This is a genomic window from Gordonia terrae, from assembly GCF_001698225.1.
GTDB classification, from domain to species: domain Bacteria; phylum Actinomycetota; class Actinomycetes; order Mycobacteriales; family Mycobacteriaceae; genus Gordonia; species Gordonia terrae.
On sequence record NZ_CP016594.1, the window covers coordinates 2,177,625 to 2,235,295 of the forward strand.

General features: G+C 67.4%; 47 protein-coding genes, 1 tRNA gene and 3 rRNA genes (2 of these 51 cut by a window edge). 39 read left to right on the forward strand and 12 right to left on the reverse strand.

What is annotated here, in order from left to right; all coding sequences use genetic code 11:
* A protein-coding gene (locus tag BCM27_RS09875) for a glutathione S-transferase family protein (protein WP_004021140.1) crosses the window boundary here: on the reverse strand, positions 1-442 show its start. The gene continues 629 nt to the left of window position 1, outside the view; the window shows 442 of its 1,071 coding nt (coding positions 1-442); its start codon is at positions 440-442; its stop codon lies beyond the left edge, outside the window.
* 134 nt (positions 443-576) lie between these two features.
* Here BCM27_RS09875 and BCM27_RS09880 point away from each other — a divergent pair, with 134 nt between their 5' ends.
* The 4 genes from BCM27_RS09880 (at position 577) to BCM27_RS09895 (ending at position 6,486) form a co-directional block, all read left to right on the forward strand.
* Positions 577-2,103: an MFS transporter gene (locus tag BCM27_RS09880; protein ID WP_004021139.1), complete on the forward strand. Its 1,527-nt coding sequence runs from the start codon at positions 577-579 to the stop codon at positions 2,101-2,103.
* 79 nt (positions 2,104-2,182) lie between these two features.
* Positions 2,183-3,373, forward strand: a complete 1,191-nt coding sequence (locus BCM27_RS09885) for an exonuclease SbcCD subunit D (protein WP_004021138.1) — start codon at positions 2,183-2,185, stop codon at positions 3,371-3,373.
* Positions 3,370-6,354, forward strand: a complete 2,985-nt coding sequence (locus BCM27_RS09890; RefSeq protein WP_033205435.1) for an AAA family ATPase — start codon at positions 3,370-3,372, stop codon at positions 6,352-6,354. Before BCM27_RS09885 ends, BCM27_RS09890 begins: the two co-directional genes overlap by 4 nt.
* A 56-nt stretch (positions 6,355-6,410) precedes the next feature.
* Positions 6,411-6,486 (forward strand) — tRNA-Arg (locus BCM27_RS09895).
* Positions 6,487-6,691: 205 nt separating this feature from the next.
* Here the strand turns inward: BCM27_RS09895 and BCM27_RS25760 are convergent.
* Together BCM27_RS25760 and BCM27_RS26255 are read right to left on the reverse strand one after the other, a co-directional pair.
* Positions 6,692-7,237 (reverse strand): hypothetical protein, encoded by a 546-nt coding sequence (locus BCM27_RS25760; RefSeq protein WP_141638826.1) that lies wholly within the window; start codon positions 7,235-7,237, stop codon positions 6,692-6,694.
* 163 nt (positions 7,238-7,400) lie between these two features.
* Complete coding sequence (locus BCM27_RS26255; RefSeq protein WP_338085663.1) at positions 7,401-7,826, reverse strand: VOC family protein; 426 nt, start codon at positions 7,824-7,826, stop codon at positions 7,401-7,403.
* A 68-nt stretch (positions 7,827-7,894) separates the two neighbouring features.
* On the opposite strand from BCM27_RS26255, the gene BCM27_RS09900 reads away from it, so the two are divergent.
* On the forward strand, positions 7,895-8,785 hold the full coding sequence (locus tag BCM27_RS09900; RefSeq protein ID WP_239450681.1) for an alpha/beta hydrolase: 891 nt from the start codon (positions 7,895-7,897) through the stop codon (positions 8,783-8,785).
* Between the two features lie 15 nt (positions 8,786-8,800).
* Here BCM27_RS09900 and BCM27_RS09905 read toward each other — a convergent pair whose 3' ends face one another.
* The 3 genes from BCM27_RS09905 to BCM27_RS09915 form a co-directional block, all read right to left on the reverse strand.
* Positions 8,801-9,229 carry an SAM-dependent methyltransferase gene (locus BCM27_RS09905; protein ID WP_004022689.1) on the reverse strand — a complete coding sequence of 143 codons (429 nt, stop codon included), beginning with the start codon at positions 9,227-9,229 and terminating at the stop codon, positions 8,801-8,803.
* An 81-nt stretch (positions 9,230-9,310) separates the two neighbouring features.
* On the reverse strand, positions 9,311-10,189 hold the full coding sequence (locus BCM27_RS09910) for a DUF305 domain-containing protein (protein WP_004022690.1): 879 nt from the start codon (positions 10,187-10,189) through the stop codon (positions 9,311-9,313).
* 76 nt (positions 10,190-10,265) lie between these two features.
* Positions 10,266-11,090: a DUF3105 domain-containing protein gene (locus BCM27_RS09915; protein WP_033205431.1), complete on the reverse strand. Its 825-nt coding sequence runs from the start codon at positions 11,088-11,090 to the stop codon at positions 10,266-10,268.
* A gap of 149 nt (positions 11,091-11,239) precedes the next feature.
* On the opposite strand from BCM27_RS09915, the gene argS reads away from it, so the two are divergent.
* The 6 genes from argS to rho all read left to right on the forward strand — a co-directional run bounded on the left by argS (position 11,240) and on the right by rho (position 20,140).
* Entirely contained in the window at positions 11,240-12,892 is a 1,653-nt protein-coding gene (gene argS, locus BCM27_RS09920) for an arginine--tRNA ligase (protein ID WP_004021236.1), read from the forward strand.
* Entirely contained in the window at positions 12,889-14,310 is a 1,422-nt protein-coding gene (lysA, locus tag BCM27_RS09925; protein ID WP_004021237.1) for a diaminopimelate decarboxylase, read from the forward strand. The genes argS and lysA overlap by 4 nt, the downstream gene beginning before the upstream one ends.
* Positions 14,307-15,647, forward strand: coding sequence for a homoserine dehydrogenase (locus BCM27_RS09930; RefSeq protein WP_004021238.1), 1,341 nt, complete (start codon positions 14,307-14,309; stop codon positions 15,645-15,647). The genes lysA and BCM27_RS09930 overlap by 4 nt, the downstream gene beginning before the upstream one ends.
* Positions 15,640-16,725 (forward strand): threonine synthase, encoded by a 1,086-nt coding sequence (gene thrC, locus BCM27_RS09935; RefSeq protein WP_004021239.1) that lies wholly within the window; start codon positions 15,640-15,642, stop codon positions 16,723-16,725. The genes BCM27_RS09930 and thrC overlap by 8 nt, the downstream gene beginning before the upstream one ends.
* On the forward strand, positions 16,706-17,716 hold the full coding sequence (thrB, locus tag BCM27_RS09940) for a homoserine kinase (protein ID WP_004021240.1): 1,011 nt from the start codon (positions 16,706-16,708) through the stop codon (positions 17,714-17,716). The genes thrC and thrB overlap by 20 nt, the downstream gene beginning before the upstream one ends.
* Before the next feature lie 339 nt (positions 17,717-18,055).
* Positions 18,056-20,140, forward strand: a complete 2,085-nt coding sequence (gene rho, locus BCM27_RS09945; RefSeq protein WP_004021241.1) for a transcription termination factor Rho — start codon at positions 18,056-18,058, stop codon at positions 20,138-20,140.
* Positions 20,141-20,245: 105 nt separating this feature from the next.
* On the opposite strand, the gene BCM27_RS09950 is transcribed toward rho, so the two are convergent.
* Positions 20,246-21,193, reverse strand: coding sequence for a heme transporter (locus BCM27_RS09950; protein WP_033205427.1), 948 nt, complete (start codon positions 21,191-21,193; stop codon positions 20,246-20,248).
* Between the two features lies 1 nt (position 21,194).
* On the reverse strand, positions 21,195-22,397 hold the full coding sequence (locus tag BCM27_RS09955) for a sulfite reductase subunit alpha (protein WP_004021243.1): 1,203 nt from the start codon (positions 22,395-22,397) through the stop codon (positions 21,195-21,197).
* 312 nt (positions 22,398-22,709) lie between these two features.
* Between BCM27_RS09955 and rpmE the strand changes: the two genes are divergently transcribed.
* The 16 genes from rpmE (at position 22,710) to BCM27_RS10035 (ending at position 37,266) form a co-directional block, all read left to right on the forward strand.
* On the forward strand, positions 22,710-22,922 hold the full coding sequence (gene rpmE / locus BCM27_RS09960; protein WP_010842972.1) for a 50S ribosomal protein L31: 213 nt from the start codon (positions 22,710-22,712) through the stop codon (positions 22,920-22,922).
* 135 nt (positions 22,923-23,057) lie between these two features.
* Positions 23,058-24,134, forward strand: a complete 1,077-nt coding sequence (gene prfA / locus BCM27_RS09965) for a peptide chain release factor 1 (protein WP_004021245.1) — start codon at positions 23,058-23,060, stop codon at positions 24,132-24,134.
* 5 nt (positions 24,135-24,139) lie between these two features.
* Positions 24,140-25,015, forward strand: coding sequence for a peptide chain release factor N(5)-glutamine methyltransferase (gene prmC / locus BCM27_RS09970; protein WP_004021246.1), 876 nt, complete (start codon positions 24,140-24,142; stop codon positions 25,013-25,015).
* A gap of 37 nt (positions 25,016-25,052) precedes the next feature.
* Complete coding sequence (locus tag BCM27_RS09975; RefSeq protein WP_004021247.1) at positions 25,053-25,712, forward strand: L-threonylcarbamoyladenylate synthase; 660 nt, start codon at positions 25,053-25,055, stop codon at positions 25,710-25,712.
* Positions 25,709-26,968, forward strand: coding sequence for a serine hydroxymethyltransferase (locus BCM27_RS09980; RefSeq protein ID WP_004021248.1), 1,260 nt, complete (start codon positions 25,709-25,711; stop codon positions 26,966-26,968). Before BCM27_RS09975 ends, BCM27_RS09980 begins: the two co-directional genes overlap by 4 nt.
* 51 nt (positions 26,969-27,019) lie before the next feature.
* Positions 27,020-28,216, forward strand: a complete 1,197-nt coding sequence (locus BCM27_RS09985) for a glycosyltransferase family 4 protein (protein ID WP_004021249.1) — start codon at positions 27,020-27,022, stop codon at positions 28,214-28,216.
* 284 nt (positions 28,217-28,500) lie between these two features.
* The gene (locus tag BCM27_RS09990) at positions 28,501-28,914 is read left to right on the forward strand and encodes a hypothetical protein (RefSeq protein WP_004021250.1); all 414 of its coding nucleotides are present in this window, start codon (positions 28,501-28,503) and stop codon (positions 28,912-28,914) included.
* The gene (atpB, locus tag BCM27_RS09995; RefSeq protein WP_004021251.1) at positions 28,911-29,660 is read left to right on the forward strand and encodes a F0F1 ATP synthase subunit A; all 750 of its coding nucleotides are present in this window, start codon (positions 28,911-28,913) and stop codon (positions 29,658-29,660) included. The genes BCM27_RS09990 and atpB overlap by 4 nt, the downstream gene beginning before the upstream one ends.
* Positions 29,661-29,795: 135 nt before the next feature.
* A complete protein-coding gene (locus tag BCM27_RS10000; RefSeq protein ID WP_004021252.1) occupies positions 29,796-30,047 on the forward strand; it encodes a F0F1 ATP synthase subunit C in 252 nt (83 codons plus the stop codon).
* 47 nt (positions 30,048-30,094) lie between these two features.
* Positions 30,095-30,583 (forward strand): F0F1 ATP synthase subunit B, encoded by a 489-nt coding sequence (locus BCM27_RS10005; RefSeq protein ID WP_004021253.1) that lies wholly within the window; start codon positions 30,095-30,097, stop codon positions 30,581-30,583.
* Positions 30,584-30,585: 2 nt separating this feature from the next.
* The gene (locus BCM27_RS10010; protein WP_004021254.1) at positions 30,586-32,010 is read left to right on the forward strand and encodes a F0F1 ATP synthase subunit B/delta; all 1,425 of its coding nucleotides are present in this window, start codon (positions 30,586-30,588) and stop codon (positions 32,008-32,010) included.
* 90 nt (positions 32,011-32,100) lie between these two features.
* Positions 32,101-33,729 carry a F0F1 ATP synthase subunit alpha gene (atpA, locus tag BCM27_RS10015; protein WP_004021255.1) on the forward strand — a complete coding sequence of 543 codons (1,629 nt, stop codon included), beginning with the start codon at positions 32,101-32,103 and terminating at the stop codon, positions 33,727-33,729.
* 45 nt (positions 33,730-33,774) lie between these two features.
* Positions 33,775-34,698: a F0F1 ATP synthase subunit gamma gene (locus BCM27_RS10020; protein ID WP_004021256.1), complete on the forward strand. Its 924-nt coding sequence runs from the start codon at positions 33,775-33,777 to the stop codon at positions 34,696-34,698.
* Between the two features lie 70 nt (positions 34,699-34,768).
* A complete protein-coding gene (gene atpD, locus BCM27_RS10025) occupies positions 34,769-36,217 on the forward strand; it encodes a F0F1 ATP synthase subunit beta (protein ID WP_004021257.1) in 1,449 nt (482 codons plus the stop codon).
* Positions 36,218-36,226: 9 nt separating this feature from the next.
* Positions 36,227-36,607 (forward strand): F0F1 ATP synthase subunit epsilon, encoded by a 381-nt coding sequence (locus BCM27_RS10030; RefSeq protein ID WP_004021258.1) that lies wholly within the window; start codon positions 36,227-36,229, stop codon positions 36,605-36,607.
* A 218-nt stretch (positions 36,608-36,825) separates the two neighbouring features.
* Positions 36,826-37,266 carry a DUF2550 domain-containing protein gene (locus tag BCM27_RS10035; RefSeq protein ID WP_004021259.1) on the forward strand — a complete coding sequence of 147 codons (441 nt, stop codon included), beginning with the start codon at positions 36,826-36,828 and terminating at the stop codon, positions 37,264-37,266.
* Here the strand turns inward: BCM27_RS10035 and BCM27_RS10040 are convergent.
* Positions 37,263-37,907 carry a cob(I)yrinic acid a,c-diamide adenosyltransferase gene (locus tag BCM27_RS10040; RefSeq protein ID WP_004021260.1) on the reverse strand — a complete coding sequence of 215 codons (645 nt, stop codon included), beginning with the start codon at positions 37,905-37,907 and terminating at the stop codon, positions 37,263-37,265. The genes BCM27_RS10035 and BCM27_RS10040 overlap by 4 nt on opposite strands.
* A gap of 110 nt (positions 37,908-38,017) precedes the next feature.
* Here BCM27_RS10040 and murA point away from each other — a divergent pair, with 110 nt between their 5' ends.
* The 7 genes from murA (at position 38,018) to BCM27_RS10075 (ending at position 46,700) form a co-directional block, all read left to right on the forward strand.
* Positions 38,018-39,274, forward strand: coding sequence for a UDP-N-acetylglucosamine 1-carboxyvinyltransferase (gene murA, locus BCM27_RS10045; RefSeq protein WP_033205422.1), 1,257 nt, complete (start codon positions 38,018-38,020; stop codon positions 39,272-39,274).
* Positions 39,275-39,413: 139 nt separating this feature from the next.
* Positions 39,414-40,685, forward strand: a complete 1,272-nt coding sequence (gene mdo, locus BCM27_RS10050; protein WP_004021262.1) for an NDMA-dependent methanol dehydrogenase — start codon at positions 39,414-39,416, stop codon at positions 40,683-40,685.
* A gap of 74 nt (positions 40,686-40,759) precedes the next feature.
* Positions 40,760-41,872 (forward strand): MadB family AAA-type ATPase, encoded by a 1,113-nt coding sequence (locus tag BCM27_RS10055; RefSeq protein ID WP_004021263.1) that lies wholly within the window; start codon positions 40,760-40,762, stop codon positions 41,870-41,872.
* Positions 41,869-43,410 (forward strand): MadC family VWA domain-containing protein, encoded by a 1,542-nt coding sequence (madC, locus tag BCM27_RS10060; RefSeq protein ID WP_004021264.1) that lies wholly within the window; start codon positions 41,869-41,871, stop codon positions 43,408-43,410. Before BCM27_RS10055 ends, madC begins: the two co-directional genes overlap by 4 nt.
* An 82-nt stretch (positions 43,411-43,492) precedes the next feature.
* Entirely contained in the window at positions 43,493-44,668 is a 1,176-nt protein-coding gene (locus BCM27_RS10065) for an iron-containing alcohol dehydrogenase (protein ID WP_004021265.1), read from the forward strand.
* Positions 44,668-46,047 carry a MadS family sensor histidine kinase gene (locus BCM27_RS10070; RefSeq protein ID WP_004021266.1) on the forward strand — a complete coding sequence of 460 codons (1,380 nt, stop codon included), beginning with the start codon at positions 44,668-44,670 and terminating at the stop codon, positions 46,045-46,047. Before BCM27_RS10065 ends, BCM27_RS10070 begins: the two co-directional genes overlap by 1 nt.
* The gene (locus tag BCM27_RS10075) at positions 46,044-46,700 is read left to right on the forward strand and encodes a MadR family response regulator transcription factor (protein WP_004021267.1); all 657 of its coding nucleotides are present in this window, start codon (positions 46,044-46,046) and stop codon (positions 46,698-46,700) included. The genes BCM27_RS10070 and BCM27_RS10075 overlap by 4 nt, the downstream gene beginning before the upstream one ends.
* Positions 46,701-46,719: 19 nt before the next feature.
* On the opposite strand, the gene mftM is transcribed toward BCM27_RS10075, so the two are convergent.
* Positions 46,720-47,583 (reverse strand): mycofactocin oligosaccharide methyltransferase MftM, encoded by an 864-nt coding sequence (gene mftM / locus BCM27_RS10080; protein WP_004021268.1) that lies wholly within the window; start codon positions 47,581-47,583, stop codon positions 46,720-46,722.
* Between the two features lie 737 nt (positions 47,584-48,320).
* Here mftM and BCM27_RS10085 point away from each other — a divergent pair.
* The 3 genes from BCM27_RS10085 to rrf all read left to right on the forward strand — a co-directional run bounded on the left by BCM27_RS10085 (position 48,321) and on the right by rrf (position 53,641).
* Positions 48,321-49,843 (forward strand): 16S ribosomal RNA (locus tag BCM27_RS10085).
* 433 nt (positions 49,844-50,276) lie between these two features.
* Positions 50,277-53,411 (forward strand): 23S ribosomal RNA (locus tag BCM27_RS10090).
* A 113-nt stretch (positions 53,412-53,524) separates the two neighbouring features.
* A 5S ribosomal RNA gene (gene rrf, locus BCM27_RS10095) occupies positions 53,525-53,641 on the forward strand.
* The 16S, 23S and 5S rRNA genes sit together here, the layout of an rRNA operon.
* 69 nt (positions 53,642-53,710) lie before the next feature.
* Here rrf and BCM27_RS10100 read toward each other — a convergent pair.
* On the reverse strand, positions 53,711-54,589 hold the full coding sequence (locus tag BCM27_RS10100; RefSeq protein ID WP_004019505.1) for a universal stress protein: 879 nt from the start codon (positions 54,587-54,589) through the stop codon (positions 53,711-53,713).
* A 135-nt stretch (positions 54,590-54,724) separates the two neighbouring features.
* Between BCM27_RS10100 and glsA the strand changes: the two genes are divergently transcribed.
* Both glsA and nucS read left to right on the forward strand, forming a co-directional pair.
* Positions 54,725-56,158, forward strand: coding sequence for a glutaminase A (glsA, locus tag BCM27_RS10105; RefSeq protein WP_033203575.1), 1,434 nt, complete (start codon positions 54,725-54,727; stop codon positions 56,156-56,158).
* A gap of 67 nt (positions 56,159-56,225) precedes the next feature.
* Positions 56,226-56,909: an endonuclease NucS gene (nucS, locus tag BCM27_RS10110; RefSeq protein ID WP_004019507.1), complete on the forward strand. Its 684-nt coding sequence runs from the start codon at positions 56,226-56,228 to the stop codon at positions 56,907-56,909.
* Between the two features lie 59 nt (positions 56,910-56,968).
* On the opposite strand, the gene BCM27_RS10115 is transcribed toward nucS, so the two are convergent.
* Positions 56,969-57,671: the 3' portion of a coiled-coil domain-containing protein gene (locus tag BCM27_RS10115; RefSeq protein WP_004019510.1), read on the reverse strand. The gene runs 266 nt beyond the window's last position; the window shows 703 of its 969 coding nt (coding positions 267-969); its start codon lies off the right edge, out of view; its stop codon occupies positions 56,969-56,971.

The window sequence follows — 57,671 nt, forward strand, 5'->3', positions numbered from 1 at the left end:
TGGTGATCTGCGGGAAGTCGTTGGTGACGACCTCGCCGGTCGGCACGTCGACGATCGCGGGCACGGTGATCCCCTTGGGATAGCCGGGGATCCGCTTCTCGTAGGCGTCCTTGAGCCGCGGGATCTGCAGGACCGGGTCGACTCCGCCGGGGTCGAGATCGAAGGTCCACGAGTTCTTGTCGTGCGTGGGGCCGCACAGTCCGAGGGAGATGGCGTCCTCGAGCCCGAGGAGCCGCCGGACGATCAGCGTCCGGTTGGCCCACGGGCACGCGCGGGCGGCGACGAGCCGATAGCGGCCCGCCTCGACCGGGTAGCCGTCCCGGCCGTCGGCGGTGATGCGGGTCTCGATGTACTTCGTGTCCCGGACGAATTCCTCGCCGGTCATCACGTACGAACCCTGTTCGTCCTCGGATGCGGTGCTCTGGTCGGACTCGGTGGTCATGGGTTCCACAGTAATGATGTCCGGCGACAATGACGTCCGACGACGATGATGTCCGGCGACAGACGACCCGGTCGCGGTCGAACCCCGCGATCGTGCGGGTCGTCGGCGAATCGGACAGGTCTAGCATCGGGAAAATGCGATCGAGCGACGCCACCCGCGGCGAGAACGCGGGTACCGACGAGATGGTCACCACCCGGCCGTGGGCCGCGATGCTGGCGCTCTGTGTGGGCTTCTTCATGATCCTCGTCGACATGACGATCGTGGCCGTGGCCCAGCCGCGAATCCAGGCCGATCTCGACACGAACGTCAACGGCGTCGTCTGGGTCACCAGTGCGTACCTGCTCACCTACGCGGTGCCGCTGCTGATCACCGGCAGGCTGGGTGACAAGTTCGGTCCCAAGACGATGTACCAGATCGGTCTCGCGGTCTTCACCGTGGCGAGTCTCTGGTGCGGGTTGTCGTCGTCGATCGGGGAGCTGATCGGCGCGCGCGCACTCCAGGGTGTCGGCGCGGCGCTCATCACCCCGCAGACGATGGCACTGATCACGCGCATCTTCCCGGCCGAGAAGCGCGGCGCCGCAATGGGTGTGTGGGGCACCGTCGCCGGCGTCGCGACCCTCGTCGGACCGCTGCTCGGCGGTGTCCTGACCGACGCATTCGGCTGGGAGTGGATCTTCTTCATCAACCTGCCGGTCGGCGTCGTCGGTCTCGTCCTCGCCGCGATCCTCGTCCCACGGGTCGGGACCAACGACCACCAGTTCGACTGGATCGGCGTCGCGCTGTCCGCCGTCGGTCTGTCCGCGCTGGTCTTCGGCATCCAGGAGGGGGAGACCTTCGCCTGGGATGCCTGGATCTGGCTGCTCATCGTCGGTGGTCTGGTGGTCCTCGGGGTCTTCGTCTACTGGCAGTCCCGGATCCGCACGGAGCCGCTGGTCCCGCTGTCGCTGTTCCGCGACCGCAACTTCTCGCTGTCGACCATCGGCATCGCCTCGATGGGTTTCGCGGTGTCCGCGATGATGATCCCGCTGACCTTCTTCCTCCAGCTCGTCGGCGGGATGTCGCCGACCGAGTCGGCGGTGGTCCTGGTGCCGATGGCCGTGCTGACCGGTGTCCTGGCCCCGTTCGTCGGCCGGATGGTCGACCGCGTGCACCCGCGCACGATCGTGTCCTCGGCATTGCTGCTGAACGCGATCGCGATCGCGTGGCTGGGCTTCGTGGCGCGTCCGGAGACCCCGGTCTGGCTGATCGTCGTCCCGCTGTGCCTCATGGGTGTGGCCTCGGCCGGCATCTGGGCGCCGCTGGCGGCGACGGCCACCCGCAACCTGCCGTGGCATCAGGCCGGTGCCGGTGCGGGCGTGTACAACACGCTGCGGGTCATCGGCTCGGTGCTGGGTTCGGCGATGATCGGCGCGCTCCTGCAGACCCGGCTCGCGGCCGAGCTGCCCGGGGTCGACGCCGAGAACGCGCAGGACGGCGCGGCGGGCCAGCTGCCGGAATTCCTCCGCGAGGGTTTCGCCGCCGCGATGGGACAGTCGCTGTACCTACCCGCGGCCGCGCTGCTGATCGGCGTCGTCGCGACGTTCTTCTTCGTCCGGCCCGCGCACCAGACCGTTCCACCCCAGGTAGTCGACCCGCACGCGGTGGCCACCGACGCCCGGTAACCGACCGCCGTCCCGGGGTCCGGGCGCCGGCGAGCGCGCGTCCCACGATCTGTCGGGACCCGACCGTAAGGTTGCGCCCATGCGCATCGTGCACACCTCCGACTGGCACCTGGGCCGGACGTTCCACGGGGTCGAGCTCCTCGCCGACCAGCGCCGCGCGCTGATCCACCTGGCCGAGCTCGTCGCGGCGGAGTCGGCCGACGCCGTCATCGTCGCCGGGGACGTCTACGACCGGTCGGTCCCGTCCGCGGACGCGGTGCGGGTGTACGACGAGGGCCTGGCCGAGATCGCCGCTGCGGGAGCGCAGATCGTCGTCACCTCCGGCAATCACGATTCACCCACCCGGCTCGGCGCCGGATCGGGGTTCGCGGCGGCCGGCGGCCTGCACCTGCGGACCTCGATCGCCGACATCGACCGGCCGGTCCTGCTCGCCGACGCCCACGGCGACGTCGCGATCTACGGCATCCCGTATCTCGAACCCGACACCGCGCGCCGCCACCTCGGGGTCGAGTCGGCCGGCGGCCACACCGCGGTGCTCGACGCCGCCATGACGCGGGTCCGCACCGACCTCGCCGCGCGCCGCGCCCGGTCCGTGGTGGTGGCGCATGCCTTCGTCAGCGGGGCCGCCGCCTCCGGGTCGGAGCGCTCGATCAGCGTCGGCGGTGTCGAAACCGTTCCCGCCGAGACGTTCTCCGGGGCAGACTACGTGGCACTCGGTCATCTGCACTCGCCGCAGCGCGTCACCGACACCGTCCGGTACAGCGGGTCGTTGCTGCCGTACTCCTTCGGCGAGCGAACCCATCGCAAGGCCGCCCTGGTGATCGACCTCGACGCCGACGGTGTCGCGGAGGTCCGTCCGCACGAGCTGCCCGTCGTTCGCGAATTGAGCTCCCTCACCGGCGTTCTCGGCGATCTGCTGACTGATCAGCAGTACGACGCGGCGCAGGACCACTACGTCGAGGTGACGCTGACCGACCCGGTCCGCCCCACCGATGCGATGCGACGCCTGCGTGAGCGTTTCCCGTTCGCCGTCCACGTGCAGTGGGAGCGTCCGCATTCCGGCTCCGGGGTCGACTACCGGTCCCGTGTGCGTGGGCGGAGCGACGCCGAGATCGTCGCCTCGTTCATCTCCGACGTGCGCGATGAGCCGACGAAGGGGGAGCGGGTGCTCCTCGAGCGGGCGCTGCGCGCCGTGGTCGGCGAGCCCGAATCCGACGCCGCCGAACTGACTCTCTTCGACATCGAGGCGATCGTCGCGGAATCCGCATGAGGTTGCATCGCTTGCGCATCCGCGCGTTCGGTCCGTTCGCCGACGAGATCACCGTCGACTTCGACGACCTCGGCGGCGACGGACTGTTCCTGTTGCATGGCCAGACCGGTGCGGGTAAGACGACGGTGCTCGACGCCGTGGCCTTCGCGTTGTTCGGGCGGGTCCCCGGCGTGCGTGACGTCAATCGGCGACTGCATTCGGATCACGCGGCGGCCGACGAGATCCCGGAGGTCGAACTGGAGGCGACCATCGCGTCCCGTCGTCTGCGGATCACGCGGTCGCCCGAGCACGAGCGACTCAAGAAGCGCGGGGACGGCACCCGTAAGGTGAACGCCCGGGCGACGCTGATGTGGGTGGACGGGTCAGGTCCCGACCTGACCCGTATCCCCGAGATCGGTGACGCGGTGGTCCGGCTGCTCGGGATGAGTGCCGACCAGTTCTTCCAGGTGGTGCTACTGCCCCAGGGCGACTTCGCACGGTTCCTGCGCGCGCACTCCGATGAGCGGGAAGCGTTGCTGGAGAGGCTGTTCGACACCGAACGCTTCGGTGATCTCGAGGAGTGGCTGCGCGAGCGGGCCCGCGAGAGCGCGGCCAGGCTGACCGAGCAGACCGCGGTGCTCGACCGGATCGCCGGGCAGATCGTGGCGGTCGGTGGTGCCGACCCGGCCGCCGAGCCCGACTTCGACTGGGCGCAGGAATGTCTCGAGCGTGCCCGGGTGGTCGCGGAGCGCATGCTCGCGGAATCGACTGCGGCACAGGCTGCGGCGGACCAGGCGCAGGCCGCCCACGAGAGCGGGAGCCGGCTCGTGGAGCTGCGACGCCGGGGGCGTGCGGCCACCGAGCGTCTGGCCCGGCTCGCCGACGGGGAGCAGTCGCTGGCGGCCGCCGCGCACGCTCGCCGGCTCGCGCTGCGGGCGGCGCCGATCGTGCCGCTCGCCGACGACTCCGACCGGGTGGCGCGCGAACTCTCGGCCGCCGAACAGTCCGTGGTCGCTGCGCGTGCCGATCTGTGCCGGATGCCCGAGGGCGAGATCCTGTGTGCCGTCGAGCCGGACGCGGACCTCGACGAGCGCCTGGACGCCGCGATCGACCGCTGGACCGAGGAATCGGGTCGATGGGAACCCCTCGCCCAGCGGGTTGCGCAGCTGCCGGCACTGGTCGCCGAGATAGATGCACTCGACACGGCCCTCGCCGACGCCGAGCGCCGGGTCGCCCGGACACGGGAGTCACTCGAGGCCGCACCGGGTCGGCGTGCCGAGGCCGCCGACGCGCTCCAGGCAGCCGGAGACCTGCGCATGCAGGCCCCGAAGCTGCGGGCCGAGCGTGACGCACTGCGACGGGTCCGCGACGCCCTGACCGACCGGGACGAGGTCCTCGTGCGGCTCGCCGCCGCCGACAAGGAGCTGCTCGACGCACGCGACGCGCATACCGACGCCCGGGAGTGGGTGCTCGACGCCCGGGAACGCCGCCTCGCCGGGATGGCCGTGGAACTGGCAGGCGAGCTCGTCGACGGAGAGCCGTGCGTCGTCTGTGGTTCGGTTGCGCACCCGCAGCCGGCGACGGACGTCGCCGGCTCGCTCGAGACGGCCACCGACGAGGAGGAGGCGACCGCAGCCGAGGAGCGGGCGAGTGCGATCAAGGCCATCGCGCAATCCGCGGTGGCCGCGCTCGGCGAACGCCGCGCCCATCTCGACGCCGTCATCGGCGGTGCCGACGCCGCGACCGTCGATGCCGACCTCACCCGTGTAAGTGCCGAACTCGCCGCGGCGGAGCGTGCCGCGTCTCGTTTACCCGCACTGCAGAAGGCCGTCGACCGGATCGACGCCGCGATCGATGCGTGGCGCACCGTCATCGCCGACACCGAGTCGGGCCAGTCGGCGCGTCGCGAGCGCGTGAACTCGTTGCGCGAGAACCTCACCGAGCTCGACGCGGCAGTCCGCGAAGCGACCGGTGGGCGCGGCGGGGTCGCCGAGCGGCGTCGTGAACTCGCCGACCTGGTCCGCCGCGCACGTCGGTTGCGCGACGCCCGACAGGAGGCCGCGCGAACACGGGATCGGGTGGCCGAGGCGACCGACCGGTTGTCCGCTGCCTGCGCCGGCGCGGGATTCGACGACGTCACGGCGGTTCGGGCGGCGTTTGCCCCGGATACCCGCATCGCCGCGTGGGACGCGATGCTGCAGGAGGCGGCGAGTCTGCGCGCCGCCGCGGAGGAGACCCTCGCCGACGGCGATGTGCGGGCTGCGATGACGGCTCCCGAGCCGGACCTCGACCGCCTCACCGCCGATCGCGATGCCGCGCGCAGCCGCCTCGACACCGCGTCGAAGGAACACGCCGTGGCCGGTCGGCAGGCGGCGGGGCTCGAGGAGTTCGTCACCCAGTTCTGGGCGGCCCTCGACGCCCTGGCGCCGATGCGGGACCGTCACGCCGAACTCCAGGGACTGGCCGAGCTGGTCAGTGGGCGAGGCCAGAATGCGCGCCGGATGTCCCTGCGGTCGTACGTGCTGGCCGCGCGCCTCGATGAAGTGCTCGTCGCCGCGTCCGGCCGGTTACGCGAGATGTCCTCGGGCCGTTACGAGTTCGTCCACACCGACGCCGCGGGTGTCCGGGGCCGGCGCGGCGGCCTGGGCATCGAGGTGCGCGACGAGTACACCGGTGCACTCCGGGCGACGACGACCCTGTCCGGCGGGGAGACGTTCTTCGCATCGCTCGCTCTCGCACTCGGTCTCGCCGACGTCGTATCCGCAGAGTCGGGCGGACGCGTGCTCGACACCATCTTCATCGACGAGGGATTCGGCACCCTCGACCCCGAGGCGCTCGACCTCGTGATGGGTGTTCTCGACGACCTCCGGACCGGTGGGCGTGTCGTCGGCGTGGTGAGTCATGTCGACGAACTCCGGGCACGAATCCCGGCCCAACTGCATGTCCTGCGCGGTGAGCACGGGTCGTCGGTGCGGGTGCAGAGCCCCCTCGGCGTGTCGTGAGCTGCCCGATTGGGACGCCGGTGGAACAGTGCGCTACGCTGAGTCCCGCCCGATGAGCCCCCGTAGCTCAGGGGATAGAGCGTCTGCCTCCGGAGCAGAAGGCCGCAGGTTCGAATCCTGCCGGGGGCACCATTGCCGCAGAAGCGCCACCTGGGATCAGAAGCGCCGATTACAACCGGCGCAGGTGTCCTCTAGTGACGCTTGTTGTTGGTAGTGCAAGAATCGGGCCTGTCGACCTGTCGGTGAGACCTGCTGGGGTTGGTCCGATGCACTGGCGCAGCGGAGTTGGAAGCCCGCGGAGTCTGCACATCACGATCGGCACGTGAGTTCACATGAACTAGCGATAGTCGTCGACTCGCGGGTGAAACCGTGGGCGTGCAAGTTGAAATAGCACGCAGAACGGGACATAGAGTGGACAAAATCCGACTACAACTATCTCGCGGTCGCTTTGAGCCAGACCGGCTAACAGTCCGACGGTGGCCATGAGCCCAGCTGACGCGACGAATCCCCATGGCCCGAGAATCTCAGTAACCCCTCCAGCCGCAAATGTTGCGACGTATGTTCCCCAGCTCAATGAGGGCGCTAGGACCCCGTCGTGCCAATGAACTGCGGTGGCAACTCCAAATGTCGTGCCCACCAATATTGCAAGTGAAAAGCCGAGGAGGTACCAGCCCCAGGCATTTCCGGTGAGTTCCGCGTGAGTGGCGGACGTCCAGCTCTCAGCAATCCCAATTCGCCTGACTCCGGTCCCGATCATTTCCAAAATCGACGGAGACATATCACGGTCGATGCTGATGAACATCAGCACGACTACTACGGCGGCGGCGCCGTTGACGCCGACCTTTAGCGGGATGTAGCCGAGCAACTTCGACACCGATTCCATGCGTTTGAAGGTACCGGGGAGGTCTGACAGCGGCGGCGCACTCGTTTGGCGGCATACCTGCTGCTTGACGGCAGCGGCTGTCGGCACGCAGGTACCCTGCGGCCGGACCGGGGAGCAGTGTGCAGCGTAGCCTCACGAACTCGTTCTGCCCGGTTTGCGAGGGTCAAAGCGGGCCCACGGAAGCCGAGGTGCTGTTCAGCAATAGGTATCGAATAGCGATACCTATTGCTGACAGAGTGGACGAGTAACTCACACGTACGGTTCCCGGTGAGCATCTCCAGCAACTGGCCCGATGGGTCCTTGAAGTACACGCGCCGGCCGTCGCCGGCCGAGATCTCGCCATACCGGATCGGCGACCGGTGCCGACGCGAACTGCAACAGCGTGTCGTCGTCGAGAAGGATGTTCACGACGGACCCAGCTGTGGGCCGGCCGCGCGCCGAGTACGTCGAGGTAGAAGTCGGCGGATCCCTGTGGATCGTGCGCGCCGATGATGATGTGGTTGAAACTGACTGACATGCCGAAACTTTCGTCCCAGCGCCTCCGTGCCTGACGCGGTCCGCCACCGGCACGCGACGCTGGACAGAGCATGACACAGTATCCCGGCGAATCGTCACGAACTCCGCGCACAGGTCACTGTGGGCGAATAGTCTCCGTCTGTGCTGACTCGCTGGAGAATTCGCAATGATTTCGCTCCCGACCTCCGCCGGGTCGCCCTGATCGCGCCCGCACAGCTCGTGTCACGACGCACGCTCCCTGTCGTCCGTCGGCTGTACCGGGTCCGCAACGGACGGGCGCGCGTCACCACCGCGACGACGCCGAGCGGGGTCGCGGTGCGCGTGTTCCGTCCGGCACACTCTTCGGGACGGCTACCCGCACTCCTGTGGATTCACGGCGGCGGTTACGTCACCGGCAGTGCCGCGCAGGACGACCGCTGGGCGCGGGCGATGGCCGAACGTGCCGGCATCGAGGTGGTCACGGTGGATTACCGTCTGGCTCCGGAACATCCGTACCCCGCGGCGATCGAGGACTGTCTCGACGCACTGCGGTGGATGACGGACCAGCCGGACACCGACACCACCCGGATCGCGATCGGCGGCAACAGTGCCGGCGGGGGACTGGCGGCGGCACTGGCCTTCCGGGCGCGCGATGACGGGGTGGCGGTGCGGTTGCAGCTGTTGACCTACCCGATGCTCGACGACCGCACACGCGAACCCGATCCGCACCATCGCCTCTGGAACGCCTCGGCCAACGCCTTCGGATGGTCCAGCTATCTGGGCGACGCCGACACCCGCGAGGCGGTCCCGGCGCGGCGTACCGACCTCGCAGGGTTGCCGCCCGCGTGGATCGGTGTCGGCACCCTCGACCTGTTCGCCACCGAGGACCGCGACTACGCCGAGCGGCTCCGCGCGGCAGGGGTCGAGTGCCAGGTCGACGTGGTGCCCGGCGCATTTCACGGGTTCGACATCGTCGCGCCGCGGACGGCGACCGCGGAGGACTTCTTCGCCCGTCAGTGCGAGGCCGTCAGACGCGCTCTCGCGCACGACTGACCGGACCGGGCCGCCTCAGTCCGTCGGCAAGTCGATGCGCCGCAACGGATCACCGCCATCGACGAACAGCATTCCGCCCGGACGCAGGGCCCGGGCCACGGCCCGCACGGCCGCGTCGTAGAGATCGGGGTGTCGCCCGTCGAGAGCGCCGACCCGCAGCGCGAACGCCAGGTCGAACGGGGTGCGATCGCCGAGGACGAAGTCCTCGACCGCGCTGCACTCGACGTCGAACCGGTCCGGACCGAGCCCATCGGCGATCGCCGACCGTTGAGCGGCGCGCACGGTCCTCGTCGACCGGTCGACACCCAGCACGAAACCGGACGGACCGACACGCCGCGCCACCTCGCGTGCGGCCGCCCCGGGCCCACAACCGATCTCGAGCACGCGCAGACCGGGCGTCAGCGGCAACGCGTCGACGGCGTCGGCGAGGCGTGGGGAGAGCATGGTCCCCAGTATCGCTCGTCGGGCGCGCGGACGCCCCGACCGAAGTTGCTCAGTGCACGGCGCGGACGGTTAGGTCGCCGCTCAGTTCATCGGAAGCGGTTGCGCGCCACGCAGTGCCAGCATCTGGGTGATGATGGCGATCTCCTTGTCCTGGGTTCGCTTCATGCTCGACGCCAGGTCACGGACATAGGCCTGATCGACGTTGGCCGGGTCGGCGGCGTACTCCATCATGTGCAGGCCGCCCTCGTGGTGGCGCAGCATCAGCTGCAGGAACCTGATGTCGACCTCGGGACCCCGCATCGCACGGAACTGTTCCATCTCCGTCGACGTCGCCATGCCCGGCATCGCGGGCTGTTCTGTCGCGTCGGAGTCCGCGCCACCTGCTGCGGGCGCCCCGGACGCCGGCATCGACATGTCGCCGTGGTCCATGCTGCCGTGGTCGCCGTCCCCGTGGTCCATGCTGCCGTGATCATGACCGCCCTCGGTGTGATCCGCGGGATCGGAATGGTCGTGTCCGGAGTCCGAGTCCCCGTGGCCCATCCACGCCATGGTCGCGCCGGGATTGGTGACGGGCTGCCCCCAGCGCGACAGCCACGACTGCATCTGGCCGATCTCGTTGCTCTGGGCGGTGAGGATGTCGAACGCCATGCTCCGCACCTCGGGGTCGGTGCCGTGCTCGAGTTCGATCGCCGCGAGTTCCACACCCTGCTCGTGATGGCGGGTCATGTCCTGGGCGAAACCGACGGCGGCCGAATTCGCCGCGGGCGAGTCCTCACCGGTGGAGTCGTCGGCGAGGCTGGCCTGGATGAGAAGGCCGAGACCGACGCCGAAGAGCAGGAGGGCGGCCCCACCCAGAGCGAGCAGGATTCGTGGGCGCGACGATGTCTCCGCGGTGTGCTCGGGAGCCTCGGGTGTCGGTGTCTCGTCCGGGGCGTGCGGACGATCGCTGCTGTCGGTCATCGTTGGGTCCTCGTCGTCTTTTCGGGTCGTCGGGCCCCGGGGAGGTGCCTGGACTGCCGTTCGGGTGTGACCCGCGTCAGCCCGCGGGCATCGGGTTGGCGCTGCCGCCGTTCATCGGAACCGCGTCGGGGCCGGGCTCACCCTGGTCTGCCGGCGGGGGATTCGACGGGTCGAAGCCGGGAATGGCCGTACAGGTCGCCTGGGTCTCCGGATACGCGGCGGTCTGCGGATTCTCCGGGTAGACGCCGGGCATCATGTTGCGACGCAGCGCGGTGATGAACTGGTTCACGCGGGGGTCGCGGGCGGAGTCCAGCTTGAGCTGGTGCCCCCAGCTCTGCAGCGAGAGCGGCTTGTCGAGCCCGGGATAGGGCGACAGGAACAGGTACTGCTCGCCGCGGACGAGTTGCTTGAGGTAGTCGAGGTCTTCCGGCGAGATGGTGTCCGGGTTGTAGGTGACCCACACCGCGCCGTGCTCGAGAGCGTGGACGGCATTCTCCGAACGCAGCGGGTTCGGGTACACGACGCCGGTGCAGGTCGCCCAGATCTCGTCGTGGGGACCACCGAACGGCGGCGACTGGTCGTAGGCGACGCGCTGCGTGGCGGTGACGTGGCGGGCGGCCTCGTAGTACCGCTTCGTCACACCCGGGATGGCGGCCGCCGGGTCAGGGTTCTGCGGTGTGGGCACGAACTCGGACACCGATTCGACGGCGACGTCGTCCTTCTGCTCGGCGCGCTGCTCGTTGAATTTGGGGACGAGATAGATCGCCAGACCCGCGATGAGACCGATGACCACCACGACGGCGCCGATCAGCATCCAGTCGACCTGCCGTCCCGTCGCCGAGGGAACGGATCCTGCTCGTTTGCGGGACTTGGGGACGTTCGCCCCGGGTTTGCGCGCCATTGACTTCTTTCCTCATCCGACTGCGGGTGCCGGCGGGCGGGCGGAAGGCCCGGCGCGCGCTCGGCGCCCACGAGTGTACTGGTGGGCCCGGTGGGTCGAGCGGGGTGCGATTGTCGGTGATCAGGCGATGGCCAATAGGATGATGTCCTGTGACTCCCGCCGACCTGGCCGCGCTGCTGCGCGCCGCGACCCTGACCGTGGTCCGCGACCGCGGACTGGACGAGAACCTGGTGCCCGACTCCATCGTCGTCGAGCGCCCCCGTCACGCTGACCACGGCGATTACTCCACCAATGTCGCCCTGCAGATGGGCAAGCGACTCGGCGTGAACCCGCGGGAACTCGCGGGTTGGCTGGCGGAGGCCTTCGCCGCCGCGGAGGGCATCGCGAAGACCGACGTCGCGGGTCCGGGATTCGTCAACGTCTGGCTCGGCGCCGCCGCGCAGAACACCGTCGTCGCCGCCGTGCTCGCGCGGGGAGCGGACTACGGGCGCGGGAACGAACTCGCCGGGTCGGTCATCAACCTCGAATTCGTCTCGGCGAACCCGACCGGCCCCATCCATCTCGGCGGTACGCGCTGGGCGGCCGTCGGCGACGCGCTCGGACGCGTCCTGGCCGCCCGCGGTGGAGCGGTCACGCGCGAGTACTACTTCAACGATCACGGCGCCCAGATCGACCGGTTCGCCCGGTCGCTGGAGGCCGCGGCACTGGGCGACCCGACCCCGCAGGACGGCTACGCGGGCGATTACATCGCCGACATCGCCGCGCAGGTCGTCCAGGCGGCCCCCGACGTGCTGTCGCAGCCCGAGGCCGACCGTCTGGAGACGTTCCGTTCGGTCGGCGTGGACCTGATGTTCGCCCACATCAAGCAGAGCCTGCACGACTTCGGTACCGACTTCGACGTCTTCACCCACGAGGACAAGATGTTCGCCACCGGCCTGGTCGACGAGTGCATCGGCGAGCTGAAGGCCAACGGCAACCTCTACGAGAAGGACGGCGCGTGGTGGCTGCGGTCCACCGAGTTCGGTGACGACAAGGACCGCGTCGTCCTCAAGAGCGACGGCAACGCGGCCTACATCGCCGGCGACATCGCCTACTACCGGGACAAGCGCAACCGCGGATTCAACCTGTGCATCTACATGCTCGGGGCCGACCACCACGGCTACATCAGCCGGCTCAAGGCGGCCGCCGCGGCGCTGGGAGACGACCCGGCCACCGTCGAGGTGCTGATCGGCCAGATGGTCAATCTCGTCCGCGAGGGCAAGCCCGTGCGCATGAGCAAGCGTGCGGGCACCGTCATCACCCTCGACGATCTCGTCGATGCGGTGGGGGTCGACGGTGCGCGCTATTCCCTCATCCGCTCGTCCGTCGACGTCAACATCGACATCGACCTCGACCTGCTGACCAAGCAGTCCAACGACAACCCGGTGTACTACGTGCAGTACGCCCACGCGCGGATGTCGGCGCTGGCCCGCAACGCGGCCGACCTGGGCGTCGTGTCCTCGCTGGAACATCTGGACCTTCTCGACGATCCCGCCGAGGGCGAACTGATCCGGACCATCGGCGATTTCGACGACGTCGTCGCGACGGCGGCCACCCTGCGCGAGCCACACCGGGTGTGTCGCTACCTCGAGGTACTCGCCGGCACCTATCACCGCTTCTACGCGAAGTGCCGCGTCCTGCCGCAGGGTGACGAGAAGCCGGCCGACATCCACCGCGCCCGACTCGCCCTGTGTGAGGCCACCCGTCAGGTCCTGGCCAACGGCCTCGGCCTGGTCGGCGTCACCGCACCGGAGCAGATGTGAACGCGCACCCCGCCGGCCCCCGGCACGCCGAACTGCTGGGCGCACCGCATCTCGCCGAGCGCCCGAACGACCCGGCCGTGCTGGCGGAGATCCCCGCGCAGGTGTGGCCGCGCAACGCATCCCGCGACAACTCGGGCGAGCTGCGGCTCGCCGGCGTGCCGGTGAGTGAGCTCGCCGAGGAGTTCGGCACCCCCGCGTTCTTCGTCGACGAGGCCGACTTCCGGTCGCGGTGCCGGGACATGATGGCCGCGTTCGGTCCGTACGGACGAGTGCATTATGCGTCGAAGGCGTTCCTGTGCACCGAGATCGCACGGTGGGTCGACGACGAGGGGCTGTCCCTCGACGTCTGCAGCGGCGGCGAGCTCGCGATCGCGCTGCGCGCCGGATTCCCGCCGGAGCGGATTGCGTTGCACGGCAACAACAAGAGTGTCGACGAGTTGCGCGCGGCGGTCGACGCCGGCATCGGGCACGTCGTCCTCGACTCGATGATCGAGATCGAGCGACTCGACGCGGTCGCCCGCGAGCGCGGTGTCGTCGCCGACGTGCTGGTGCGCGTGACCGTCGGTGTCGAGGCGCACACCCACGAGTTCATCTCCACCGCACACGAAGACCAGAAGTTCGGGTTCTCCCTCGCCGGTGGCGTGGCGATGGCGGCCATCCGACGCGTGTTCGCCACCGACAACCTGAGGCTCGTCGGCCTGCACAGCCACATCGGCTCGCAGATCTTCGACATGGACGGCTTCGAACTGGCCGCCCACCGCGTGCTCGGACTGCTCCGCGACGTCGTGGGCGAGTTCGGAGTCGAGAAGACCTCCCAGATGTCGATCGTCGACCTCGGTGGGGGACTGGGCATCTCGTACCTCCCCGAGGAGCGCCCGCTGCCGGTCCAGCAGGTGGCGGAGACCCTGGCCGCGATCGTCGAACGGGAATCGGCGGCCGTCGGCCTGCCGATGCCGATCATCGCGGTCGAACCCGGCCGCGCGATCGCGGGTCCGGGTACGGTCACCCTGTATCGCGTCGGCACCGTCAAGGACGTGGAACTCGGCGGTGGGGCCGTCCGACGCTACGTCTCGGTCGACGGCGGTATGAGCGACAACATCCGCACCGTCCTCTACGACGCCGAATACGACGTCCGGCTCGTGTCCCGGGTGTCGCAGGCGCGCGCCGTGGTCTGCCGGGTCGTCGGAAAGCACTGCGAGAGCGGCGACATCGTGATCAAGGATTGCTGGCTGCCCGAGGATCTCGGACCCGGTGACCTGATCGCGGTGGCGGCCACCGGCGCGTACTGCTACTCGATGTCGAGTCGCTACAACATGACCATGAGACCGCCCGTGGTGGCGGTGGCCGACGGGAACGCCCGGCTGCTGCTGCGCCGGGAGACCATCGACGACTTCCTCAGCCTGGAGGTGGGCCTGTGACCGGATCAATGGAGAACACCAGCGGCGCAACCGAGGTCGACCCGCGCACCATCGGTGTCGCGGTGCTCGGCATGGGCAACGTCGGCGCCGAGGTGGTGCGCATCATCACCGACAACGCCGACGATCTGCGTGCGCGCGTCGGGGCACCGGTGGAGATCCGTGGCGTCGCGGTGCGCGATCTGGGACGTCCGCGCAAGATCGCGCAGGACCTGTTGACCGACGATCCGGTATCGCTCGTCGCCCGCGACGACGTCGACATCGTCGTCGAGCTGATGGGTGGCATCGACCCGGCGCGTGGCCTGATCCGGTCCGCGCTCGAGAGCGGCAAGTCCGTGGTCACCGCCAACAAGGCGCTGCTCGCCGAGTACACCGGCGAACTCGCGACCGCCGCGGCCGATGCCAAGGTGGACCTCTACTTCGAGGCCGCCGTCGCCGGTGCCATCCCGGTGATCCGGCCGCTGATGCAGTCGCTGGCCGGCGACACCGTCGAGCGGGTCAACGGAATCGTCAACGGCACCACCAACTTCATCCTGTCGGCGATGGACGAGACCGGCGCCGACTACGCCGACACCCTCGCCGAGGCCGGTCGACTCGGGTACGCCGAAGCCGACCCCACGGCCGATGTCGAGGGTTACGACGCCGCGGCCAAGGCGGCCATCCTCGCCTCGATCGCCTTCCACACCCGGGTGACGGCGGCCGACGTCCACCGCGAGGGCATCTCGTCGGTCACTGCCGCCGACCTGGTCGCGGCCAAGAAGTTCGACTGTACGATCAAGCTGCTCTCGATCTGCGAGCGGGTCCGCGATGCCAGTGGCGCGCAGCGGATCTCAGCGCGCGTGTATCCCGCGCTGATCCCGCTGACCCATCCGCTTGCAACGGTGAACGGCGCGTTCAACGCCGTCGTCGTGGAGGCCGAGAACGCCGGCCGGCTGATGTTCTACGGCCAGGGTGCCGGTGGGTCGCCGACGGCGTCGGCCGTTCTCGGCGACATGGTCATGGCCGCCCGCAACCGCGTCCACGGTGGCCGGGGACCGCTCGAGTCGACCTACGCCTCGCTGCCCGTCGCCCCGATCGACGACGTCTTCACCCGCTACTACATCTCGATGAGGGTGGCGGACCGACCGGGTGTGCTCGCCCAGGTCGCCGGTGAATTCACGAAGCGGTCGGTGAGCATCGCCGCGGTGCGTCAGGAGGGTGCGGGTGACGATGCCCGGCTGATCGTGGTGACCCACCGTGCGCCCGACCGTGCGCAATCGGATTGTGTTGCGGCGCTTGAAGACATGGACGCCGTCATCAAGGTGTCGAGTGTGTTGCGATTGGAAGGTACCGATGACTGAAGCGACTTCTACGCCCGTGCACCGCGCGTGGCCGGGCCTGATCGAGGCATACCGGTCGCGGCTGCCCGTCGGTGACGACTGGAAGGTCGTCACGCTGCTCGAGGGCGGCACCCCGCTGATCAGCGCACCCCACCTGTCGTCGCTGACCGGGTGTGAGGTGTACCTGAAGGTCGAGGGCCTCAACCCGACCGGCTCGTTCAAGGATCGTGGGATGACGATGGCCGTCAGCAACGCGGTCAACAACGGCAAGACCGCCGTCCTGTGCGCCTCGACGGGCAACACCTCGGCGTCGGCCGCCGCGTACGCCACCCGGGCCGGCATCACCTGCGCGGTGCTGATCCCGCAGGGCAAGATCGCGATGGGCAAGCTCGCGCAGGCGGTCATGCACGGCGCCAAGATCATCCAGGTCGAGGGCAACTTCGACGACTGTCTCGAGCTCGCGCGCAAGGCGACCGCGGAGTTCACCGAGATCGAGCTCGTGAACTCGGTGAACCCGGCGCGGATCGAGGGGCAGAAGACCGCCGCGTTCGAGATCGTCGACGTCCTGGGTCGCGCACCCGACGTCCACGCGCTGCCGGTCGGGAACGCGGGCAACATCACCGCGTACTGGAAGGGCTACACCGAGTATCACGCCGATGGTGTCTCGTCGTCGGTGCCGCGCATGCTCGGCGTGCAGGCGGCGGGCGCCGCGCCCCTGGTGAACGGTGCGCCGGTGAAGGAGCCGGAGACCATCGCCACCGCGATCCGCATCGGGTCGCCGGCGAGCTGGAACCAGGCCGTCGCGGCGAAGGACGAGTCGAACGGCCAGTTCCGGGCGGCGACCGACGAGAAGCTGCTCGAGGCCTACCGTCTCGTCGCAGGCAAGGAGGGCGTCTTCGTCGAGCCGGCCTCGGCGGCGAGCGTCGCGGGTCTGCTCGCGGCCAGTGCCGACGGTTGGATCGAGCCCGGATCGACCGTGGTGTGCACGGTGACCGGTAACGGGTTGAAGGACCCCGACACCGCGCTGGCGGGCATCCCGGCGGTCGAGGCCATTCCGGTGGACCCGGTGGCGGTCGCGAATGCTCTCGGTGTCGGCTGACGGGGCCGGGCGTCCGGTTGTCGGATCGGACGCCGACGGTGACGTGACCGGTGCGGAGCCGACCGTGCGCACGGTGCCGGTCGGGCTGTCGGCGCGGGTCCGGGTGCCGGCGTCGAGTGCCAACCTCGGTCCCGGATTCGACTGTCTCGGAATGGCTCTGGGGATCTACGACGAGGTGATCGTCGAGACCGTCCCGGCAGGGGTGACCCTCGAGGTCGAGGGTGAGGGTGCCGGGGACGTGCCGCGCGACGATTCGCATCTCGTCGTCCGCGCCCTGCGCCGTGGTCTGGCACACGCCGGTCTCCGGGCGCCCGGCCTGACGCTGCGCTGTGTCAACCGGATTCCGCACTCGCGAGGTCTCGGGTCGTCCGCCGCCGCGGCGGTGTCGGGGCTGGCCGCTGCGTCCGGCCTCATCTCGGCCGCCGGTCTCGGGCCCGGTCTGTCGCACGACGAACTCGTACAGCTGTCCAGCGAATTCGAGGGACACCCCGACAATGCCGCCGCGAGCGTGCTCGGCTCGGCCGTCGTCACGTGGACCGAATCGGCCGACGGGGTCGCGTCGTACCACGCGCACCGGCTCACGGTGCATCCCGACATCTGCGCGACGGTCTTCATCCCCGACACCGAGTCGTCGACCTCCTTCACCCGTGGACTGTTGCCGGAGGCGGTTCCGCGCGACGACGCCGTGTTCAACCTGAGCCGCTCGGCCCTCGCCGTGGTCGCCCTGACGGCCGACCCGCGCAATCTCATGGCCGCGTCGCAGGATCGACTCCATCAGCCCTACCGCGCCTCGGCGATGGCGCCGACGAGTGACCTCGTGACCGCGCTGCGGGCGAGGGGACACGCCGCGACGGTGTCCGGGGCCGGACCGACGGTCCTCGTACTCGGAACGTCGCCGGTGCCGGCGGACATCCGTCAGCTCGCTCAGGGCCTCGGATTCGACGCCCGGTCGGTGGCAGTCGCCGGCGGAGTCGAGATCTCCGTCGGCTGACGCCTTCTCCACCGGTGGATCCCCGCCGGCCGTCGCGCGCTCGTTTGGCGCTTCCGGCGTGTTGCCCCTATCATGCGAACGGGGTTACCATATTCTGGTCTAGCCGCGCAGGCTTGTCCTGCCGCTTCTCATCCTTCACCGATCGGAGATGGCCGGCTGTGTATCCGGGCCGGGGTCATGGATCTCTGTCGACGGTGCCGAAGCGCAGGTGTTTCCGAGCACGCTCGCAGCGGACCGCACATTCTCACCGTCCACCGCGGACGGACTCCCTAGCGCACCGAAGCAGGGAAACGTAGACCTCACGCAGTTCTCGTCTGTGGGAGGAACGAAAGGACTTCCGTGACCGATACGGACCTGATCACCGCACCTGCCGAGCAGGAATCCGCGGGTTCGGCCGGCCCCGACTCGGGACGACCGGCCACCAAGACACGTGCACGTACCGGCCTGTCCGGCATGGTGCTGAGCGAACTCCGGACGGTCGCCGGTGAACTCGGCATCAAGGGCACTTCCGGGATGCGCAAGGGCGACCTGATCGCGGCCATCAAGGAGCGCCAGGCGGGCGGCGACGCCCCCGCCGCGAAGAGCGCCCCGGCCCGGTCGAAGGCCGGCGCGTCGAAGCCGGCCGCCGCGGCCGAGGAGCAACTGACCATCGGCGAGTCCCCGGCCTCGTCCGGTGGGGACACGACCGAGAAGACCGACGCCCCCCGGGGCGGCACGCGCGCCGCACGCGGCGCCGGCCGCAAGGCCGCCGGTGCCGACGCACCGGCAGAGGCGCCTGCGGCCGACAGCGCGAAAACCGACGGCCCCCGGAACGGCGCCGCCGCGACCGACTCGGCCAAGGCCGACGAGTCTCAGGCCGCAGAAGCCCGCACCGGCGGCAACGCCGCTGAGACCGACTCGTCGGACACCGGCGGAGATCGTAGCCGACGCCGCGGGCGGGACGGCTCGACCGACGCCGCGGGCGATGCCGACGGCGGTGAGCAGCGTAATCGCCGCAACCGCAACCAGAATCGCGACAACCAGAATCGCGACAACCAGAATCGTGATGGCGGCCAGAACCGCGACAACCAGAACCGCGATGGTGGCCAGAACCGCGACAAGCAGAACCGCGACGGTGGTCAGGGTCAGAACCGTGACGGGGGCCAGAACCGTGACGGGGGCCAGGATCGCGATGACGACGGTGAGGGCGGCGGCCGCCGGCGCGGCCGGCGGTTCCGCGAGCGTCGCCGTGGGCAGAACCGCGACACCCCGAACGAGCCGCAGGTCTCCGACGACGACGTGTTGCAGCCCGTCGCCGGCATCCTTGACGTTCTCGACAACTATGCATTCGTGCGCACCTCGGGCTATCTCGCCGGACCGAACGACGTCTACGTCTCGATGAACCTGGTTCGCAAGAACGGGCTCCGACGCGGCGACGCGGTCACCGGTGCGGTGAAGGTGCCACGGGAGGGCGATCAGCAGAACCAGCGACAGAAATTCAACCCGCTGGTGCGTCTGGACACCATCAACGGCGGCGACGTCGAGACGGCCAAGCGCCGCCCCGAGTTCAACAAGCTCACGCCGCTGTACCCGAATCAGCGCCTGCGGCTGGAGACCACCCCTGAACGGCTCGACACCCGCGTGATCGACCTCATCATGCCGATCGGCAAGGGGCAGCGTGCCCTGATCGTGTCGCCGCCCAAGGCCGGCAAGACCACGATCCTGCAGGACATCGCCAACGCCATCGCGACCAACAACCCCGAATGCCACCTCATGGTCGTCCTCGTCGACGAGCGTCCCGAGGAGGTCACCGACATGCAGCGTTCGGTGCGTGGCGAGGTCATCGCGTCGACCTTCGACCGGCCGCCGTCGGACCACACCTCGGTGTCCGAGCTGGCGATCGAGCGCGCGAAGCGACTCGTCGAGAGCGGGAAAGACGTTGTGGTGCTGCTGGACTCGATCACCCGTCTGGGTCGTGCGTACAACAACGCGTCGCCCGCGTCGGGTCGCATCCTCTCCGGTGGTGTCGATTCGACCGCGCTCTACCCGCCGAAGCGGTTCCTCGGCGCGGCGCGCAACATCGAGAACGGTGGATCGCTGACGATCATCGCGTCGGCGCTCGTCGAGACCGGCTCCACCGGCGACACGGTGATCTTCGAGGAGTTCAAGGGCACCGGCAACGCCGAGCTCAAGCTCGACCGCAAGATCTCCGAGCGTCGGGTGTTCCCGGCGGTGGACGTGAACCTGTCGAGCACCCGTAAGGACGAGCTGCTGCTGTCGCCGGAGGAGTTCTCCATCGTGCACAAGCTGCGTCGCGTGCTCTCGGGTCTCGATTCGCAGCAGGCCATCGATCTGTTGATCAGCCAGCTCAAGAAGACCAAGACGAACATCGAGTTCCTGATGACGGTGCAGAAGACCGCACCGGGCGGGAACAACGACGACTGAGTTCGTCCGCACCCCACGCCCCCTGAGGTTGCGCGAAGCGAACGCTTCGCCCGCACCTCAGGGAGCGTGGGGTGGCTTCGTCGGATGGGGCGGAGACAGCGTCGCTCAGCCGGCGAGGTCGGTGGTCAGGTGCTCCCACGCCTGCGCGACCGCCGGAGCCTGCGCCCCGGTCTGGGTGACGACCAGCGCACACTCGCCCCGGCGGTTGTAGATCTCCAGTGATCCGGTGCGACCCCACACTCCGTGGGGCCACGTGACCCAGCATTCGCCCACCAGGTCGAAATTGACCATGACGCGGGTGGAGCCCGCGGCCAGCACCATCTGCCCGCGATGCTCACGAGCGCCGTCGAGGCGATCCTGGCGCATCTGCATGCATCCCGGGGCCGCCGTCGCGAACGTCACGGTCAGCCCCAGTCGGGCCGCGTGTTCGAGTGCCGCGATCACCGCGCGGGTCTCGAGGCGGACGGTGCGCCGGCAGTCGAGGTGGGGCAGGCTCGCCAGGCGTGCACCGCCGCCGTCGGTGAGTATCGCGTCCAGCTGGGCCACCTGGTCGTCACCGCGCGATGCGGTCGTGCTCACCCGTTGCGGCCCAGCGGAATTCTGGGCAGACGAATCCGACCCCGACCCGTCGAGGCCCGCGCCGCCGCCGTCGAGAGCCAGGGCCTCGAACGCCAGCCGGTCGGAGTTCTCGGTCAGATAGGTGGCGTGCGCGGTGTTGCCGCGATGGTCGAACAACCGCAGGGTCGGCGGAACATTGGCGGCGGGATCGCTGAGCAACGTCGACGACAGGCGAGAGGGATTGAGCCGCAGAGCTATCCGATGGGAGTCGGCCCGGATCGGGCCGCCGACCGATACCGGGTCGTCGTGGACCCCGACCGCGTTCATGATCACCGGACCGGCGACCGTGACGCCGACGACCTGGGCCAGTCCCGGTAGCCGGGCCGCGACCGCCGGGACGTCGTGATTCACCGAGGAGTCTCCGAATCCGGCTGTCCGCAGCAAGATCTCGAGATCGCTGCGGGCAGGCGGATCGTCCCCGGCGGAATCGGCCATGTCAGTAGACGTCGCGCAGGTAGCGATTCTCCGAGCGAAGGCCGTCGACGTAGCCGGCGGCCTGGTCGGCGTCGAGACCGCCGTGTTCGGCGACGATCTCGTGCAGCGCCGCGTCGACGTCATCGGCCATCGTCGCGGCGTCGCCGCAGACGTAGAGGTGCGCGCCGGCCTCCAGCCAGGCGAACAGCTCGGCGCCGTGCTCGCGCATCCGGTCCTGGACGTACACCTTGTGTTCCTGATCGCGAGAGAACGCGAGATCGAGCCGATCCAACACACCACCGGCGACGAGCCGGTCGAGTTCCTCGGCATAGAGGTGGTCGTGCGCACGATGCTGATCACCGAAGAACAGCCAGTTGCTCCCGGTGGCGCCGGTCGCCGCCCGCTCGTGCAGGAAGGCCCGGAACGGCGCGATTCCCGTGCCCGGACCGATCATGACCGCCGCCACGTCGTCGGCGGGCAGACGGAATTTCTTGTTGGGGGAGACGAAGACGGGGACGGTGTCACCGGGGGCGCACCGGTCGGCGAGGTGTGTCGAGCAGACACCTCCGCGATCCCGGTCGGCGACGGTGTAGCGCACGGTGGCCATCGTGATGTGCACCGTGTCGCCGTGGACCCGGGGGCTCGACGAGATCGAGTACTCCCGATGGGCGAGCGGACTCAGCTCCTCGAGCAGTTCCTCGGGGGTCGGGGCGAAGGTCGGGTCGAGATCCAGGAGATCGAGGACGTCGAGGCCGTGCAGCCATGCGTCGAGCGCCTGCGGATCGCCGGCATCGAGCAATCGCGACAACTCGGGGTGCCCGGTGCGATCGGCAACCGCTCGGACCAGGTACTTCGACGGTGCGGAGATCTCGTACCTGCTGGTCAGCGCCTCGCGCAGGGTGTAGGTGGCCTTGCGGTCGGCGATGATCTCGTCGCCGGCCGCGCCGAGTCGGTTGAGGAGGAGGTCGACGAGTTCCGGATCGTTGGCGGGCGCGATGCCGATTCCGTCGCCGGGCTCGTAGCTGATGCCGCTGTCCCCGAGGTCGAGTTCGAGATGCCGGACCTCCTTGGCCGAGCCGGGGCCGGAGAGCAGCTCATTGGTCACGACGGTCGCCGGGTACGGATTGCGCCGGTTCCACGGCGAGCGGACTGCCTTGCCGGTGCGGCGCGCGGGGGATGCCGGTGCGGTGTCGACTGCGAGGCTGCTGCCGGTGGCGTCGTACATCGATGATCCTTCGGAGACGGTGTGCGGGTGCGTGCGCCGCGGGACAAACCGGCGGGCGACGCCACGGTACTACACTTAGGCAACCCTTACGAGGATCGCGATGTGTATCACGTGTACGGGATGCCGCTCGGTGCGGCGGACAGTGCCGGGAATGGATTCGACGTGCCCGCCGTTGAGGCATCTGCGACCGCGGTGATCGGGATTTTTCCCGGTGATGCCCTCCGTGGCATACTGATCGGTCGAGTCCGGTTCCGGTTCACACCGTCGACAAGCGACGGTGACCCGGCGACCACAGAAAGGGACGTACCAGACATGAAGCAGGGAATTCACCCCGAGTACGCGACGACCACCGTCGTCTGCGGCTGCGGCAACACCTTCGAGACCCGCAGCACCGCTGCCAACGGTCGGATCAACGTCGAGGTCTGCTCGCAGTGCCACCCGTTCTACACGGGCAAGCAGAAGATCCTCGACACCGGCGGCCGCGTTGCCCGGTTCGAGAAGCGCTACGGCAAGCGCGCCAAGTAGACCACGCTGCGACGCCCGCCCGACGATTGTCGGGACGGGCGTCGCTGTGTTTCCGGTCCGTGTTCTTCCCGGTGCCGTTCTCTCCGGCGCCACTGCCCGCCGGTGTGCCGCCGGACGACAAGTGAGGTCGCCTACATGAGTACGCAGAGTCCCTCGGCCATCGACGACATCCTCGCCGAGCACTCGGGCCTCGAACGTCAGCTGGCCGACCCCGCCCTGCACGACGACCCGGCCGCGGCCCGCAGAGTGGGCAAGCGATTCGCCGAGCTCGCGCCGGTCATGGCGACCTACACCAGGCTGCAGACGGCGCGCGACGATCTCGAGGCCGCCCGGGAACTGGCCGCGGACGACGCATCGTTCGCCGCCGAGATCCCCGCGCTCGAGGAGGTGGTCGACGAGCTCGACGCCACCCTGACCGACCTGCTGGCCCCGCGCGATCCCCACGACGCCGACGACGTGGTCCTGGAGATCAAATCCGGTGCCGGCGGCGAGGAGTCGGCGCTGTTCGCCTCGGACCTGGCCCGCATGTACCTCAAATACTGTGAGCGGCACGGCTGGAAGGCGCAGGTGCTCGGAGTCACCGAGTCCGATCTGGGCGGGTACAAGGAGGCCACGTTCTCCATCAAGTCGAAAGAGGCCGTCCGCGACGGGGTGTGGTCGCGTCTGAAGTTCGAGGGCGGCGTGCACCGCGTGCAGCGTGTGCCGGTCACCGAGTCGCAGGGACGCATCCACACGTCGGCGGCCGGGGTGTTGATCTACCCCGAGCCCGAAGAGGTCGCCGAGGTGACCATCGACGAGTCCGAACTCCGCATCGACGTCTATCGCTCGTCCGGCAAGGGCGGGCAGGGTGTGAACACCACCGACTCGGCGGTCCGGATCACCCACCTGCCCACCGGGATCGTCGTCACCTGCCAGAACGAACGCTCCCAGTTGCAGAACAAGGCCCGGGCGATGCAGGTCCTCGCCGCCCGGCTCCAGTCCGCGGCCGAGGAGGAGGCCGAGGCCGCCGCCGCGCAGGGGCGTGCCGCGCAGATCCGCACCGTCGACCGGTCCGAGCGGATCCGTACCTACAACTTCCCCGAGAACCGCATCACCGACCACCGCATCGGATACAAGGCCAACAACCTCGACGCGGTGCTCGCCGGCGACATGGACAACCTCCTCGACGCCCTCGTCGCCGCGGACCGGCAGGCCCGCATGGAAGCGGAATAGACCCCGTGACCGGAACGCCGACCCCGGTGTCGGACGAACTGCGCGCGGGGACCGCCTGTCTCGCCGCGGCCGGGATCGACTCCGCACGCCATGACGCCGACTGGCTGATGGCGCACGTGCTCGGGGTCGATGCGGGCCGCCTTGTCCTGATGGACGCGATCGATGATGCGCAGGCCCGCGCCTTCCGGTCCGCCGTCGAGCGGCGTGCCCGACGGATCCCGTTGCAGCACATCGTCGGGACCGCCGCGTTCGGCCCGGTGGAGCTCGCCGTCGGGCCGGGTGTGTTCATCCCCCGACCGGAGACCGAGTATCTCCTCGAATGGGCAGTCGACCGGCTCCGCGAGCGGCCCGGGTCGGCACTCGCAGCCGACTTCTGCAGCGGCAGTGGCGCATTGGCGATCGGTGTCGCGGCGATGAGTCCCGGGACCCGGGTGGTCGCGGTCGAGGCCGACGAGGACGCCCTGGTGTGGTTGCGCCGCAACGTCACCGACGCGGCGACGGTGGTCGGATCGCGGGTCGAGGTGGTCGCCGCGGACGTCACCGATCCCGAGCAGATCGCCGATTCCGTCCCGATGGGCAGTGTGTCGGTCCTCGTCACCAACCCGCCCTACGTCCCGCTGGATGCGGCGGTCGGACCCGAGGTCGCGCACGATCCGGCCCGCGCGGTCTTCGGCGGGGCCGACGGGATGTCGGTGATCGAGCCGATGGTGCCGGTCATCGCCCGCACACTGGCTCCCGGTGGGGTCGTCGGGATCGAACACGACGACACGACCGCGGACGCGGTGGTGGCGTGCCTGCACGCGCACGGCGACTTCGAGGACGTGACCCGGCACGCGGATCTGACGGGTCGGCCACGGTTCGTGACGGCGCGCCGACGGTAGGCCGGGGGCACCGGGCACGGCATGGCAGGATGATCGCGTGAGCACTGTTTTCGACTGCAACGATCCACAGAACCGCTCGTCGGGGATTCGGGCGGCGGTCGGGGCGGCGAAGGCCGGACGGCTGATCGTGATGCCCACCGACACGCTCTACGGAGTCGGTTGCGACGCCTTCGATTCCGACGCCGTCGGCGCCCTCCTGGCTGCCAAGCACCGTGGACGCGACATGCCGGTCCCGGTACTGGTGGGTTCCTGGCATTCGATCGACGGACTGGTCCTGTCCGTCCCGCAGCCCGCGCGTGATCTGATCGAGGCGTTCTGGCCCGGCGGTCTGAGTCTGGTTGTCCGGCAGGCGCCCTCGCTGGCGTGGGACCTCGGGGACACCGACGGGACCGTCATGCTGCGGATGCCCCTGCACCCGGTCGCGATCGACGTGCTGCGCGAGGTGGGCCCGATGGCGGTCTCGAGCGCCAACGTCTCGGGACGCCCGCCGGCGACGACCGCCGACGAAGCGCGCGAACAACTCGGCGACGAGGTCTCGGTCTATCTCGACGGTGGCCCGGCGCCGGCCGCGCAGGCGTCGACGATCGTCGATGTCTCCGGGCCGAGTCCGCGCATCCTGCGTGAGGGCGCCGTCTCGACCGACGCGGTCGCCGACGTACTCGACACCGACCCGGCCTCGCTGCTCGCGGAGCCATGAGTCCGGACGCGCCGGAGTTCGGACCACACGGCTTCGAGGCGGGCGACGCCCCGACCGGTGACGCCGCGGTCGATGCCCTGCTGGGCCGCGAGGTGGATCGTCGCCGCGACACGCTCCAGCTGCTCGCCGGCGAGACCGAGCCGACGCCGGGGGTGCGAGCCGCGATGGCGTCGGTCTTCGACGCGAAGTACGCGGAGGGGTACCCCGGGACGCGGTACCACGGCGGATGCGACGTGGTCGACGAACTCGAAGAGCTCGCGATCACCCGCGCCCGGGCGCTGTTCGACGCCGAGTACGTCAACGTCCAGCCACTGTCGGGGAGCGCGGCCAATCTCGCCGTGTACGCCGGCTTCGCCCAGCCCGGGGATCCGGTGCTCGCGCTGCGCCTCGAACACGGCGGCCACCAGACACATGGTTCGCGGGCGAACTTCTCCGGCCGATGGTTCTCGCCCCTGCACTACGAGGTGCGCCCGGACGATGAACTCGTCGACTACGACCAGGTCCGTGATCTCGCCCTGGTGCACCGGCCACGGATCCTGGTCGCCGGGGCGGCTTCGTATTCGCGCACGTTCGATTTCGCGGCACTGCGCGAGATCGCCGATGAGGCCGAGTGCATCCTGTGGGTCGACGCCGCGCACCTCGCCGGGCACATCGCCGCCGGCCTGCTCCCGTCACCGGTGCCGTACGCCGACATCGTCACCCTGTCGACCAACAAGGTGATCCGGGGCCCACGCGGCGGTGTCGTCCTCGCCCGTGCCGAGCACGGCGAGGCGCTGCGCAAGGCGGTCTTCCCGTTCGTGCAGGGCGGCCCGGCGATGCACACCGTGGCCGCGAAAGCGGTGGCCTGCGCGGAGTCGGGGACCGACGAGTTCGCCGGGTACGCGCGCCGCACCGTGGACAACGCCCGGGGTCTCGCCGGCCAGCTCGCGGCCCGGGGCGCCCGGGTGGTGTCCGGGGGGACCGATATCCACCTCGCCGTCATCGACGTGAGCGGCTTCGGTATCTCCGGGATGGAGGCGCAGTACCGGCTCGGCGCGGCCGGCATCGTCGTCGACAAGGCCGTCCTGCCGTTCGAGACCCGACCCGTCTCCGAGGGTTCGGCGATCCGGATCGGTACGCCGGTCGTCACCGAGCGGGGCATGACCCCCGCCATGCATCCGCCGATCGCCGACGCGATGGTCGCCGCGATGACGACGGACGATCGTGAGACGCACCGGCGGATCCGTCGCGAGATCGCCGAACTGGCCTACGGGTAGCGTGGTCGCAATGTTCGAGACCCTGCCCCGCCGGACGCCGGTGGTGACGCGATGACCGGTGCCGCACCGGTGTTGCTCGCCGCCTCGGACGGGGGAGGGACGGGCGTGCCTCTGCGCGAGCTCCTGCTCGTGGGTCTGACCGCCGCGGCGATGACCTATCTGCTGACCTCCGCGGTCCGCGTCTTCGCCATCCGCGCCGGTGCGGTCGCCGTACCGCGAGTCCGCGACGTGCACGTGATCCCGACGCCCCGCCTCGGTGGGCTCGGGATGTTCGGGGGAGTGGTCGCGGGTATCGCCCTGGCCGCCAACCTCCCGGCGCTCAACCGCGGGTTCGCCTACACCACCGACATGACGGCGGTGATCGCCGCCGGCACGGTCATCGTCCTCGTCGGCGTCGTCGACGACCGCTGGGGGCTGGACGCGCTGACGAAGTTCGTCGGACAGCTGACCGCGGCGGGAGTGCTGGTGCTGCTCGGCATCAGCTGGCTGCAGCTCTACATCCCGTTCGCCGACATCGGCACGCTCGTGCTCGACCCGCTGCAGGCCGGTCTGCTGACTGTCGCGATCACAGTCGCGACGATCAACGCGATCAACTTCGTCGACGGGCTCGACGGTCTCGCCGCCGGACTGGGCCTCATCGCGGCGGCCGCGATCTGCATGTTCTCCCTGGGTCTGTTGCGCGACCAGGGGGGCGATGTCAGCTACTACCCGCCGGCCCTCATCTCGATGGCGCTGGCCGGTGCGTGCCTCGGCTTCTTGCCGCACAACTTCTCTCCCGCAAGGATTTTCATGGGCGACTCGGGTGCGATGCTGATCGGGCTGCTGCTCGCCGCGGCATCCACGAGCGCGTCCGGCCGCATCGCCGTCAATGCCTACGGCCCGGCGGACATCTTCACCCTGTTGTCCCCGCTGATCCTCGTCGCCGCCGTCGTCTTCATCCCGATGCTCGACATGTTGTTGGCGGTGATCCGGCGGACCCGGGCCGGGGTGGGCTTCTACACCCCGGACAAGATGCACCTGCACCACCGGCTGCTCGAGCTCGGGCACTCGCAGCGTCGCGTCGCGCTGATCATCTACCTGTGGGTGGGGGTCCTGGCGTTCTCGGCGGCGGCGAGCACGCTGTTCCCGCTCTCGGTCGTCGCCCCGGCCTTCGGAGCGGGACTCGTGGTCGCCATGCTGGTCACGATGGCGCCGCGGCTGCACCGGCGCTTCGCCGAACTCCGTACGGCCACCAAGGCCTATCGCTGAGCAGGTGAGCGGAACCTGGCGTTTGCCGAGAATGCTTCCGCTGGGCCTAAGGTAAGGAAACCGTAAATACTGGTGTACTATCGCCCGTAGTAGTCAGTGGGAGCCAGATCCGGACACAAAGCCCCGGTTCCGTCTCTTGCCACGTATACCCCCCGGTGAGACGCCAGGAATGGTGTTGGTAGGGTCACACCAAACGCGAGCTGACGCCCAGCGGCCATGTGTTGCTGCACGCACGCGGGTGCCCCGTGCCATCGGTATGGAGTAGGAGAGCTGAGGAGAGGGACATGACCGCATCTGCCCCTGATTCGGCCCCCGTCTATCCGCAGGCGCCGACCGGACTCCGCCGCCCCGCGCTCATCGCGGGCGGGTTCATCGTGGTCGTCGCCGCCGTCTCGCTCGCCGTCGGGCATCCGCTCTTCGCGGTCTTCTTCCTGCTCGGTGTCGCCGGCATCTTCGTCAACGCGATCCTCGTCCGACGCGCAGTCGACGTCGTGGTCGCCGACGAGAACCCACGTAAGACCGCACTTGCTCTCAACTCCGCCATGCGACTCGGTGCCATCACGGCGCTCGCGCTGCTGGCGGCTTTTCTGGTCCAACCCGACGGGTTGGGCGCGATGTTCGGACTCGCCATCGGCCAAGTGGTCTTGGTGCTGAACACGGTCATTCCGGTGATGAAAGGACTTCGTAGCCAACCATGACGACCGCCTTCAACCTTGCCGCAGAGGATGGCGAACCGGCCATCCAGGTGGGTCATTACACCAAGTTCGAACTGTTCGGACTGACCTTCAACCTGGAGACCATCATCGCGACGGCGCTGGCCGCGGCGATCCTGCTCGCGCTGGCCTTCTACCTGAAGTCGAAGGTCACCTCGACCGGTGTGCCGTCGGGTGTGCAGCTGTTCTGGGAGGCCATCACCATCCAGATGCGTGGTCAGGTCGAGAGTGCCATCGGCATGAAGATCGCCCCGTACGTCCTCCCGCTCGCGGTCTCGCTCTTCACCTTCATCCTGATCTCCAACTGGCTGTCGATCCTGCCGGTGCAGGTCGGTCACCACGAGATCCTCAAGCCGCCCGCCGCGGACGTGAACTTCGCCTATGCCCTCGCGATCTTCGTCTTCGTCTGGTACCAGATCGCCGGCTTCCGGGCACGCGGCCTGCTGGGTCACCCCAAGCGAATCATCAAGGGCCACGTCGCATTCCTCGCGCCGATCAACGTGATCGAGGAATTCACCAAGCCGATCTCGCTGTCGCTGCGACTCTTCGGCAACGTCTTCGCCGGCAGCATGATGGTCGCCCTGATCGCCCTGTTCCCGCCGTACATCATGTGGGCGCCCAACGCGATCTGGAAGTCCTTCGAACTCTTCGTCGGTCTGATCCAGGCGTTCATCTTCGCGCTGCTGACGATCCTCTACTTCTCGCAGTCGATGGAGACCGAGGATCACTGACCGCCCGGACCGGGCACCCGCGCGGGGCAACTCACGACCGCGCCCACAACCGAACATGACGACCTGCTCCGGCACCTGTCGGCGCAACCAGAGACCTGACACACCAGATGTCAGCAACGAAAGGGAAATATCACAATGGATCCAATGATTGGCCTCGGCGCACTCATCGGTGGCGGCCTGATCATGGCCGGTGGCGCCGTCGGTGCCGGTATCGGTAACGGTCTGGCCGGTAGCCAGCTGATCGCCGGTATCGCCCGTCAGCCCGAGGCACAGGGTCGCCTGTTCACCCCGTTCTTCATCACCGTCGGTCTGGTCGAGGCGGCCTACTTCATCAACCTGGCCTTCATGGCGCTCTTCGTGTTCGCCACCCCGATCAGCGCCGGCTGATCGTCGCTCTCCCTTTTGTCGCCGAGTAGAAACGACACCTCACCACAATGACGCTTGCTGCAGAGAACTTCCTGCTCCCGAATGGAACGTTCTTCGTTGTCCTGCTCATCTTCGTGATTTTGCTGCTGGTCATCCGCAAGTTCGTGGTTCCGCCGATCCAGCAGGTCCTCGAGGAGCGGGACGCGATGATCCACCGCACCGTGGAGGACAACCGGACCGCCGCCGCCGAATTCGAGGATGCGGACGTGCAGTTCCGTTCGCTCCTCAAAGAGGCGCGCGGTGAGGCCACCGCCAAGCGCGACGATGCTCGCGCCCAGGGTCGTGAACAGCTGAACGAGATGAAGCATGCAGCGACCGCCGAGGCCGACGCCGCCCTGCAGTCGACCAGCTCCGAGCTGGCGGCGCAGGGTGAGCAGGCCGCCTCGACGGCTGCAGCTGATGTGGACGCACTCGCCAAGACACTTGCGGCGCGTGTGCTCGGTGTCGACTCGGCAACTCTTTCCGATACCCGATCGACGAGCGGAGCGGTGAACTGATCATGGCTGCCAACACTGAGACCGAGTCCGACCAGGGCCCCATCGGCACCTGGCTCCACGACATCGGTGCTGCGTTCGACCCCGCGATCTTCATCGCTCAGCTCTTCGGCTTCGCGGTCATCATCTTCCTGCTGTGGAAGTACGTCCGCCCGCCGGTGCAGAAGATGATGCGGGATCGACAGGAGACCGTCCGTCAGCAGCTCGCCGAGAGTGCGGCTGCCGCCAAGCGCGTCGACGACGGCAAGCAGGCACGTGAGAAGGCCGTCGCCGAGGCCAAGGCCGAGGCCGAGCAGATGCAGAAGGACGCCGCGGCCGATGCCGAGGCGATCACCTCCGACATCCGCGCCCAGGCTGATCACGAGGTCAAGCGCATCTCCGAGCACGGCCGCAACCAGGTCGCCCTGGTGCGTGCCAACCTGGTCCGTCAGTTGCGGACCGACCTCGGACTCACCGCCGTCGACAAGGCCGGCGAACTGGTGCGCAACCACCTGGCCGACGACTCGGCCCAGGCGGCCAGCGTCGACCGGGTGATCGACGAACTCGAGGAGATGTCGGCGGGTTCGTCGAACGCGGTCGCCTCGAGCGCCTCGCTCGTCGGTCTGCACGCCATGCGTGCGGCCAGCCGTGATGCCGCACTGGCCGTCTCCGAGCAATTCGATTCGGCGGCAGTCGATCTCGATGGGTCGGCGCTCGCCGCCGCGTCGGGTGACCTCACCGCGGCGATCAACTTCCTCGGCGAGAACCCGGTGCTGCGCAAGCGTCTGGTCGAGGACGACGAGAACCCCGAGGGCAAGAAGGCCCTGGTGCACCGCCTGTTCGACGGCAAGGTCGCCCCGGTGGTCGTCGAGGTGCTCGCGACCGCCTCGAGTCAGCGGTGGTCGTCGTCGAGCGACTTCGTCGTCGGTCTGCGCCGCCAGAACTCTCTGATCGTGCTCACCGCCGCCGAACGCGACGGGGTCATCGAGCAGGTCGAGGACGAGCTCTTCCGTGTGAGCCGAGTCCTCGAGGCCAACCCGCAGCTCTCCTCGCTGCTGTCGGACCACGGCAAGGACGCCGACAAGCGCGTCGACCTGCTCCAGAAGCTGGTCGGCGACAAGGTCGGCACCCACACCTGGACGTTGCTGTCCTCGACCGTGCGCCTACTGCACGGCCAGGCCGCGGACGTCGCGGTCGATCAGCTCGCCGAGCTGGCCGCCGCCCGTCGTGGCGAGTCGGTCGCCCACGTGGTGTCCGCCTCACCGCTGTCGGACGCCCAGATCGATCGCCTGTCGAGCGTGCTCGGCGGAATCTACGGTCGGACCATCTCGGTGCAGACCGAGATCGCGCCGGAGCTGCTCGGCGGTCTCCGGATCAGCGTCGGCGACGAGGTCATCGACGCCGATGTCGCGACGCGACTGGCCAAGGCCGCGGAAACACTGCCGCGCTGACGAGCTCCTCACCCGACCACCCGAACCCACGAAGCCCCAGAGCTCAGAGCCTTTGAGTCTCAGAGCCACATCAAGGAAAGACGAGAACCCATGGCGGAGTTGACGATCTCACCAGACGAGATCAAGGGAGCGATCGAGCAGTACGTCTCGTCGTTCGAAGCCGAAGCGTCGCGCGACGAGGTCGGCATCATCACCGATACCTCGGACGGCATCGCTCACGTCAGCGGCCTTCCGAGCGCAATGGCCAACGAGCTCCTCGAGTTCCCGGGCGGCGTCCTCGGCGTCGCACTGAACCTCGACGAGGACGAGATCGGCGCCGTCATCCTGGGTGACTACGAGTCCCTGGAAGAAGGCCAGCAGGTCAGCCGTACCGGCGACGTTCTCTCCGTCCCCGTCGGCGACGCGTTCCTCGGACGCGTGGTCAACCCGCTGGGCGCCCCGATCGACGGCCAGGGCGACATCGAGGCCGACGAGCAGCGCGTCCTCGAGCTGCAGGCCGCATCGGTGCTCGAGCGCCAGCCGGTCGAGGAGTCCCTCGCCACCGGTATCAAGGCCATCGACGCCATGACCGCCATCGGCCGCGGACAGCGTCAGCTCGTCATCGGCGACCGCAAGACCGGCAAGACCGCGGTCTGCATCGACGCGATCCTCAACCAGAAGGCCAACTGGGAGACCGGCGACCCCTCCAAGCAGGTCCGCTGCATCTACGTCGCCATCGGTCAGAAGGGTTCGACCATCGCGGGCGTCAAGTCGGCGCTCGAAGAGGCCGGCGCGATGGAGTACACCACCATCGTCGCGGCTCCCGCGTCCGACTCGGCCGGCTTCAAGTGGCTCGCCCCGTACACCGGCTCGGCCATCGGCCAGCACTGGATGTACCAGGGCAAGCACGTCCTCATCGTGTTCGACGACCTGACCAAGCAGGCCGAGGCCTACCGCGCGATCTCGCTGCTGCTGCGTCGCCCGCCGGGCCGCGAGGCATACCCCGGTGACGTCTTCTACTTGCACTCCCGTCTGCTGGAGCGTTGCGCCAAGCTGTCCGACGAACTCGGCGGCGGTTCGATGACCGGCCTGCCGATCATCGAGACCAAGGCCAACGACGTCTCGGCGTTCATCCCGACCAACGTCATCTCGATCACCGACGGACAGGTGTTCCTGGAGTCGGACCTCTTCAACAAGGGCGTCCGTCCCGCCATCAACGTCGGTACCTCGGTGTCGCGCGTCGGTGGTGCCGCACAGACCAAGGGCCTCAAGAAGGTCTCGGGTTCGCTGCGTCTGGAGCTGGCCCAGTTCCGCGAGCTGGAGGCCTTCTCGGCCTTCGCCTCCGACCTCGACGACGCGTCGAAGGCGCAGCTCGAGCGCGGTGCCCGGTGGGTCGAGATGCTCAAGCAGGACCAGTACAGCCCCTTCTCGGTCGAGGACCAGATCGTCTCGATCTACCTCTGCGGTGAGGGCCACTACGACTCGGTCCCGGTCGACGACGTGCGCAACTTCGAGACCCAGCTGCTGAGCCACCTGCACCACAACGCGACCGGTGTCTACGACTCGATCGCCGGCGGCAAGGTGCTCACCGACGACCAGGCCGAGGCCCTGATCGCCGAGACCAACAAGTTCAAGAACGGCTACCTCACCCACGACGGCCGTCGTGTCGTCAACGAGGCCGAGGCCGAGGCGATGGATGCCGACAACGTCGAGAACGAAGAGATCAAGATCCGCAAGTGATCTCACTCGTCAACGGACATCGCGAAAAGGAAGGGGTGAGGGCTCATGGCCAGCATTCGTGAGCTGCGCTCACGCATCCGGTCGGTCCAGTCGACCAAGAAGATCACCAAGGCTCAGGAGCTGATCGCGACCTCGCGTATCACCAAGGCCCAGGGACGGGTGGCCGCGGCCAAGCCGTACTCGCAGGAGATGACCGCCGTGCTCTCGGAGCTGGCGAGCAACTCGGGATCGCTGGACAACCCGCTGCTCAACGAGCGGGAGAACCCGAAGCGCGCCGCGATCCTGGTCGTGACCAGTGACCGCGGAATGTGTGGCGGTTACAACGCCAACGTGCTCAAGGCGACCCGCGAGCTCATCGCACTCCTGCGCGACGAGGGCAAAGAGGCGGTCCTGTTCGTGATGGGCCGCAAGGGTGTCGGGTTCTTCAGCTTCCGTGGTTTGGAGATCTCGGACTCGTGGACGGGCTTCTCGGAGTCCCCGCAGTACTCCGATGCCGCGACCGCGACCAGCTTCCTGGTGGATCTCTTCCAGGCCGGTTCGGGCACCGAGGTCGATCGTCCGGAAGGTGACGGCAAGCTCGAGGGCGTCGACGAGCTCCATCTGGTCTACACCCGCTTCCAGTCGATGCTGGCGCAGGTGCCCGAGGTCCGGCGGGTCGCCCCGCTGGTCGTCTCCGAAGACGATGACTCGTCCGACGACACGCCGTCGCGCAACTACACCTTCGAGCCCGGGGCCGAGACACTGCTCGACGCGCTGCTGCCGAAGTACGTGGCGACGCGGGTCTACGCGGCACTGCTGGATTCGTCGGCTTCGGAATCGGCCGCGCGCCGTACCGCGATGAAGGCCGCGACCGACAACGCCGAGGAACTGTCCAAGTCGTTGTCGCGCGAGGCCAACCAGCTCCGCCAGGCCCAGATCACCCAGGAAATCAGCGAGATCGTCGGCGGCTCGAGCGCACTGGCGAACTAGCCGTCTGCGCCAGACGAGCCCGGATCGACGAGAACCCATACTTCGATAAAGAGGAAGTGACCCAAGCACCATGACCGCAGCAGTAGAAACCCCCTCCGCGAAGTCGGCGGGTTCCGCCGACGGGCGGGTCGTCCGCATCATCGGCCCCGTGGTCGACGTCGAGTTCCCGCGGGGCTCGATTCCTGAACTGTTCAACGCCCTCCACGCCGAGGTCGCCCTCTCCTCGGTCGCCAAGACGCTGACCCTCGAGGTCGCCCAGCATCTCGGTGACAACCTGGTGCGCACCATCTCGATGCAGCCGACCGACGGCCTGGTCCGCGGCGCGGCTGTGTCCGACACCGGCAAGTCGATCGTCGTGCCGGTCGGTGACGTCGTCAAGGGTCACGTCTTCAACGCCCTCGGTGACTGCCTCGACAGCCCGGGCCTCGGCCGCGACGGCGAGCAGTGGAGCATCCACCGCAAGCCGCCGGCCTTCGACGAGCTCGAGGGCAAGACCGAGATCCTCGAGACCGGCATCAAGGTCATCGACCTGCTGACCCCGTACGTCAAGGGCGGCAAGATCGGTCTGTTCGGTGGTGCGGGCGTCGGCAAGACCGTCCTCATCCAGGAGATGATCACGCGTATCGCGCGTGAGTTCTCCGGCACCTCGGTGTTCGCCGGCGTCGGCGAGCGCACCCGTGAGGGCACCGACCTCCACCTCGAGATGGAGGAGATGGGCGTTCTCCAGGACACCGCCTTGGTGTTCGGTCAGATGGACGAGCCGCCGGGCACGCGTATGCGCGTGGCTCTCTCGGCGCTGACCATGGCGGAGTACTTCCGCGATGTGAAGCACCAGGACGTGCTGCTCTTCATCGACAACATCTTCCGCTTCACGCAGGCCGGCTCGGAGGTCTCGACCCTCCTCGGTCGTATGCCGTCCGCGGTCGGTTACCAGCCGACCCTGGCCGACGAGATGGGTGAGCTCCAGGAGCGCATCACCTCGACGAAGGGTCGCTCGATCACCTCGCTGCAGGCGATCTACGTCCCCGCCGACGACTACACCGACCCGGCGCCGGCCACCACGTTCGCTCACCTCGATGCGACCACCGAGCTCTCGCGTCCGATCTCGCAGCTGGGTATCTACCCCGCCGTGGACCCGCTGACCTCGACCTCGCGCATCCTCGAGGCGTCGATCGTGGGCGACGAGCACTTCCGCGTCGCCAACGAGGTCAAGCGCATCCTGCAGAAGTACAAGGAGCTGCAGGACATCATCGCCATCCTCGGTATGGACGAGCTCTCCGAAGAGGACAAGGTCACGGTGCAGCGCGCTCGCCGTATCCAGAAGTTCCTCGGCCAGAACTTCCTCGTCGCCGAGAAGTTCACCGGCCAGAAGGGCTCGGTCGTCCCGCTCGCCGACACCATCGAGGCCTTCGACCGTGTTGCCAAGGGTGAGTTCGACCACCTGCCCGAGCAGGCGTTCAACAGCTGCGGTGGACTCGACGACGTGGAGGCCGCCGCCGCCAAGATCAGCGGAAAGTAGCGATTCGCCATGGCTGAGAAGTCCTTCCACGTGGAGGTTGTCTCCGCGGATCAGAGCCTGTACTCGGGAGAGGCCACGTTCGTGATCGCGCAGACCACCGTCGGTGAGCTGGGTGTCCTGGCCAACCACGAGCCGCTCCTGGGCCAGCTGGTCCCGGGTGGCTTCGTGGTCATCGTCGAGGAGAACGGCAACCGTCGTGCGGCTGCGGTCGAGGGCGGGTTCCTCTCCGTCACCGGCGAGGCCGTGACGGTGCTGGCGGAGTCTGCCGACTGGGCTGACGACGTCGACGTCAACGCGGAGAAGACCGCGCTCGACGAGGCGGAGCCGGATTCGCCGGAGTACCACCGTGCTCACGCGCGTCTGACTGCGGCACAACACCTTTCACGCTAGAACGGCCCGCGCGAGCGGTCTGGGTTCAACAAGCGGCCTCGGCCGGCCATCGGGAGAGATCCGATGGCCGGCCGAGGCCGTTTGGCGTGTCATGTGCGGGTTCTGGCATGCTTGTCATCACAGCCCCCTGTCCCGCGTGTGCGCAGCCCGAGCCGTCTTGAGCCCTACCGGGTTCGACGCTTTCGCCCGCACGCGGTGACTGCACGAAGGAGTAGGTGATGTCGCTGGCGGTCGTGTTGCTCAGTGTGCTGCTGGCGGTGGCGGTCCTGTTGTGCGCCTTCTTGACGATTCGTCTCGCCCAGCTCCGGCGTGCCGGCACGCCGGTCCTGCTGCGCACCGTGCCCGCCGCGGTCGACGAGGGATGGCGGCACGGCACCGTGCACTACAGCGATCACTCGCTCCGGTACTACCGCCTCACGTCCCTGAAACCGGGACCGAACGTGACGTTCGCCCGACAGGGTATGGAGATCTCCGGTCGTCGAGCGCCGGAGGGGACCGAGACCGAGATCCTCGACGGGATGCTCATCCTGCAGGTGCAGTCGGCCGGCCAGGCCGACGACGATTACGAACTGGCGATGGGCCCGGGTGCGGTGACCGCGTTCCAGTCCTGGCTGGAATCCCGGCAGTCCGCGCGATCGCAGCGGCGCAAGAGCGCCTAGGACTCGCTCTTCGAGGCCGGCCGCTGTCGGCTACCGCCCGGAACCCACTTGACGTCACCGGGTGAGTCCGCGCCTTGCTGGTCGCCTCCCGCGGTGGGGCGAGTGCGGTTCGCGACCCGCGACAGGATGAACAGCAGGTCGGACAACCGGTTGAGGTACTTGGCCGGCAAGACGCTCGTGTCGTCCGGATGAGCCGACACCGCGGCCCACGCCGACCGTTCCGCTCGCCTGGTCACCGTTCGTGCCTGGTGCAACAGGGCGGCAAGGGGCGTGCCGCCCGGCAGGATGAAGGAGTCCAGCGCGGGCAGCTCGGCGCCGAAGGCGTCGCACCACCGCTCGAGTGCGTCGATGTAGTCCTGCGCGATGCGCAACGGCGGGTACTGGGGATCCTCGACGACGGGTGTGGACAGGTCGGCTCCGGCGTCGAAGAGATCGTTCTGGACGGTGGTGAGGACCGCTCGGATGTCGTCGGGTACCTCGCCGCCGAGCGCCAGGGCGAGACCGATGGTGGCATTCGCCTCGTCGCAGTCGGCGTAGGCGACCACGCGCGGATCGGTCTTGGGAACCCGGGAGAAGTCGCTCAGTCCGGTGGAGCCGTCGTCACCGGTCCGGGTGTAGATCCTCGTCAGGTGTACCGCCATGCGTCGAATGTACTGCGCGATGGCCGGGTGGCCCGACGCGCGGTCTCGGACGTGCGGGGTCGGACCCACTGGGCCGGGGGCCGCGAACCCGGGCGGTTAAGGTGGCAGGCGTGAGCGATCGGTTTCTGGTGTCCGGGGGAGCGCGTCTGTCCGGCGAGGTGGCAGTGGGTGGCGCAAAGAACAGCGTCCTGAAACTCATGGCCGCGGCCCTCCTCGCCGAGGGGACGACCGTGCTGACCAATGCACCCGAGATCGCCGACGTCCCGCTGATGGCCGACGTGCTCCGCGGTCTGGGTGCGGTCGTCGAGATGGATGGCGAGACGGTCACCATCACCGCTCCCGCCGAACCGAAATTCCACGCCGATTTCGCGGCGGTCCGTCAGTTCCGCGCCTCGGTCTGCGTCCTCGGCCCGTTGATGGCGCGGTGCCATCGCGCGGTCGTCGCGCTGCCCGGCGGCGACGCGATCGGCTCCCGGCCGCTCGACATGCATCAGGCGGGTCTGCGCGCGCTCGGCGCCACGAGCACCATCGAGCACGGTTGTGTGGTGGCCGAGGCCGACACCCTGGTCGGCGCTCCGATCGCGCTGGAGTTCCCGTCGGTGGGTGCGACCGAGAACATCCTCATGGCCGCGGTGCTCGCCGAGGGACAGACCACCATCGACAACGCCGCGCGTGAGCCCGAGATCGTCGACCTCTGCGTGATGCTGCAGCAGATGGGCGCACAGATCGACGGTGCCGGCACCTCGACCCTGACCGTCGTCGGTGTCGACCGACTGCATCCGACGACCCACCGGGTGGTCGGGGACCGCATCGTCGGCGCGACCTGGGGTATCGCGGCCGCGATGACCCGCGGTGACGTCACCGTGCGCGGCGTGAAACCCGAACACCTGCAGTTGGTTCTGAACAAACTGGGCGACACCGGGGCCGTGGTCGACACCTTCGACGACGGCTTCCGGGTCCGGCACGACCGCCGGCCCACCGCCGTCAACGTGTCCACCCTGCCGTTCCCCGGCTTTCCCACCGATCTGCAACCGATGGCGATCGGTCTGGCCGCGATCTCCGACGGCATGTCGGTCATCACCGAGAACGTCTTCGAGGCCCGCTTCCGCTTCGTCGAGGAGATGGTCCGTCTCGGGGCCGACGCCCGGACCGACGGCCACCACGCGGTCATCCGCGGGATCGACCGCCTGTCGAGCGCGCCGGTCTGGTGCTCGGACATCCGCGCCGGCGCCGGCCTCGTGCTGGCCGGGCTCGTCGCCGACGGGGTGACCGAGGTGCACGACGTCGAGCACATCGATCGCGGATACCCCCACTTCGTGGAGATCCTGCGCAGTCTCGGCGGCGAGATCGAGCGCATGCGCGACTGAACCCTGTCCGATCGGACAGGTGCCGGCCCGTCCGGCCGGGTGCACTGTTGTCGAGTACGGGCAGGACCCCTTGTCCCGGTTGTGATCTGGGCGACATTCTCGTTGTGACAGACCCAACCGTCACAAGGAGTTCACCACCATGGCCATTGAGCTGAACCAGATCTGGGACTTCCCGATCAAGGAGTTCCACCCGTTCCCGAAGGCGAAGCTGGGTGTCGGCGCGCACGACATGCTCGGTGTCGAGGCCAAGGATCTGGGCATGACCCGCGCACTGCTGATGACCACGGGGCTGCGCGGTTCCGGGATCATCGAGGAGCTGATCGGCAAGATCGAGTACCAGGGCGTCGACGTCGTCCTCTACGACCAGGTGGAGTCCAACCCCAAGGACTACAACTGCATGGACGCCGCGGCCCTCTACCAGTCGGAGAAGTGCGACGGCATCATCTCGGTGGGCGGCGGTTCCAGTCATGATGCCGCCAAGGGCGCCCGCATGGTCATCGCGCACGACGGCCGCAACATCAACGAGTTCGAGGGCTTCTCCAAGGCCACCAACAAGGAGAACCCCAAGCACATCGCGGTCTCGACCACGGCCGGCACGGGGTCGGAGACCTCCTGGGCGTACGTCATCACCGACACCTCGGACATGAACAAGCCGCACAAGTGGGTGGCGTTCGACGACACGTGTCTCGTCGACCTGGCGATGGACGACCCGCTGCTCTACTACACGTGCCCCGAACACTTCACCGCGTTCTGTGGCTTCGACGTGCTTGCCCACGCGAGCGAGCCGTACGTCTCGCGTCTGGACTTCGCACCGTCACTGGGCAATGCCAAGTACTCGATCGAGCTGATCCGCGACCATCTGCGCACCGCCGTGTACGACCCGCGGAACCTGGCGGCCCGCACCGGGATGATGTACGCGCAGTACATCTCCGCGCAGGCGTTCAACTCCGGCGGTCTCGGTCTCGTGCACTCGCTGTCGCATGCGGTGAGCGCGTTCTACGACAGCCATCACGGGCTGAACAACGCCATCGCCCTGCCCCGCGTCTGGGAGTACAACCTGCCGTCTCGCTACGAGCGTTACGCCGAGATCGCCGCGCTGCTCGGTGTCGACACGTCGAAGATGACGACCGTGCAGGCCGCCGACGCCGCCGTCGAGGAGGCCATCCGGCTGGGCAAAGACCTCGGTATCCCGGACAACTTCGGTCAGCTGTCGACGAGCAGCTACGACAAGAACCGCATGAACACCGGCAAGTACGAGGGCCGCGGCGAGACCATGGACACCTCGGACAAGCAGATCCGCGCCATCGCCGAGCACATGATGGACGACTGGTGCACGCCGGGCAACCCGCGTGAGAGCACCGTCGAATCGCTGATCCCGATGGTGGCGCACGCCTTCACCGGCAGCTACTGATCCGTCCTGCCCGCCCGCCTGATCCGAACCCGCCCGATCCGAGAGCCAAAGGCCGACAAGGAGTCCGACATCCGATGACGCACGTCTGCGCACCTCGGGAAACGCCCGAGGACATCACCCGGGACACCCCGGACAGCCGTTCCTTCCCGTCCGTGGAGGAGCTGACCGACGCGCTGGTTGGGCAGGGCTATCTGATCGGTCCGGAACTGGCGGTCGTCGTCCATCTCGCGACACTCCTCGACCGGCCCCTCCTGCTGGAGGGGCCGGCCGGGGTCGGCAAGACGGAGCTGGCGAAAGCGCTGGCGGCGGCGTCGGGGCGCGAGCTCGTCCGGCTGCAGTGTTATGAGGGTCTCGACGAGTCGCGCGCCCTCTACGAATGGGATTACGCGCGACAGCTTCTCCATGTGCAGATGCTGCGCGATCGGATCAGTGTCGAACTCGCTGCCGAGACGACCCTCTCGGCCGCGAGTTCGGCGCTGGCGCGCGCCGAGGTCGGCGTCTACACCGAGGACTTCCTGGTGGCTCGGCCGCTGATGGCGGCCATCACGTCGCCGTCGCCGACGGTCCTGCTCGTCGACGAGATCGACCGCACCGACGAGGCGATGGAGGCGGTCATGCTCGAGGTCCTCGCCGAGCGTCAGGTGACCGTCCCCGAACTCGGGACGTTCACCGCCCGATCGTCGCCGTGGGTCATCCTGACCTCCAACGACACCCGCGAACTCTCGCCGGCGCTCAAGCGTCGCTGCCTGCACTTCCAGGTCGACTACCCGGACCCGCAGACCGAGCGGGACATCGTCGCGGTCCGTGCGCCCGACGTCGAGGAAGCGATCATCGGTGAGGTGGTCGATCTCGCGCGTCGTCTCCGGGACCTCCCGTTGCGCAAGAGTCCGTCCATCGCAGAGGTGATCGACGCGGCGCGAGCCGCCTCCTACCTCGGCGCACGCGACGGGCAACCGGGAAGGCCGATCGGCGCGGATGACCACAGTGCTCTGCTCGCCCTGCTCGTGAAGTTCGGCTCCGACGGTGAGATCGCCCGGCGCGCACTGTCCGTCGGCGCCGACGCCGGTGGGTCAACGGCGGTCGGGTTGCCCGTCGGGGTCGACGGGACGACGCCCGGCGGGTCGGTGACCGCCCGTGCGTTCGGTGCCGGGCGTGCCCGCAGTGCGGGTAGCCGCCCGGGCCGATGACCCCGATGTCGGTCGTCGCGTCGAGGCGTGCCGACCCGCTCGACCTGCTCGCGGTCACGTTCGGACGGGTCCTGCGGAGCTCGGGGGTCGCGGCCTCGCCCGCCGAGGTCATCGAGATCCGCCGGACCCTGTCGATGGTCGGTGCCGCCGAGCCGGTGGTCCTGCGTGCGGCGCTACAGAGCGTGTGCGTGAAATACGGTTATGAGACAGCGGGTTTCGAGCGTGCCTTCGCACTGTTCTTCCTCGGCGCCGACCCCGATCAGCCGGATGAGGACGACCTTCCCCGGGCCCGTGGCGTCGCGGCTGATCTGCCCGACGACGTGGTCTGGGACGACGAGTTCGAGGGCGCTGCCCGCCAGATAGGAGCCGACGAACACACCGATGAGATCGGCCACTTGATGGCCGATGATCCCGATGCCGCGCACCGTGACGCCGAGAGCGCTCACCGGGAGGAGAACGACTTCAGCGTGTCGGCCGGCGCCGAACAGCTCGGCGTCGACCCGGACGGCGGCACGACCGGCGGGGGAGTGACGTACACGGTCGAGGTCGACACCGCCGACTCGGCGACCGTCGGCGAGCTGACCGGATCGGCGGCCCGGGTCTCGAGCCGGCCGCTCGGGCTGACCGGCGCCCACGCCATCCTCGCTGCGCTCGACGCCTACGATCCGCGCAAGGCATACGGCGCCGACGGAAACGAGGATCTCGGCGAGGCCCGGCGGGCCGAACTCGAACGCGCACTCGGTGCTTTTGTCGATGCGCTGGTCTCCCGGCTGGACGCCGACGGCGGCGTCGAGGCGGTGTCCGGGTCCGACCGGCCGGCCGAGGGGTACGTCGACCAGGCCGAGATCGATCGCGCCTGCCACCGGCTGATCCAGCGCATGCGCGGTGCACCGCGTCGGGTGGTCCGCCCGGTCGACCGCGGTGCCCTCGACATCCGCGCGACCATGCGCGCGGCGGTCGCGACCGACGGCGTGCCCGCCGAACTGTGGCGGCGCCGCAGGCGGCCCGGTCCGGTCCGGATGCTGGTACTCGTCGACGTCTCGCTGTCGGTCCGCCCGGTCACCGGGTTCATCCTGCGTCTGGCACAGACACTGCACCGCTTCGGCGACCGATGTGAGGTCGTCGCGTTCGTCGATCGGCCGGTGCGCGTCACGACCGCCCTCCGAACCGCGGCGGCCGACTCGGCTCTCGCGGCGGTGCTTGCCGCCGACGGTCTGGATCTCGCCGCGACGAGCGACTACGGGCGGATGTTCGGCGAGTTGCTGGGCGATTTCGGGGACCTGATCAGCAGGCGGACGTCGGTGCTCGTCGTCGGGGACGCGCGTAGCAACGGACTCGATCCGCGTGTCGACCTCGTCGCCGAAGTCGGCCGCCGGTCGCATCGGATCGCCTGGATCACACCGGAACCCGAACGGTACTGGTCGCAATCCGGCTGCGCGATGGCCGACTACGCCGAACACTGCAGTGGTGTCGTCAGCGTGCGAGACGGTGCCGAGATGCTCGCGCGCTGCGACGAGTTGGGTGCGGCGCTCAGATGAGGTGGGTAGCGTCGGGGTACCGGTGAGCCGGGACGGTCGGTGTGGTGGTTGTGATCGGGGCAGAGGACGAGAGGCAGGTCGGATGCTGGGTGATGCGCGCCGGCGGACATCGGGCCAGGTCGCCAAGTTCCACACGCCGGAGATCGTCCTGGGGCCGGGCGCGTTCGGGGAGGTGCCGGTCGCGACGGCGGGACTCGGGATGCGCCGGCCGTTCGTGGTCAGCGACCGCTGTCTGGAACGCACACCCTGGTACGCGCAGCTGATCGCCGGGCTGCGGGCCGGCGGCCTCGATGCGGCGTCCTACCTGGACGTGTCGCCCAACCCACGGTCCGGCGAGGTCGCGGCCGCGTTTCTCGCGTACAAGGCGCACGACGCCGACGGACTCGTCGCCCTGGGCGGAGGCTCGGTGATCGACGCCGCCAAAGGGGTGGCCGTGCTGGCCGCCAACGGGGGTCACATCCTCGAATACGAGGGAATCGACCGCGCCCGGCGCCCACTCCCGCCGCTCATCGCGGTGCCGACAACGGCCGGCAGCGGCGCGGACGTCTCCCAGTTCTGCATCATCAACGACGCCGAGCGGCGCACGAAGGTGACCATCATCGGGCGGTCGCTCGTACCGGACGTGACGGTGAGCGACCCGACCCTGCTGATGACGGCCCCGGCCGAGGTCACCGCTCAGGTCGGGATGGACGTGCTGACCCACTGCGTCGAGGCCTATGTCTCGCTCGCGCATGGACGTCTCACGGATTCGCTTGCGCTGGAATCGATCCGCGGGGTGTGGACGCATCTCGAGCGGCTCGTCGACGACCCGCGGGACGCAGTGGCGGCCGAGGAGATGTCGCTGGCCGCGCTGCGTGCCGGGATGGCGTTCACCAACGCGATCCTCGGCGCGACCCACGCGATGAGTCACCCCGTCGGCGGGCACTGCGACGCCCCGCACGGTGCGATCAACGCCGTCCTGCTGCCGCACGTGATCCGGTACAACGCCCACGTGTGTGCGGACGGATTCGTCGACCTGGCCGACGCCATCGGGGTCGAGACCTCCGGCGACGCCCGGACCGTCGCCGACCGGCTCGCCGACGCCGTCGCCGCGCTCGGCGCCCGGGTGGGCATGCCGGCATCGCTCGAACCGCTGGGCGTGCGCACCACCGACCTCGACCGCCTCACCACCCACGCGCTGGCCGATTCGTGCATGACCACCAACCCGCGGCGACCGCAGGCCGCGGGCATCCGGGACCTCTACGCCGAAGCGCTCTGATGACCGGTCCGTCACCCGAGCGGAGCGCTCTTCCGGAACAGGCCGACCTCGACAGCCTGGTCGGACTCCGCAGTGTCAAGGGGAGTCACTACGCGGCGCTTCGCGGCGTCGAGGCGCGGCTGAGCCGCGTGGTCGGTGCGCTCGAGCGGATCTCGCGCGCTCTCGTCCGCACAGCCGAAGGCCCCGAAGCGCTGGTCATCGCGGTGGTCGAGGCAGCCCGCGACCACCTCGGCGCGGACTGGGTCGTCTTCGCGCTCGCGGACGGGCGGCTGGAACAATCCGCCCCGCGTCACCTCATCAGCGCGGGCAGCGGCCGGCTCTACGCCTTCGAAGGATCCGAACGGGCCGCCGCGCCCGACGACCTGCCCGACGAGGTACTGAACCGGCTCAACGACATCCTGCGCGGACACGAGACCGTCCTGCACGGCGCGATCCTGCAGGAAGACCACGTTCACGTGCCGGTCGAACTCGATGGCAGCGTCGTCGGGGGACTGTCGGCCTGGACACCGGTCGGTCGACTGGTCGACCCCACCGACCTGGTCGTCCTGCGCATCCTGGCCAGCCAGGCGATCGTCGCATTGCTCAACGCCGAGCTGTTCTCCGAGACCGACCGCCACGCAACGGAACTGGCGAAGCGCAACACCGAACTGGAGCGCACCCAGCGGGAGCTGTCGGCCGCGATGCGGGCGACCGTGCTCAACGAGGAGCGCGCCCGGATCGCCCGGGAACTCCACGACTCGGTGACCCAGTCGGTGCTGTCGGCAGGCGTACAGATCGAACTGTGCCGCGACCTCGTCGAGGGCCCCGCGCTCGATCGCCTGGAGATGGCCGGCCGGCTGACAAAGGAGGCCGTCGAACAGTTGCGGTCGTTCATCTACGCGCTCAACAACGCGACGAACGCACCGTCGCCGAGTGTCCGCGACGTCCTGACCGAACTGTGCTCGCTGCACATGCCCCCGGACCTGCGGACGGCCGTCCACGTTCGGGGCCGGTCGCGTGAGCTCGCCGACGAGGTGCAGCACGCCCTCCTGCGGATCGCCGGCGAGGCGCTGTTCAACGCCGCCGTCCATGCCCGCGCCCACCAGGTCACCGTGACGCTCACCTATTCGGCGGGCACCGTCGGACTGTCGGTCGACGACGACGGCGTCGGCGACCCCGAGCATCTGCGCCGGGTGATGCGCACCGCGTCGCTCGGCGATCTCACGGCCGGTCGGCACCGCGGCCTCGCGAACATGTCGTATCGCGCCGCCGAACTCGGGGGCGAGCTCCGGATCCGCCGGTCGCGCATCGGCGGGATCCGGGTCGCCGCAACCCTCCCGTTCGACACGGTGAGCACCGCCAGCGCCGACGGTCGGCTCGGAACAAAGGAGTTCGGGTGAGCGACAACGCCATCAGACGTCCCATCCGCACACTGCTCGTCGACGACCACGCTCTGCTGCGCCAGGGCATGCGGTCGCTGCTGGAGCGCGAAGACGTGGTCGACGTGGTCGGGGAGGCGGGTTCGGCCGACGCCGCGCTCGCCGAGGTGAACGCGCACCGTCCCGATGTCGTGGTCGTCGACCTCAAGCTGTCCGCCGGCACCGAGTACGAGGGCCTGCGTCTCATCAAGGAGATCGCGCAGCGCCACCCGGAGGTCGCGGCGTTGGTGCTCACGACGTTCCTCGACGATGACCTGGTGGTGCGCGCCGTGCGGGCGGGAGCCCGGGGGTACGTGGTCAAGGACGTCGACACGACCGAACTCGTGCGCGCGATCCAGGCCGTGTCCGGCGGCGGCAGCGCGTTCGACCCACGCAGCGCGGCAGTCGTGTTGCGTGCGGTGTCAGGTGAGAACGAGCCGTCCGAGGCACTCAGTGACCGGGAGCGTGAGGTGCTCCGGCTGCTCGCCGACGGACTGTCCAACAAGCGGATCGGCGAGACGCTCTACATCTCGGAGTCGACCGTGAAGTTCCACATCCGCAACATCATTCGCAAGCTCGGTGTGTCCAAGCGGACCGATGCGGTGTACATCGCCAGCAAGCGCGGGCTGATCTGAGGCGGTGCCCCGTTCGGGGTCAGTGTGCGGGGGTGAGGACGAGCCAGCCGCCGTGATCGAGAACGACCTCGGCCTCGGCGTGCGGGACCGCGCGTGCCCAGTCGTACAGGTCGTCTTCGGTGAGTCGGACCAGGTGGCCGAAGTGCGGACTCGGTTCGTCCTCGAACGGCACACCGATGATCACGCGTCGGCGGGCGACCCGCAGCGCTTCGCCGATCGCGGTGTGCGCGCCTGCAGGGTCGAGGTGCTCGAGTAGATGGATGAGGGTGACGGTGTCGGCCGACTCGTCGGCGTAGGGGAGGGCGGTCGCGTTCCCGACCGACGCGGCGACGGGCAGACCGCGCCGGCGCGCAGCGCGGGAGAGCAGCGACACCGCTCCGGGTGAGATGTCGCAGGCGGAGACCCGGAGGCCGTCCACGGCGCACGCGAGGGCGAAGAAGCCGAAGCACGATCCGACCTCGAGGACGGTCCGGCCGGAGATGAGCCTGCGCGCACGCTCGTGCACTGGCGCGAATGCCGATGCGCCCGTCCGCAGTTCGCGCAGCGAGTTGTCGTAGAAGGCCGACCAGGCATCGTCGGACGTGGCCGCCGAGGTGCGGATGATGCCCATCGCCGCCGACTCGAACTGCTCCTGGCCGGCCAGCAGCCCGGCTTCGACGAGAGCCACGAGTCCGTCGACCACCACCGCATCGGAGATGCTGCGTTCGTCGAAGGGATGGGCGATGTGCAGGATCCCTGCCTGCCTACGCCAGGAGAGGAGACCGCAACGTGTGAAGCCCGAGGGGACAAGCGGAGATCGGCGAACACGCGGTGGGGGTCGGAGTGCCGGCGACGCGTCGGCAGACGTGGTGGTGGGGGTCGTTGCCAGATCGATCGCGGTCATGTGTCGACCGTAAGAGCGTCCTGACCTGCGCATAACTGCCCGAGCGGGGGTGATGACCTGACCAAAAGGATGGTTTGCGACGCACGTCACATCGCTGTGATTCGTCGGTTTGTCCGCGCGGCAGTGCATTTCGACGCCGATCGATGAGCTGTGACCTGCACGGATGGCGACTACGACGGGCGGCGAACAGGCGATTTGACCCCGGCGATCCCGTTGCGTAACTTTCTTCAAGTCAGCGAGCCACGGCGCCGCCCAGGAGGGCCTGAGAGGGTCTGATGGCGGGGAGTGGAGACCGGGTTTGTCGTTGGCCGCCCCTTGTTTGTTCTGGTTGGGACTGTTTGTGTCTCGGGTAGGATGGTGAGGGTTGCCAGGTTCCTTGAGTCCGAACTTTTTCGGAGTTGCGGACTGCGGTTTGGGTCTGGTAGGCTGGAAGAGTTGCCCCGGAGACGGGGTGGCTTGGTTGGTTGACATGCAAGTCTGCTGGTGAGAGCCCTGTGACGGGGTGGGTAGCTGGTGGGTGTGTGTTCTTTGAGAACTCGATAGTGTGATGATGAATTGTCTGATGCCAATGTGATGGCATCGAGCATCTTTTGTGGATGTAGATGTTTGTTTTTTGTGTGGCGCTTCCATCCCGTGGGGGTGTCACATTTTGCTAGGTTTATTTTGGTCAGGTTGTGCTTTCCTGATTTGTGTTGAAACGCCGGCTCTTTTGGGGGTTGGTTTTGTTTCACTGTTTTTTCATGGAGAGTTTGATCCTGGCTCAGGACGAACGCTGGCGGCGTGCTTAACACATGCAAGTCGAACGGAAAGGCCCAGCTTGCTGGGTACTCGAGTGGCGAACGGGTGAGTAACACGTGGGTGATCTGCCCTGCACTCTGGGATAAGCCTGGGAAACTGGGTCTAATACCGGATATGACCAACTGTCGCATGGTGGTTGGTGGAAAGCTTTTGCGGTGTGGGATGGGCCCGCGGCCTATCAGCTTGTTGGTGGGGTAATGGCCTACCAAGGCGACGACGGGTAGCCGACCTGAGAGGGTGATCGGCCACACTGGGACTGAGACACGGCCCAGACTCCTACGGGAGGCAGCAGTGGGGAATATTGCACAATGGGCGCAAGCCTGATGCAGCGACGCCGCGTGAGGGATGACGGCCTTCGGGTTGTAAACCTCTTTCACCAGGGACGAAGCGTGAGTGACGGTACCTGGAGAAGAAGCACCGGCCAACTACGTGCCAGCAGCCGCGGTAATACGTAGGGTGCGAGCGTTGTCCGGAATTACTGGGCGTAAAGAGCTCGTAGGCGGTTTGTCGCGTCGTCTGTGAAATTCTGCAACTCAATTGCAGGCGTGCAGGCGATACGGGCAGACTTGAGTACTACAGGGGAGACTGGAATTCCTGGTGTAGCGGTGAAATGCGCAGATATCAGGAGGAACACCGGTGGCGAAGGCGGGTCTCTGGGTAGTAACTGACGCTGAGGAGCGAAAGCGTGGGTAGCGAACAGGATTAGATACCCTGGTAGTCCACGCCGTAAACGGTGGGTACTAGGTGTGGGTTCCTTTTCACGGGATCCGTGCCGTAGCTAACGCATTAAGTACCCCGCCTGGGGAGTACGGCCGCAAGGCTAAAACTCAAAGGAATTGACGGGGGCCCGCACAAGCGGCGGAGCATGTGGATTAATTCGATGCAACGCGAAGAACCTTACCTGGGTTTGACATACACCAGACGCGGCTAGAGATAGTCGTTCCCTTGTGGTTGGTGTACAGGTGGTGCATGGCTGTCGTCAGCTCGTGTCGTGAGATGTTGGGTTAAGTCCCGCAACGAGCGCAACCCTTGTCCTGTATTGCCAGCGGGTTATGCCGGGGACTTGCAGGAGACTGCCGGGGTCAACTCGGAGGAAGGTGGGGATGACGTCAAGTCATCATGCCCCTTATGTCCAGGGCTTCACACATGCTACAATGGCTGGTACAGAGGGCTGCGATACCGTGAGGTGGAGCGAATCCCTTAAAGCCAGTCTCAGTTCGGATTGGGGTCTGCAACTCGACCCCATGAAGTCGGAGTCGCTAGTAATCGCAGATCAGCAACGCTGCGGTGAATACGTTCCCGGGCCTTGTACACACCGCCCGTCACGTCATGAAAGTCGGTAACACCCGAAGCCGGTGGCCTAACCCCTTGTGGGAGGGAGCTGTCGAAGGTGGGATCGGCGATTGGGACGAAGTCGTAACAAGGTAGCCGTACCGGAAGGTGCGGCTGGATCACCTCCTTTCTAAGGAGCACACAACAACACCTTCTACGTGACCGTTTGTGTTGCGGTGGGTGTGTGTTCGAGGGTGAAACATCAGACAGACTCACCGCTTCCACACGTGTGGGAGGGTCGGGGGTTACGGCCGTGCCTGTGAGGGCCGGCGGGTTCATTGTCACGCTATCGGGGTTCTGAGGGAACACGCGAGTGTTGTCTCTGACCTTGCTGTTCGATCAATCATGCCGGTGAGGTGTCCTGTGATGGGATGCGGAGGTGTGTGCGGTGGAACGGTGTGTGTTGTTTGAGAAGTGCATAGTGGATGCGAGCATCTTTATTTCAAATCAACTTTTTGTTGGTCTGTGATTTAGCAGAATTTGTAGTGTGTGATGTCTACATTCGGTCCTCGCGGTGCGGCCCTGTTGTGGGGTTGTAGTGTGGGGGTTGTTTGTAGGTGTTGTTGTAAGTGTGTAAGGGCGTTCGGTGGATGCCTTGGTACCAGGAGCCGATGAAGGACGTGGTAGGCCGCGATAGTCCTCGGGGAGTTGTCAAACGAGCTGTGATCCGAGGGTGTCCGAATGGGGAAACCCAGCACGAGTGATGTCGTGTTACCACCAGCTGAATGTATAGGCTGTGTGGGGGGAACGTGGGGAAGTGAAACATCTCAGTACCCATAGGAAGAGAAAACAATTGTGATTCCGTGAGTAGTGGCGAGCGAAAGCGGAGGAGGCTAAACCATGCGCATGTGATACCGGGTAGGGGTTGTGCGTGTGGGGTTGTGGGGTTCGTCTTCTTCCATCTGCCTGTGGAAGCGTGAGTGAGAAAATCGTGTGTTAGGTGAAGTGGCCTGGAATGGTCTGCCGTAGTCGGTGAGAGTCCGGTAGCTGAAAACACATGGTCTTGCGTGACGGTGTCCCCAAGTAGCAGCGGGCTCGTGGAATCTGCTGTGAATCTGCCGGGACCACCCGGTAAGCCTGAATACTTCCTGGTGACCGATAGCGGACAAGTACCGTGAGGGAAAGGTGAAAAGTACCCCGGGAGGGGAGTGAAATAGTACCTGAAACCGGACGCTTACAATCCGTCAAAGCCTGTGCACAGTTTACTGTGGCGGGTGATGGCGTGCCTTTTGAAGAATGAGCCTGCGAGTTAGTGCTCGGTGGCGAGGTTAACCCGTGTGGGGTAGCCGTAGCGAAAGCGAGTCTGAATAGGGCGTGTGAGTCGCCGGGTCTAGACCCGAAGCGGAGTGATCTACCCATGGCCAGGGTGAAGCGTCGGTAAGACGTCGTGGAGGCCCGAACCCACTTCAGTTGAAAATGGAGGGGATGAGTTGTGGGTAGGGGTGAAAGGCCAATCAAACTCCGTGATAGCTGGTTCTCCCCGAAATGCATTTAGGTGCAGCGTCACATGTTTCTTACTGGAGGTAGAGCTACTGGATGGCCGATGGGCCCCACAGGGTTACTGACGTCAGCCAAACTCCGAATGCCGGTAAGTGAGAGTGTGGCAGTGAGACTGCGGGCGATAAGGTTCGTAGTCGAGAGGGAAACAGCCCAGATCGCCGGCTAAGGCCCCTAAGCGTGTACTAAGTGGAAAAGGATGTGGGGTCGCGAAGACAACCAGGAGGTTGGCTTAGAAGCAGCCACCCTTGAAAGAGTGCGTAATAGCTCACTGGTCAAGTGATCCTGCGCCGACAATGTAGCGGGGCTCAAGTACACCGCCGAAGCCGCGGCACTCACATATAGCCCGTCGATCTTCTATGGAGGGTCGGCCAGGTGTGTGGGTGGGTAGGGGAGCGTCCTGCATCCGTGGAAGCGCCGGAGTGATCCAGGTGTGGAGGGTGTGGGAGTGAGAATGCAGGCATGAGTAGCGAAAGCAGAGTGAGAAACTCTGCCGCCGAATGACCAAGGGTTCCTGGGCCAGGCTAATCCGCCCAGGGTGAGTCGGGACCTAAGGCGAGGCCGACAGGCGTAGTCGATGGACAACGGGTTGATATTCCCGTACCCGTGTATCCGCGCCCATGCTGAATCAGTTGTACTAACCATCCTGATCCCCCGGGAGCACCTTCGGGTGCCGAGTTGGGGTGATGCATGGGACCTTGGCTGGTAGTAGGCAAGCGATGGGGTGACGCAGGAAGGTAGTGGGGCCAGTCAGTGGTTGTACTGGTGTAAGCCTGTAGGGCGAGTGATAGGCAAATCCGTCACTCATACAGCCTGAGAGGTGATGCGTAGCCGTTGAGGTGAATTCCATGATCCTATGCTGCCGAGAAAAGCCTCTAGTGAGTTGGTACACGGCCCGTACCCCAAACCAACACAGGTGGTCAGGTAGAGAATACTAAGGCGATCGAGAGAACTGTGGTTAAGGAACTCGGCAAAATGCCCCCGTAACTTCGGGAGAAGGGGGACCCATCCTGGTGACGGCATGTACTGCTTGAGCTGGTGTGGGTCGCAGAGACCAGAGAGAAGCGACTGTTTACTAAAAACACAGGTCCGTGCGAAGTCGTAAGACGATGTATACGGACTGACGCCTGCCCGGTGCTGGAAGGTTAAGAGGACCGGTTAGTCACTTCGGTGGCGAAGCTGAGAATTTAAGCCCCAGTAAACGGCGGTGGTAACTATAACCATCCTAAGGTAGCGAAATTCCTTGTCGGGTAAGTTCCGACCTGCACGAATGGCGTAACGACTTCTCTGCTGTCTCAACCACAGACTCGGCGAAATTGCAGTACGAGTAAAGATGCTCGTTACGCGCGGCAGGACGAAAAGACCCCGGGACCTTCACTATAGCTTGGTATTGGTGTTCGGTTCGGTTTGTGTAGGATAGGTGGGAGACTGTGAAGTGGGCACGCCAGTGTTCATGGAGTCGTTGTTGAAATACCACTCTGATCGTATTGGACTTCTAACCTCGGACCCTGATCGGGTTCAGGGACAGTGCCTGGTGGGTAGTTTAACTGGGGCGGTTGCCTCCTAAAAGGTAACGGAGGCGCCCAAAGGTTCCCTCAGCCTGGTTGGCAATCAGGTGTTGAGTGTAAGTGCACAAGGGAGCTTGACTGTGAGACGTACATGTCGAGCAGGGACGAAAGTCGGGACTAGTGATCCGGCACCGGCAAGTGGAAGCGGTGTCGCTCAACGGATAAAAGGTACCCCGGGGATAACAGGCTGATCTTCCCCAAGAGTCCATATCGACGGGATGGTTTGGCACCTCGATGTCGGCTCGTCGCATCCTGGGGCTGGAGTAGGTCCCAAGGGTTGGGCTGTTCGCCCATTAAAGCGGCACGCGAGCTGGGTTTAGAACGTCGTGAGACAGTTCGGTCTCTATCCGCCGCGCGCGTAAGAAACTTGAGGAAACCTGTCCCTAGTACGAGAGGACCGGGACGGACGAACCTCTGGTGTGCCAGTTGTCCCGCCAGGGGCACTGCTGGTTAGCTACGTTCGGAAGGGATAACCGCTGAAAGCATCTAAGCGGGAAGCCTGTTCCAAGATGAGGTTTCTCACCCCCTCAGCGGGGTTAAGGCCCCCTACAGACCATGGGGTTGATAGGCCAGAACTGTACGCACAGCAATGTGTTCAGGTGACTGGTACTAATCGGCCGAGGACTTACCAACAACACCCACAACATCACCACACAAGTGACTGTGGTGGTGTTCGCATCCACTATGTACTTCTGAAACAACACACAACAAACAAACACTGTTGTGTGAAAAGTGTTTCACAAAGTTACGGCGGCTATAGCGGAGGGGAAACGCCCGGCCCCATTCCGAACCCGGAAGCTAAGCCCTCCAGCGCCAATGGTACTGCACCCTAATCAGTGTGGGAGAGTAGGACACCGCCGAACACAATTTCCCACTGTGGCCCCTCACGATTCGTGAGGGGCCACAGCGCATTTCGGGATCATTGTCCAGGTTCAGTCGGTGCCCTTGGGTACCACGATCATCGGCACGGACACCGCCCGGAGGATCTTGGCCGCGGTTGTTCCGAGGAACAAGGTGTTGGGCGCCGCGAGCCGGCTCGACCCGACCATCACGACGTCACCGTCCTGCCAGTCCAGCGAACCGACCGCTTCTTCGATCGTTGATCCTTGGGCCACCGCGGAGCTGACCGGAAAGTCCTGTGGCAGCTGCTCTCTGGCCGCCTCGAGACTGCGTCGTGCGTGTTCCCGAGCGGAGTCGAGTGCGCGTTCCTCGGGTTCGGTGCGCCACGGTTGCACGTCGTCGACGGCCACCAGCGAGATCAAGCGGATCGGCCGTTGGGCACGGACGCCGCTGCGAAGGGCGGTCTGGAACAGCAGCTGGGTTCCGGGTCGACTGCCGATCGCAACCGAGATCTCCCGGACCTCGTCGGCGCCGAGGTGAGCGAATCCCGGTGGCGCCACCGCGACCGGGACGGGTGCCGAGTGCAGGATGTCGTTCACGACGGTCCCGAGCGTGTGTCGTCCGCGGATGCCGCCGCCTGCGCCGCCGATCACCAGCATGTCTGCCGAGGTCCGTCGGGCCTGCACGATCAGTCCCTCACCCGGATTGGCATGTTCGGCGATCGTCGTGGTGGTCTCGATGTCGTCGGGGAGTTTGGCTGCGGCCGCGTCGAGCCAGCGTCGGGCAGCGCTGTCCAGGGCGTCGGAGAGCCGTTCCACCGACACCTGTTCGGACGGGTCGGTGCTCTCCGGCTCCGGTGGGATGACGATGCAGAGTTCGAGTTCGGCGTCGAAGGTGCGCGCAAGGCAGGCACCCAGAGCGACCGCGTCGTCGCCTCCCGAGGTCGCGATGTATGCGACGAGCAACTTCATGGGTACTCCCAGCGTCGGTGTCTCGGTCCCCGGTCATCGCCAGCCTAGTCATCGTGTGGAGCCCCGGGGTGTACCCGACGCGGCGGAGATCCGTCGCGGTGTCGGGGTGGCACGGGACACGCTTAGATGGAGGGCATGGAGTCCCTCGTCGACGGATATTTCAGCCACATCATGAACGAGTGCCGATCGGATCATGGGGGTGCGGTGGCGGACTACATCCCGGAACTGTCTGCGGTGGACCCGAACGGGTATGCGCTGTCCCTCTGTGTGCACGATGGACACACCTACTCGCACGGCGACACGGCCACGGCGTTCACCATCCAGTCGGTGTCGAAGCCGCTCACGTACGCGATGGCGTTGCAGAAGCACGGTGCGGTCGCAGTGGACGCGAAAATCGGCGTCGAACCGTCGGGGGAGGCGTTCAACGAGATCAGCGTCGACGACCGGCGCCGGCCGAAGAATCCGATGATCAACGCCGGCGCGATCTTCGCGGCGTCGATGCTGTTGCCGCCGATGGACACCGTCGACGAGGCCGCGGTGGCGGCGGCGTTCGCCGAGGTGCTCGAGTTCTACTCCGGGTGTGCCGGTCGACGACTGACGATGGACGAGGACGTCTATGCCTCGGAGTCGGCCACCGGATCGCGCAACCGGGCGATCGCCTACATGCTCGACAGCTTCGGGGCGCTCGAGACCAGTCCCGACGCCGCGCTCGACCTGTACTACCGGCAGTGCTCGATTCGCGTGACCACCGACGATCTCGCCGGAATCGGAGCCACCATCGCCAACGGTGGGGTGAACCCGCGTACCGGCCGTTCGGTGTTCTCCGGTGAGACGGCGCAACGCCTTCTCAGTGTCATGACCACCTGCGGCATGTACGACGGTGCGGGTGACTGGGTCACCACGGTCGGCCTGCCGGCCAAGAGCGGCGTCGGCGGCGGCATCCTCGCGGTCCTGCCGGGCCAGCTCGGCATCGGGGTGTACTCACCCCGCCTCGACGAGCACGGCAACAGCGTCCGCGGAGTCCAGGTGTGCCGTTCGTTGTCGAAGGATCTTGGACTGCACATGTTCAACGTGACCAGGGAGAGCCGGGTGACAATCCGGTCGGTCTACGACCTCTCGGACACATCCGTGGGAGCGGAGTGGAGCGAGCGGGAGCGCAGCTATCTGCGGACCTGCCGCGACACCATACGGGTATACGAACTCCAGGGTGATCTGACTTTCGCCGGAGCCGAGAGCGTGCATCGCCGTCTGGAAGCCGACATGAACCAGTACACCGTGGTGATCGTCGAGATCTCGCGGATCGGGGTGATCGACGCCGTCGCCCGCACCATGGTCCTGAGCATGAAGCGGCGGCTAGACCAGACCGGTCGACGGGCGATGCTCGTCGACCCCGACGGGGTGGTGCGAGCCAGTGTGGACCGCCACCGCAACGACACGGCGTTGCCCGATCTCGATGCGCCGCAAGAACTCCAGGGTTTCGATCCGGCGCTACCGCACGTGCACTCGACCATGGGCGACGCGATCACCGACGCCGAGACGTTCTTGCTCAAGCACTATTACGACCGGTGAGCAGCGACCCGTGGCCGACGGACAGGGGGTCACCGAAACCCTCGTCCGGATGGCCTAGGGTGGGCACGTGCGTCTCGTCATCGCGGAGTGTCAGGTCGATTACGTGGGGCGGCTGACCGCTCATCTGCCCATGGCTCGACGGTTGCTGTTGATCAAGTCGGACGGGTCGGTGAGCGTGCACGCCGACGACCGGGCCTACAAGCCGCTGAACTGGATGAGTCCGCCGTGCTGGCTCACCGAGGCGCAGGTTCCTGACGGCACGCAGGCACAGGCGTACTGGGTCGTCACCAACAAGGCCGGTGAGGAACTCCGCATCACGATCGCGTCGATCGAGCACGACTCGCAGCACGAGCTCGGGGTCGACCCCGGTCTCGTCAAGGACGGCGTGGAGGCGCATCTGCAGGAACTGCTCGCCGAGCACGTCGAGACGCTCGGTCCGGGTCACACCCTCATCCGCCGCGAGTACATGACCGCGATCGGGCCGGTCGACCTGCTGTGTCGGGACGCGTCGGGTGCCACGGTGGCGGTCGAGATCAAGCGACGCGGTGAGATCGACGGCGTCGAGCAGCTGACGCGGTACCTCGACCTGCTCAACCGCGACACCACGCTCGCCCCGGTGGCCGGGGTCTTTGCCGCGCAACAGATCAAGCCGCAGGCCCGGACGCTCGCCGAGGACCGCGGAATCCGGTGTGTGGTGCTGGATTACGACGAACTGCGCGGAGCGGAGAGTACGGAGTTCCGGCTCTTCTGAGGGCTTCGACAAGCTCAACCAGCGGAGGGGACAAGCTCGACCAGCGGACAGTCCTCCAGTCAGGCGTTGGATCGCACCTCGGGCGACCGCGCCTCGGGCGACAGTTTGCGGTTGAGGAGCTCGAGGTCGTCGGAGTCGGACAGCACGGAGTACTCGGAATCGTCCGGCTGGGCCAGCAGTTCCGGGAGCTCGGCCAGTTTGTCGCGGAGATGTCCGAGGTTCGCGGCGATGTCCTGACGGGTGCGATCGGCCGCCTGGGCGAGTTCGCGTGACCGGTCGAGCCGCTCCGTCGCGATGTCCAGTGCGGTCTGCCGGATGTGAGCCGCCTCGTCGAGAGCGCGTTCGCGCTGGTCGGCCAGTTCGGCGTCGTGGCGTTCCCGCTCGGCCCTGCGTTCGGCGGCACTGACCGCCTCCATCTCGGCGACGTCGGCCTTCGCCTTCTCCACGAGTCGACGGGCCTCGTCCTTGGCGGCCTGCATCGTCTTGCTGTGTTCGGCCTCCATCGCGGCGGAGCGCTCGGCGATGAGGCGCGCGGACTCCGACTCGTTGGCGGCCGCGGTCTCCTTGACCTGCCGGGCCCGGGCGGCGGCCTCGTCGACCAGCTTCTTCGCGGCGGTGCGGGCCTCGCCCCGGACACGCTCGGCGTCGGTCGCGGCGGAAGACCGCATGTCGGCGGCCTCCTGGCGGGCGATGGACAGCGTCTCGGCGGCCTCGGCCGAGGCCTCGGCGCGCATCTCCGACGCCTCGTCGGATGCCAGCTGC

Bases quoted from the DNA above. Each gene is read 5' to 3' on its own strand.
- rpmE (WP_010842972.1), top strand. From the start codon at position 22,710: ATGAAGCAGGGAATTCACCCCGAGTACGCGACGACCACCGTCGTCTGC.
- BCM27_RS10000 (WP_004021252.1), top strand. From the start codon at position 29,796: ATGGATCCAATGATTGGCCTCGGCGCACTCATCGGTGGCGGCCTGATC.
- prfA (WP_004021245.1), top strand. From the start codon at position 23,058: ATGAGTACGCAGAGTCCCTCGGCCATCGACGACATCCTCGCCGAGCAC.
- BCM27_RS10030 (WP_004021258.1), top strand. From the start codon at position 36,227: ATGGCTGAGAAGTCCTTCCACGTGGAGGTTGTCTCCGCGGATCAGAGC.
- BCM27_RS10020 (WP_004021256.1), top strand. From the start codon at position 33,775: ATGGCCAGCATTCGTGAGCTGCGCTCACGCATCCGGTCGGTCCAGTCG.
- BCM27_RS09910 (WP_004022690.1), bottom strand. From the start codon at position 10,189: ATGACCGACAGCAGCGATCGTCCGCACGCCCCGGACGAGACACCGACA.
- mftM (WP_004021268.1), bottom strand. From the start codon at position 47,583: ATGACCGCGATCGATCTGGCAACGACCCCCACCACCACGTCTGCCGAC.
- BCM27_RS10010 (WP_004021254.1), top strand. From the start codon at position 30,586: ATGGCTGCCAACACTGAGACCGAGTCCGACCAGGGCCCCATCGGCACC.
- BCM27_RS09885 (WP_004021138.1), top strand. From the start codon at position 2,183: ATGCGCATCGTGCACACCTCCGACTGGCACCTGGGCCGGACGTTCCAC.
- atpA (WP_004021255.1), top strand. From the start codon at position 32,101: ATGGCGGAGTTGACGATCTCACCAGACGAGATCAAGGGAGCGATCGAG.
- BCM27_RS10070 (WP_004021266.1), top strand. From the start codon at position 44,668: ATGACCGGTCCGTCACCCGAGCGGAGCGCTCTTCCGGAACAGGCCGAC.
- BCM27_RS09985 (WP_004021249.1), top strand. From the start codon at position 27,020: ATGACCGGTGCCGCACCGGTGTTGCTCGCCGCCTCGGACGGGGGAGGG.
- BCM27_RS09905 (WP_004022689.1), bottom strand. From the start codon at position 9,229: ATGCTCTCCCCACGCCTCGCCGACGCCGTCGACGCGTTGCCGCTGACG.
- BCM27_RS10005 (WP_004021253.1), top strand. From the start codon at position 30,095: ATGACGCTTGCTGCAGAGAACTTCCTGCTCCCGAATGGAACGTTCTTC.
- BCM27_RS10055 (WP_004021263.1), top strand. From the start codon at position 40,760: ATGACGCACGTCTGCGCACCTCGGGAAACGCCCGAGGACATCACCCGG.
- BCM27_RS09890 (WP_033205435.1), top strand. From the start codon at position 3,370: ATGAGGTTGCATCGCTTGCGCATCCGCGCGTTCGGTCCGTTCGCCGAC.
- thrC (WP_004021239.1), top strand. From the start codon at position 15,640: ATGACTGAAGCGACTTCTACGCCCGTGCACCGCGCGTGGCCGGGCCTG.
- BCM27_RS25760 (WP_141638826.1), bottom strand. From the start codon at position 7,237: ATGGAATCGGTGTCGAAGTTGCTCGGCTACATCCCGCTAAAGGTCGGC.
- mdo (WP_004021262.1), top strand. From the start codon at position 39,414: ATGGCCATTGAGCTGAACCAGATCTGGGACTTCCCGATCAAGGAGTTC.
- BCM27_RS09880 (WP_004021139.1), top strand. From the start codon at position 577: ATGCGATCGAGCGACGCCACCCGCGGCGAGAACGCGGGTACCGACGAG.
- atpD (WP_004021257.1), top strand. From the start codon at position 34,769: ATGACCGCAGCAGTAGAAACCCCCTCCGCGAAGTCGGCGGGTTCCGCC.
- BCM27_RS09990 (WP_004021250.1), top strand. From the start codon at position 28,501: ATGACCGCATCTGCCCCTGATTCGGCCCCCGTCTATCCGCAGGCGCCG.
- atpB (WP_004021251.1), top strand. From the start codon at position 28,911: ATGACGACCGCCTTCAACCTTGCCGCAGAGGATGGCGAACCGGCCATC.
- madC (WP_004021264.1), top strand. From the start codon at position 41,869: ATGACCCCGATGTCGGTCGTCGCGTCGAGGCGTGCCGACCCGCTCGAC.
- BCM27_RS10100 (WP_004019505.1), bottom strand. From the start codon at position 54,589: ATGAAGTTGCTCGTCGCATACATCGCGACCTCGGGAGGCGACGACGCG.
- BCM27_RS10040 (WP_004021260.1), bottom strand. From the start codon at position 37,907: ATGGCGGTACACCTGACGAGGATCTACACCCGGACCGGTGACGACGGC.
- BCM27_RS09955 (WP_004021243.1), bottom strand. From the start codon at position 22,397: ATGTACGACGCCACCGGCAGCAGCCTCGCAGTCGACACCGCACCGGCA.
- thrB (WP_004021240.1), top strand. From the start codon at position 16,706: ATGCTCTCGGTGTCGGCTGACGGGGCCGGGCGTCCGGTTGTCGGATCG.
- BCM27_RS09950 (WP_033205427.1), bottom strand. From the start codon at position 21,193: ATGGCCGATTCCGCCGGGGACGATCCGCCTGCCCGCAGCGATCTCGAG.
- BCM27_RS10035 (WP_004021259.1), top strand. From the start codon at position 36,826: ATGTCGCTGGCGGTCGTGTTGCTCAGTGTGCTGCTGGCGGTGGCGGTC.
- BCM27_RS26255 (WP_338085663.1), bottom strand. From the start codon at position 7,826: ATGCTCTGTCCAGCGTCGCGTGCCGGTGGCGGACCGCGTCAGGCACGG.
- glsA (WP_033203575.1), top strand. From the start codon at position 54,725: ATGGAGTCCCTCGTCGACGGATATTTCAGCCACATCATGAACGAGTGC.
- BCM27_RS09915 (WP_033205431.1), bottom strand. From the start codon at position 11,090: ATGGCGCGCAAACCCGGGGCGAACGTCCCCAAGTCCCGCAAACGAGCA.
- BCM27_RS09980 (WP_004021248.1), top strand. From the start codon at position 25,709: ATGAGTCCGGACGCGCCGGAGTTCGGACCACACGGCTTCGAGGCGGGC.
- BCM27_RS10065 (WP_004021265.1), top strand. From the start codon at position 43,493: ATGCTGGGTGATGCGCGCCGGCGGACATCGGGCCAGGTCGCCAAGTTC.